This window comes from Pseudomonas sp. P7758 (genome assembly GCF_013386485.1).
Classification (GTDB): domain Bacteria; phylum Pseudomonadota; class Gammaproteobacteria; order Pseudomonadales; family Pseudomonadaceae; genus Aquipseudomonas.
Genome location: NZ_JACARS010000025.1, coordinates 1 through 48,204, shown reverse-complemented (window position 1 = coordinate 48,204; position 48,204 = coordinate 1). Strand labels below are relative to the sequence as shown.

The window sequence follows — 48,204 nt, the reverse complement described above, 5'->3', positions numbered from 1 at the left end:
TTGGCTGATCCACCGCTTTCGCGAGCAAGCCCGCTCCCACATTTTTGACCGCGTAGTGTCAGGTTTTGCGCGGGTGCAGGCATTCGATGGAGCGGTCGACGGTGGTCTTGGCAATTTCCAGCAAGTGCCACACCGCCAGGATCTTCGCGCGCTGCGGGCTTTCCAGCAGTTCGCCGCAATCAAGCGCAGTCGCCGAGGCACTGCTGAGCAGGCTGGCGGTGTAGAGCAGGGAATCTTCGAAGCTCAGGTCTTCGTTGATGGTGTGGAAGCCTTGGGATGGCAGGTAATGTTCGAGGGCGCGATTGAAGGCGGCGCGGTCGTTGAGGAGGTCGCTGGGTGGGTCGGGAACAGGCTTATGCATGGTGTAACTCCACTAGTAGGTAAGGAGCTGACACCCGCGCGACTAAACGAGGGTGGCGGCTGTACGCAGGTTAGTCGACCGGCTAGTGGAACCCGGCGCACCCGAAGGTGCCCTGCGCACAGCCGCCATGAAGCATGGCGACAACTTGCGCTCACTAATTCCGGGCGACTAAACCCGATCACTGATATGCAGTGAAGGGCCGAAGACTAGCCACCCATCCCAACAGGCACAAGGCCGAAAGATTGTCTCGGAAACGTCCCTCAAATTAAAGGGATTTACCCTGCTGGCCCTTTATTAATGCACCACCCAGCTGAGCACCCACAGCCCGAGCATCAACCAGATAATCCCCATGATGATCGAAGCCCGCATAAACGCGCGCACCGCCGAGTACAACAGCATCAAGCCGATAATCAGCATGAGGATGCTGATGATCGAGGTGTCCATCCCCAAGGATCTGGACAGCCCGTCGACAAAGTCGCCGCCCGCGTGGGACAGGGTATTGAACAGCCCGCTGAACAACTCGACGATAAAGTGGATGATCTGGCCGATCTTGAGACCCAGCCATCCGAAAAAGTCTGTTTGCATGTGTGTGTCCTGATAAGACGGTGGGCGTAGCTGCCGAACCTGAGCCTTTGTTCGTTATTGGCCCAAGCTAGTTCCCTTCTAGCATAGAGGTTTACGGGCCGCAGGGATTCACTTGCCTTCGCGCGGCTTGCGCCCGAAGCTATACACCTTCAGGAGCCCCCCATGAACCTCGATCACCTCACCGAACGCCTGCACCGCATCCGCGATACCAACGACTGGAAGCAGTTCCACAGCCCCAAGAACCTGGCCATGGCCGCCAGCGTTGAAATGGCCGAGCTGGTGGAGATATTCCAGTGGTTGAGCGAAGACCAGTCGCGCCAGTTGCCCGCCGACAAACTCGCCCATGCCGGCCAGGAAGTCGGTGACATCGTGCTGTACCTGCTGCTGTTGTGCAGTGAATTGGGGTTGGACATGGATCAGGTGGTACAGGCCAAGCTGGCCGACAGCGAACGGCGGTTTGCCAAATGAGCGACCGTCATTTCGACCAGTTGGCCACCCGCTTTGCCGAGAAGATCTACGGCGGCGCCAAGGGCGCGATTCGCCTGGCGGTGCTGCAAGCCGATCTGATTGAAGCGCTGCCGGACCGCCCGCTGCGGGTACTGGATATCGGCGCGGGGCTGGGCCATATGTCGCTGTGGCTGGCCGAGCGCGGCCACGATGTAACCCTGGCCGAACCCGCCGAGCCGATGCTCGAAGGCGCCCGCCAGCGTTTCGCCGAAGCCGGGCAGACAGCCACCTTCATTCAGGCACCCTGGCAGGACCTGCTGGGCCAACTCACCGAGCCCTACGACCTGGTGCTGTGCCACGCCGTGCTGGAATGGCTGGCCGAACCCCATGCGATCCTGCCGGTGCTGCACCAGTTGACCGCGCCCGGTGGCTGGCTGTCCCTGGCCTTCTACAATCGCGACGCCTTGATTTACCGCAACCTGCTCAAAGGCCACTTCCGCAAAATGCGCAAGAACGACATGGCCGGTGAAAAGCAGAGCCTCACGCCGCAACAACCCCTGGACCCACGGGAGTTGGCGACGCAACTAGAGGGCCTGTGGCAGGTCGAAACCCAAAGTGGCGTGCGGGTGTTCCACGACTATATGCCGGTGGAATTCCAGGCCCGCGCCGAGTTGCAGGATTTGTTGGAGATGGAGCTCGCACACCGTCGTCACCCAAGCTTTGCCGGACTTGGGCGTTATTTGCACTGGATCTGCCGTCCGGTTTAAGCGGCCCAGTCTGCGGAGGTCGAAATGAAGCGCTGTCTTGGACTGATCCTGCTGGGCCTGGGCCTGGCGGGTTGCCAAAGCCCCAACCCGTATGTGGCGGCGTCTGCCCCGATGCCGCCGGCGCCTGCCCAGGCGGCCAACACCTTTGATGCCAGCGCCTACCCGGCGCCGGTGCGCGACTACGGCGCGTACCGCAGTTGGGCCTGGCTCAACAACCAGCTGCCGGCAGGCTCGGCCTGGGCGGATTCGGCGCAGATTGCCGAGGCGGTCAGCGGCGCCCTCGACCAGCGCGGCCTGCGCCCCTTGCATGACAACCGCGCCCCCGACCTGCTGGTAAGCGCCGACGTGCGCCTGGAAAAACGCCTGCGCCAGGTTCAGGACGACTATGGCTACGGTTACGGCGGCTATAACCGCTACGGCAACGGCTACGGCATGTACAACACGGTGCCGCTGGTACGCACTTATGAAGTGACGGTGGCCGTGGCGCGCATCAGCCTGTTCGACGCGCGCACCCGCCAGCCGGTATGGAGCACCAGCGCCGAAACCACGAGCCAGGGCAGCCTCAGCGAGCGCGCCGACTCGCTGCGTGAGGCGATGCAAAAGGCAATGACTGCCTACCCACCCAGTTAGCAGCTATTCTCATCTCAGGCCCGGATTGTCTTTTGGAGAAAAACCATGCTTCGTCGTATTGCTGCACTTGCTGTTGTTGTGTTGCTGGGCGGTTGCCAGACCAGCCAGGTCAACCATGATTTCGACGCCAGCCGGGACTTTGGCGCCTACCGCAGCTGGAGCTGGAAAGAACCCGCGCTGCAATACCGCCCGGATGACCCGCGGATCAAGAGTGACCTCACCGAACAGCGCATCCGCCAGGCCGTGGGCGAGCAGCTCGACCAGCGTGGCCTGCGTCCTGCCGCGCCGGGCACCAAGGCTGACCTGAATGTACAGACCTACCTGATCGTCGAAGACCGCCAGCAACAAGTCACCACCAATTACGGCGGCGCCTGGGGCGGCCCGTGGAATGGTTACTGGGGCGCGCCGATGTATAACGAAACCCGCAACATCACCTACAAGGTCGCGACCATCCAGATTGACTTGCTCGACGGCAAGGATGGCAAGCTGGTGTGGCGTGGCAGCGATGAGCAGATCCTCGCCAGCTCGCCTGAACCCCGAGACCGCAGTGCCGCTATTCGTGCCACGGTGACCAAGGTGCTTTCCAACTACCCGCCGCATTGATCGCCTGATCAGCCCTCCGCCAGTCGTCGATCTATGGCGACTGGCCTGCAGCCCCCGCCGCTCTTGACTACACTCCCAAGCAACACAGGAGAGTAAGCGCTCGGCAGTGTGCCGGCAAAGGAGTGCTCGATGTCTCTTCGACTTCGTTCCGGTCACCACGCCGGGCCTGCAAGGCAGCGCGGTGCGGTTGGCTTGGTGGCGGTCTTGACCCTGGGCATGGTGCTGGTATTCATGTTGCTGGTGGTTGATAGCAGCCGTTTGTACCTGGAAAAACGCCAGTTGCAGGGGATTGCCGATATGGCGGCACTGGAGGCAGTGCAGCGTAAGGGGGATTGCCTGCCCGCCACCAATACCGCGCCCACCTATGCCCGTGCCAGCGCAGTGCGCAACGGTTATGTCATCCCGCCAGCAAACGCCCTGATAGTGAAATGCGGCGTGCTGACCACCGGCGCCACCAACCAGCGGGTGTTCTCCGCAGACGCGACCAAGACCGATGCCATCCAGGTGACTGCCTCGCGCCCGATCATGACCAGCGTTGCCGGGGGGGTCTGGGCGTTGTTCAGTGGTAGCGGCTACAACTTCAACACCCAGTTGTCTGCCGTCGCGGTGGCGGCGCCGAAGATCCTGCCGCCTCAGGCGCAACTGACGATCAAATCGACACTGGTCACCGTGGACTCGAGCAAATCAGCAGCACTGAACCTGTTGTTCGGCCAACTCTTGGGCGGCTCACTGAACCTGAGCGTGGCAGGCTGGCAGGGCCTGGTAGACACCAACATCAACTTGCTCAGCTACCTCAACCAGCTGGCGTTGAACGTGGGCGTCACGGCCGGAGCCTACGATCAACTGCTGACCAAGACGGTCAAGATCAGTCAACTGGTCGACGCAGCCATTACGGTGCTCAGTGCCGGAGGCAATACAGCCAGCGTGGCGGTCAGCGGTCTTACCAGTATCAACGCGATAATCGGCAACCTTGATGTCACCCTGGGCAGCCTGCTGCAGCTGCAAACGGGGGCGGTGTCGGCGGGGCTGAACACCAGCCTGAATGTGTTCCAGTTGGCCGAAGCCTTTGTGCAATTGGCCAATACCAAGAACGGGGTGGTGGCGACCATCCCGGTGAATATTCCGGGCCTGGTGAATGCAGGTGTTCAGGTCAAGGTGATTCAGCCACCGCAGTTGTCCGCTATTGGCGATCCGCGGTTTGCCGTGGATAAAACTTCAGCAACCCGCATTTACGTAAAAACGGCTCAGATCAGCGTCGGCCTGACGTTAGGGTTGCCACCGCTGGATTCTCCCGCGGTGCAGGCCGCCCTGAACGGCTTGATCGGGCCACTTTCGGACGTTTTGAACAACTTGTTGAGCTTGAACCTGGGAGGAACCATCAGTTCGGTGCTGTGTGTACTGGGTGGTTATTGCCAGATGACGAATTTGCAGGTGCTGTCGTCATCCTCAAACCCGCCGGCCGCCAGGATAGATGTGGTCCTTCAACTGGGCACGGCTGAAAGCTATGTCACCGGGTTTACCTGCGTCAGCGACGCTACCAAGACCCTGACCACCCAGACCAATGCCTCGATCGTTACCGTGCAAATTGGCCAGAGCCCGCAACTGATCAACGCGTTTAACAGCAACACCACCCTTAATCCGATTCCTCCAGTGCCGGTGGTGGATATCGGATCCATTACCTGTTTCAAACCCTTGCTGGGCCTGGGGCCTACCACTTGTGATCCGTCTACCCGCAAACCGTTTTACGGGGGCGGCCTGGGCTTGAGCGTCAACAGTCCGGTGGGCGCTGCGACAAGTGCCTTGCCCCCCCACACGTACCTTCAGCCGCCGGAAATCAACCTGCCGCCGCAGTACTACGCCTCATCGACAGCCAGCCTTCTCAGCGCGATCAGTAACGCGTTGAGCGGTATCCAGTTCCAGGTCTACAAGCCAACGGGGTTCAATCTGCTGGGAGGGTTATTGACGACGGCGGGCACAGTGCTAAACGGGCTCAACAGCACCTTGGGCACCGTGATTGGCGGAGTGCTCAGCCCTATTCTGGACCCGGTGGTGAACAGCCTGTTGTCGAACCTTGGGGTTAACCTGAACGCGGTGGAAGTGGGCGCCAACCTCAGTTGCCGGCCGCATGGGCAAGCGGCCCTGGTGAATTAGGCTTCAACCACCGGCAACTCCACACAGAACTTCGCCCCATGCTCGCTGTTGGCGACGCTCAACCGGCCGCCCATGTTCTCGACAATGCCGTAGCTCACTGACAACCCGAGGCCGGTGCCCACGCCAATCGGCTTGGTGGTGAAGAACGGCTCGAAAATCCGCTCCAGCAGCCGCGGGTCAATCCCGCCGCCGTTGTCCTCGACCCAGATGCGTACGTGGCGGCTGTCCTGCTCGATCTGCACCGAGATCCACGGTTGCAGGTCGCGGTCGTGCTCGCGTTTGCTCAGCAGGGCATCGCGGGCGTTGACCATCAGGTTGATCAGCACCTGCTCCAGCTGGTCGACATAGCCTTTGACCTGCACCGTCACGTCTAGCTGTGCCACGCGCAGGTCCACGCCTTTGCCGCGCATGCCTTCACTGAGCAGCGACAGGGTGCCTTCCACCGCCTGCGCCGGGTTGAAGGGCTGCTGTTCGACTTCCGAACGGCGGCCGAACACCCGCATGTGGTCTACCACGCGGGCTGCGCGCTGGACCTGGGAGTCGATACGCTGGAGTTTTTCCGTCAGGTAGTCGATTTGTGCATCACCGTTGCTCAAGCGCTTGAGCACGTTGACGATGGCCATGCGCATCACATTCAACGGCTGGTTGATCTCATGGGCCAGGCCGGTGGCCATTTCGCCGAGGGTGGCCATTTTGGCGCTTTGGGTCAGTTGCTGCTGGGAGCGGCGCACTTCGGTGTTGTCGCGGCCCACGGCCTGCACTTCCTGCAATTGGCCCTGTTCGTCGAACACGCCCCGGTCCGACCACACCCACCAGGCATGTGTGCGCCCCGGCAGTTGCAGGCTGATTTCGGCGGTGCTCACGGGGAATTCCGGGGTGAGCTGGCGGATGCGCAGTACAAACGCCTCGTGTTGTTCGTCCGACAACCATTGGCGGAGGTTCATGCCCGGCAGCTGTCCAGGCAGGCATTCCATGTAGTTGGCCAGGGGCGTGTTGCCGAAGGTCAGGGTCAGGTCCGGAAGGTAGCGGCAGATCATGGCCGGGGAGTCTTCCACGAGGATTCGATAGCGCTCCTCGCTTTCCTTGATCCGTTGCGCCGCCAGGGTCGTCTCGGTCACATCCAGCCACAGGCCCACGGCTTCCACGGGCAACCCGAGGTCGTCGCGCAGCAGCCGGGCTTCATCCAGCAGCCAGTGGTAATTGCCCTGTGTGTCGAGCACCCGGTAGCGACTGCGCACGCTGCCTTCGCGCAGCAGTTGGCGGGTACGGTCGAAGTAGAGGTCGCGGTCTTCGGGGTGGATCCACTGGTTCAGCGTCGCCGGGGTGAAGTCGGCCAGGGTGCGGCCAAGCAGCGGCAGCAAGCTGTCGCTGAAGAACACCGGTTGCAGTGTGCCCTCGACATAGCGCTGCACATAGATCACAGCCGGGGAACTGGCGATCAGGTTATCCAGGCGTGCGTGGGCGGCGGCGGCCTGTTGCTCCTGGTTTTTTATGTCGCTGATGTCGAGCATGAAGCCCACCAGGCGGCGATGCTCACCCGAGCCCAACGCTTGCCCTTGCACGCGATACCAGATGGGGTTAAGCGCCGCGTCGGCACGTTGCAGGCGCACGCTGGTGGACAGCGGTTTGCCCAGGGTCTTCAGGTCTTGCAGGCGGCTGGCGAGTTCTTCCCGGTCGGCAGGGTGAATCAGCTTGAGCCACATGGGTAGCGACAGCTGTGTGATGGCCTCGCCTTGGCTCAGGGTGTGCAGCAGCGGTGGGGCGAGTTCGAGGTCTTCAGTGTGTGGGGACAGCTCCCACCAGCCGGTGCCGAGCAATCCTTGCAGCGCGTCGAGGCGTTCCAGCTGCTGTTGATGGCGCAGTTCGCGCAGGCGTCCGAGCAGCGGTGCCGCGAGGGCGGCGGTCAGTTGCAACCAGTCACGGTCGCTGGTGTGTTCCTGGCGGTGATACACCCCGCACAGCAGCCATGCGCCCACGCCCAGTCCGTCGCGGTAGGGCACCAGAAAACCATCGGTATTGCCAAACAGGCCTTGCAGGCGTGGGTGTTCGCTGTGGCCACGGTTTACCTCCAGGCTCACTGGCGCCGTGCCGCCCAGGCTGTCGAGGCTGGAGCCCAGGGCTTGGCCGTTGCTCCAGAGTACCGGCGCATCGTGGGCGGTGTAACAGCCCTCGATGCACCACGCCTGGCCCTGCTCATCCAGCAAGGCGATGGCGACGCAGGGGATGTGCCAGTGCTGGGAAATAGCCTGCAGAGTGTCTTGCAGTACTTCGGGCAGGCGCACCAGGCTGCAGACCCGCAGTTGCTCGCTGATCTGGTCGCTCACCCGTTGATTGTGTTCGCGCACCTGGGTGAGTTGGCGATGGGCAATCAGGTCGCCAATGTCCAGCAATTGCAGGAGCCAGCCCTTGCCTTCGGGTTGGACCCAGCCACGGGTATGCAGGGTTTGCCCGGCGAGCCCCTTGAGCTCCAGGTCCAGGCTTTGCCCCTGCCAGTCGCTGGGCGTGCCCTCGATCACCAGGCGGCTCGCCGCAGTGAGGTAGTCGAGCAGCGAGGGTGCCTGTTGCTGTTGCGCAGCGGGGTGTTCGAGTCGATGGCGAAGCGGGCCATGGACATCCATTACGCGGCCCTGGGCGTCCAGGTAGAACAACAACGCGGCGGTTGCCGGGATCGCTGCCGGTGCGTCAGCAGGCAGCTGGTTGCCGCGTCCGAGCAGGCGGCCGAAGAGTTTATCGCCTGAGGTCAAAACTGCATGCTCGACTGGGCGGACAGCATGGGAGGCAGGGCGGGGACGGTACCGATGCCTGGCAATACCAGGAACGGCAGCACACTTTGGAGGCTGGACGTCGGGTAATTGATGTACACCGTCAACACGCCTGACGAGTTGTAGACGGCCGTCACGTACCCGGGAAGGAATTTGAACTGGGAGGGGATCCACGCCAGTTGTGCCTGCGCCGCACTGACGGCCTGCAGCGGCAGTGCCGTGACGTAGCCAGGCGTGGCGGGGTCCAGCGCGACGCTACGTCTTACGCCTTCGGCGGCGGCCTGGGTAAAGGACTGCATCAGCAATAACGGCAAGCTGTAGCTGACTAGGCCATAAAAAATGGCAAAAAAAATCATGAAGACCATCGCGAACTCCAGCGCGGCGGCACCTTTTTGCTTTTTAGCGAGGCCTTTTTTCATGACTCGTCTACCCTGACTACTACTACCTGATATCAGCATAGAATCATTCAGCAAAAAGGGATTTTTTTTACGTGATTCAAAGCCTCGTCCTGGTCGTTTGGCTCGCGCTGTGCGCTGTGCAAGATATCCGTCTACGTCAGGTCTCCAACCGTTTGACCCTCGGCGCAGCCTTGCTGGCGTTGGTTTACCTGTTCTGGAGCGGTACGACCTGGCTCGGTGCGCCGGCTGTCGAGGGCGGTGTGGCCTTTGTCCTGGCGTTGTTGTTCACCCTGCCGGGTTACGCGCTGGGCCGCCTGGGCGCCGGTGACGTGAAGCTGATCGTGGCATTGGGGCTGGCAACCGACTACCTCTACGTACTGGGCACTTTTATCGGCGCCGGCCTCGCGAGCGCAGCCTGGCTGTTGCTGGCGCCCAGGGTGTGGCCGCTGATGAATCAAGGGCTTAGGAATACCTTGCAGTACCTTGATCCGGCACATTCGGCCAGGCAGCCGTTCGTGCCGTTTTTACTGATCGGTTTTTGCCTGTCCTGGTTTTGGATCCCATTAGTCGCCACGTAGGGTATCGCTATGTACATAGTAGGAAAGTACGTCTACGTTTATGGGTAAGTTGCATAGGAAAAATGGTCGGAATGGATACATCGGTCCTTTTGCTTGCCAGGCATGGAGTAGCGCGTGAACAAGCTTACCTCTCAAGTGAAAGTGCTCGTGGTGGACGATCAGCCTTTGATCGTGGAAGAGCTTTGCGAATTTCTTGAAAGCAACGGTTACCGTTGCGTCCCTTGCGCATCCAGCCAGGAAGCCATCGAGCGTTTTCGCGACGATGCCGAGATCGGCCTGGTGCTGTGCGATCTGCATATGCCCGAGATGGATGGCATCGAACTGGTCCAGGCCCTGCAACACCTGGCCGGCAAGCAACGGGTCTTTGAGGCCATCATGCTGACCGGGCGTGCAGACAAGCAGGACGTGATCAAGGCCTTGCGCGCCGGGATTGCCGATTACTACCAGAAGCCGATCAATTTGGGCGAGCTGCTCGAAGGGTTGCAACGCCAGGTGGTCGCGCTGCAGGACCGGCAGAAAGATCTCGACCTGGGGCACCTGAACCAGAAGCTGCAGTTTCTCTCGGCGTCCATCGATGACCTTTATCATGACCTCGACAAGGTGCGCAGCAGTCCGCAATCCGGCCTGTCGACTGAAGCCGAGGGTGAAGTCAGCGACACTGACCGGGTTGAAATACCGGCGATCTTCAATCAGTTGTCGCCCCGCCAACTGGATGTCGCAAGGCTGGTAGGCAAGGGCCAGACCAACTACCAGATTGCCTGTGAACTGGGCATCACTGAAAACACCGTGAAACTCTACGTGTCCCAAGTGCTGCGCCTGACCCATATGCACAACCGAACCCAGTTGGCGCTGGCGTTATCGCCGAACAATTCTGCGGCGCGCCAGCGCGTCACTGCGCATTAGTTGTTGCTGCCTGGGGTGTTGCCGCCCAGTTTCTGGTCGTAGTACTCAGGAATAGGGTGTTTGTAACTGTCCAGCAGGCGTTGCATGGCCTGGTCGCGTTCAGCGGGCGTGGCCTTCTGCCGGATGGGAGATGCGCGTTCGCCACTGACCTGCAGTTGCAGCCAGCCTTCGGTCTGTTTTTGCTGTGGCGAAGAAGGCCCCGGCTCAATAGCCAGCACCGTCAGCGGCAGGCTGGCGAACAGCAGCGTGGCGAGCAGTGTGAATTTCATCGTGTGTACTCCCTTTAGAGACCTATTTGACCGGCGCTTGCAGCACGTCGCCTACGGTTGCGACCTGATCTTTTGGCGCTGTCGTCGGTGAGACGGGCGCCTTGAGTTGCTGCGCCCGGGCCTGGGCTTGCGTCACTTGTTCCGGGCTCAGGCCCATGCGGCTGGCCACTTGTGCGGCTTGTTCCCAGTTGTCCTGGTAGATCATCAGCGTCACCAGATTGATCGCCGCCAGTTGATCGCTCTGCTTGAGCTCCATGGCCGTCAGGAATTCGAAGCGTGCATCTTCCACGCGCCGTTGATTGAGGTACACCACGCCCAGGTCGTTGCGGATTTTCTCGTCGGTGGGCGACATCCTGGCCGCGCGTTGCAAGTGCGCCATGGCCTGGCCGTTGTCTCCCCTGGCCGCTGCCAGCTGGCCGAGCCCGTGCTCGCCTTCGGCAGCCATGCAGGTGCCGAGCAGGCTGCGGTACAACGGTTCGGCTTCGCTGCGGCCCAGCAGGCGGTACACCTTGGCCTGGCGCTGGCGCACCTGGGGCAGGTTGTCCGGCAGGTTTTGCAGGTTGGCCAGGCTGGCGTGCAGCTTGCCCTCGTTGGCCATGTCGTCGGCCAGGTTCAGCGATAACTCCTGATTGGAGTTGGGCTTGGCACAACTGCCCTGCGCGCTGAAACCCGCCCACGGCAGTTGCCCGTTACTGGCGCAACCACTTAACAACAACAGGCTGCAGGCGACCATCAATGTCTTCATTGCATGTCCTCTCAAGGCACGAAGGCTTTGGCGATGGCGATAAAGCCAGGGCCGGCCAATACGATCAGTAATGCGGGAAACAGGAACAGCATCATCACCACGGACATTTTGGCGGACATCTTGGAAATGTATTCCTGCAGGCGGGTCAGGCGCCGGTCATCCAGCAACTGCTTGAGCGATTGCAGCGACTTCATCGCCCCGCCGCCCTGATGCAGAAGCTGCTGGAGGATCAGGCACGTGTCGCTGAGTTCATCGACGTCCAGCATCTGGCTGGCCTTGTTCAATTCCTCCCCCAACTCCAGCCCGGAATCGACGCGTGCCAGCACCAGGCGCAGTTCGGCGGTCAGTACCGGCAGCAACTTTTGCGCGTCGTAGGCCATGACCCGCAGCGCCTGCTCCACGGCCATGCCTGACTCAAACAGAATGCGCACCAGGGGGATGAAGGTCGCTACTTCCCGGGAGATTTTCCCCTGGCGCCTTTTGGCGAGTGCCACCAGTATTCGCTTGGGCAGCAGGTAGCCGATGATCAGGCCCAGCAGGGAGATCACAAACTCATGCTCGGTGCCGGGAAAGAACAGCTGCAGTGTCATCGCGGTCAGCCCCAGCAAAACTATCGGTGAACCGATCTGGCAAGCGGCGAACATCGAGCGTTGGCTGGTTTTTCTCCAGCCCATGCGGTTGAGCAGGATTTGGGTTTCGTTATCGAGGCTGATGGTGCGCTGGCCGATCCGGGTGCTGCCCAACTGGTGCAACCACTCACTCATTTTGTCATTGCGGCTTGGCTCGCCCTGCAGCCGCTGGGCGACCACGCGTTGTTGACGACGACTGCTCAGGATATTCGCCAGCAGCAGTGATAACGCGGCAAGAAACAATACGGCACTGATCAGTATCGCCATCTCAGATACTCCGCAACATGCGCCACAGCGCCACGCATCCGATGACTTGCAAGGCGAACGCACCGAGCATCAGGCGTTGGCCGCTGTGGTCATCCCACATGGCCATCAGGTACGTCGGATTAACGAGCAGGAAGTAGCCCGCGACACTCACCGGCAGTACCGCCAGCACCAGCGCGGTCACCCGGGTTTCACCGGTCATGGCGCGTAATTGCCGTGCGCCCTGGTCGCGCTCGCGGATCATCTTGATCAGGTTTTCCAGCAGCTCACTGGCGTTGCCGCCGTAGCGGTGGTTGACCTTGAGGCCCAGGGCAAACAGGCGCAATTCATCCTGTTCATAAAACTCGGCATAGTCATGAGCGGCCTCCGGCAGGCTGACACCCAATTGCACATTGCGCTTGATACGGCCCATGGACTTTTTCAACGGGTCGTCACTGGCATCGATTCCGCTCAGGATGGCGTCCGCCAGGGTGCGCCCGGATTTCAGGCTGCGTACGGCGTGATCGAGCAATTGCGGGAGTTGTTCGATCATCCGGCGCAGCCGCCGCTGGTAGCGTACGGCGATGTACAGGCGCAGTGCCAAGGGCGGTGCCGCCACCATCACAAACAAGCCTATCCACTGGCCCACGAGCCCCCCCAGCAGGGCGCCAAAGGCCCACAGGGTCAGCCACAGGCCGAGGCGCTCAGTTGGCCGGCCGAGGCCTGCACGGATAAACGTGCGTTCCAGGCTGGTGGTCACCGCGTTGTCTTTCATGGCCTGGGGTTGCCCTTCGGCCAGGCGTTCCAATACCCGGTCGGTCTGGGCCTTGCGCAAACCGTTGCGCATCAGGCCTATCCCCAGCACCAGAAGGGCTACGGCGAGTAGGGCGAGCAGAATCGGACCGATCATCGGGTTGCCTCCTACACCGGCAGGTGACCTTCGTGACGCAACTTGTCACCGGCCGGGTTGACCGCTTCGCGCAGGAAGCCAAAGCCGGTGCGCTTGTCGTGGCGAAACAGGGTGTTGGTGACGTACACGTCTTCGCGGATGCCCACCACTTCCACCACTTCGCTGACACAGCGGCGGCCATCGGGCAGGCGCGTCAGCTGGATCACCACATCCAGCGCCGCGCAGATCATTTGCCGCAGGGTTTTTTCCGCGACGACCCGGCCGGTCAGGCCCACCAGGGTTTCCAGGCGCAGCAAGGCGTCCTGGGCGTTGTTGGCGTGCACGGTACTCATCGAGCCGTCGTGGCCGGTGTTCATGGCGGTCAACACATCGATGACCTCCACGCCCCGGATCTCGCCGAGGATGATCCGGTCGGGGCGCATCCGCAGGGCGTTGCGGATCAAGTCACTGGCCTTCACTTCCCCATGCCCCTCGGCATTGGGCGGGCGGGTTTCCAGGCGCACAACGTGGGGATGGCCCAGTTGCAACTCGGCCACGTCTTCGATGGTGACCAGGCGCTCGCGGGGGTTGATCAACTGGCTGAGAATGTTCAGCAGTGTGGTTTTACCGGTGCCGGTACCGCCGCTGATCAGGATGTTGCAGCGCTTGCCGACGGCTTCCTTGAAAAAATCGAAAATGGCCTGGTCGATGGTTTGCATGGCCACCAGGTCGCTGCTTTTAAGCATGTCCTTGCGAAACTTTCGAATCGACAGGCACGGCCCGTCCAGGGCAATCGGCGGAATGATCGCATTGACCCGGCTGCCATCGGGCAGGCGCGCATCGACCATCGGCGACGACTCATCCAGCCGGCGTCCCAGGGGTGCGAGGATGCGCTGCATGACCCGCTCGACATGGTGGTCGTCAATGAAGCGCAAGTCACTTTGTTGCAGCAGGCCATCGCGTTCGACGAATACCCGGTGCGGGCCGTTGACCAGGATCTCGGTGACGGTCGGGTCGCGCAGCAGCACTTCCAGCGGGCCGAAACCGGTCAGCTCATCGACGATCTCTTCAGCCAGGCGCTCCATCTCATAGCGGGAAATCGCCAGGTGCATACGTGTGATGTATTCGGCCACCTTGTCGATCACAAACTGCGCCAGGGACTGGCGTGTGCCTTCCAGCAGGTTTTTTCCCGAATCCTCGATGGCATCGATGATGTAGCGATGCAGCACCAGCTTCAGGCCGTCGTGATCAGTGTTGCCGACGTTGCCGCGCGGGGCGACGCCAAACAGCTTCTCGCCGTTCATTTGGTCCTCAGAAGGCGGTTGAGCCAATTGGTGGAGGGTTTTTCCAGGCCCTCGGAGCGTTTTGCCAGGCGCTCACCCAAGCCGCGCAACGTCTGTGTCAGGGCTTCCCGTGGGGCCAGGGAGAACAGGGTCTGGGCCTGGTTCTTGGCACTCAGGCGCACTTCCGGGCTCCAGGGCAGGACGGCGATTACCTCCAGCCCGAAGCTATTGCCCAGCGCCTCCGAGTCCGGGGCGGCCCCCTTTAGGTAGCGGTCTACCAGCAGGCGGGCATGGTCGAGTTTCATGCCTTTTTCCCGCCACAGGTTGAGTACGGCCAGGTTGCGGCGGCAGTCCGGCACGCTTTGGTCGGTGCACCACAGCAGTTTGTCGCAATGGCTGACAAAGGTGCGCAAGGCTTCGCTGTCGGGTTGGCCGGTCAGGTTCACCACGATGTGCTGGAAGTGCTGGCGCAGGGCGCTGAGCAACATGTACAACTCGGCCGCGCTGGTCCGTTCCAGGGGCTCGTCGTTGTTGTGGTAGGCGAGGATGCGCAGACCGGCTTCGGCGGTGGTGAAGGCGCTGTTGATCAGGGTTGAGTCCAGGCGCCGCAAGTGACGCAGGGCGTCGCCGAAATGAAAAGAACTCTCCAGCCCCAGCAGTGCGAGGCTGTCAGCGAGTGGCAGGCCCAGGTCGAGCAACAGCGTTTGCTGCCCGCTTTTTTGTACCACCAGGGCCAGGTGGCTGGCGATCAGCGCGCCGTCGGCATTGCCTTGGGTGCCGTAGAGCACGGTCAGCCCGCCTAGATGGGTATTCGGGGTGACCGCCGGCAAGCGTTTGCTCAGGCGCCGAACCAGGCCGGCAACCTCACTGGAGCGCGAGCCGTAGGCCACGAAATCCCGTGCGCCGGCGCGCATCGCGTTCAGTACAAGCTGGTTGTCCATGCCATCGCCCAAGGCCACGATGGCAAGCATCGGCTTGGCTTCCAGGGCACCTTCGATCAGGGCGCACTGGGTGGTGACGTGTTCCCGGTCCAAGCCAATGAACACCAGGTTGGCGAACGTCACGTCTACCAGTGCCAACAGTTCGTCGAGGCTGCCGGCACCGGCGCTGACCACTTGCCCCAGGGGCGCGAGTGCGCCCTGAAGCCATTCCAGATCCGTGGTGTTGCGGGTAATTGCCAAAAAGGTCTGGCTCAGGCTCTCACTCATTCGGACAGTCCACTGCGGCGGTCGAAATTGCCGTTTTCGAGGAAATACAGGCGGTACCAGTTAGGGTCGTAATTGCGCAGCTTTTCCCCTGGCAACGAAGGCAGTTGGGCGTTGGCCGCCAAGGGCTGCACGAGGTGCGGGGTGACGATCATCAGCAGCTCTTTTTCCTGGCGATTGATGCTGGAGTCGCGAAAGAATGCACCGAGGATCGGGATGTCACCCAGGCCCGGGAATTTGCTGACGCTGGAGGTGTTGTTGGTGCTGATCAGGCCGCTGATCACGAAGCTTTCGCCGTCGGCCAGGGAGATGCTGGTGTCGGTGCGCCGGATGGTCAGCGCCGGCACGGAGATACCCTGGATGTTGACCGCGTTGGTGTAGTCCAGCTCACTGACCTCTGGCGCGACCTTCAGGGAAATCCGCCCATGGTCGATGACGGTCGGGGTCAGGGTCAGGCGAATACCGAACTCTTTGTATTCGATGGAGATGGTGTTGCTGCCGCTGCTGGGCACCGGGATCGGTACTTCACCACCGGCGAGGAAGGTCGCACTTTGGCCACTGAGCGCCACCAGGCTCGGCCGGGCCAGGGTGTAGGCAAAGCCGCTGCTTTCCAGGGCGTTGATCATGGCCGAGACACGGCCGCCGCCAAAGCCGATGTTGAAGGTGTCGTTGTTCACCGGGAGCCCACGGAATCCTGTGGCCGCGGCGTTGGCAACATTGTTCGGGGCGCCAAACAGAAAGTTGCCGCCCCGGCCAAAGATCGAGGTACTGGCCTCCTTGAGTTTGGTGCGGCTCACTTCCACAAAGCGGATGTCGGTTTGCACCTGGCTGGGCAGCGTCGGGTCATCGGACGGCGCCAGGGCCAGGCTGGTCAGGGCTGACGTGGCCTTGCCCTTGACGAACACCATGCTTTGGCGCGGGCTGCTGGAGCAGGCCGTCCAGACCATCAGGCTGGTGGTGCCCGAGGCGATGCCGGTGAGCAGGAACGCCTGGTTGCCGTTGACCTGCACATCGGCCACTTTCGGATCGCCAATGGCCAGCCGCGTAATCGGCACCGGCGACTGGATAGCCTGTTGAGCGCCTTCACCCACCTCCAGCACTGCCGGCAGCTGGCCCAGGCCCGTGCAGTTGCCGGGTGCTGCCAGTGCAACGCCGACAGGCAGGCTCAGGGTGAGAAGTGCCCAGAAAATTCGCGAAAAAGACCACACGAAACGACTGCTCATTCAAGGCATCCTTAGCTCTTTCAGGGCGTTTGTTGGGTAACCTGATTGCCACGTATTACTTCGACGCCTGAACGCCTTGGCGCACCATTGCCGGCGGGACTCAGGCCGTTGACGGGCGCTGTGCTGAAGGCCAGCTGGTTGAACTGGTAGAGCTCGCGCCGGGTGTTTTCCAGGTGGGTCGCGGACTCCGTTTCACCGGCCCAGTATTGGCTCAGCAGTTGTTCGTCTGCACTGCGTACAGCCAGGCGCAGTACGCCGGACTGGGCTGCGAGCATCAGCCGGCTCAGGAGCTCCTCCGGTACGGCGAGGAGTACCGTGCGCGCGCTGGCGCGACTCTGCTGCGCCTTGAGTTTTTCGTCGGGGGTGGTCGGTGGCACGGAGCCGGGCGTGCCGTCGTTGGTCAGCCCCAGTTGGTCGCCGACGCCCAGCAGGCGCAAGGCGGGCACCACGATTTGTGCGGACTGCTGCGGGTTGCTGGCTTCCTGGCGCAGGAAGAGCAGGACGTCCACATAGTCCCCCGGGGAGAGTTGCCCGCTGGCGCCGATCACTTCATCCACGGCGACGGCAAGCGCGCGTTCGTTAGGGCGGATCATTCGCGCCACGGTGCCGCCGGAGTTGAAGCTCTCCTCGGTCAGCCAGGTCCCGGCCGACAGCGGCCGCCACGGGATCTTGCCCACGGCCTGGTCGAGGCTGGTGAGGCTGCCGGCGGGAACCGTGCGCAGTTTTTCCAGGGTCAGGTCGGCGGCGGTGAGCGCAACAAAAGGTGCGACGTCATGGGCCAGCACCACCACGGGTTGGCGTGTCTGGTCTTCGGCTACGGGTTGCACGACTTCAGGTGTTTGGGGCACGGGCGGTGCGACAGGGGCAGGGCGGCTGAGTACCAGGCCCCAGTAGCCTGCAATCAGTGCACCTACCAACAGCAGCCCGGCGAGGATCAAGCTAATCCGACTGTTCATGAAGGCTCTCCCTTTCCTGCTGCATCCACTGCTGTTTCCACTAATGCTTGCGTATCCGGATCGCTTCAAGCTTCTAACTATTTCGCTATTTGAAGGTAGTTCAGCTAAGACAAAACGCCATTACCGGGCGAAAAATATCTCCAGAAACCTCTGCGAAAGTGGGATTTTTGGCGTCAGCCGGCCGACTAATACTTTGTGATTAATCAGTTCTTACAGTTGTTGGTCTGGGGTTTGTTGACAATGCTCTAGTGGCACACCGAAATCATTTTTGTGATGCCGCGATACCAGCGCCGTGGGCGCAAAGGAGAAGTCATTATGTTCCTTGATCTTATTCGCATGGGTTTCATCAAAGTCCAGATTTTTTTCTATTCCAAAGAGGGCGCATCGGGTATCGAATACGCACTGGTTGCGGCGATGGTCGCTGTGGCGCTGGCTGCTTTTATTACACCTATCCGGACCGCCATAACCGGCGTCTTCAACACGATACAGGCCGGCATTCATACCTGACTCCGGTACTCGCCTAAACGTGCAGGTTCCGCTGAATGATCTATTGCGTATCAGGCATTTCCACATGAACTCCTCTTCGGCTCCCCGGCAACAAATCCTTTTGGTGGATGACGAAGAGGACGCCCTTATTGAACTGGCCGAGTCGCTGGAGAATGAAGGCTTTGTCTGTTTTACCGCGACCTCGGTCACCTTTGCCTTGCAGGAGCTGACCCTGCACCCCGATATCGCACTGGTGATTACCGACCTGCGCATGCCCGAGGAAAGTGGTATTTCCTTGATCAAGCGTCTGCGCGAACACACCGCTCGCCAGCACTTGCCGGTGATCGTCATGTCCGGCCACGCCGAGATGGATGATGTCAGTGACATGCTGCGCCTGCAGGTGCTGGACCTGTTCCGCAAGCCGATCTACCTGGTGCGCTTGATCGATACCCTCAACAACCTCTTCCCCATCCCCAAAATCAGATTGATGTAGGAGCGAGCTTGTGTGGGAGCGGGCTTGCTCGCGAAAAACGTCAACGATAACGCGGGCAGTCTGGTTCCCCGCGTTGTCTGGACGTTCTTCGCGAGCAAGCTCGCTCCCACAGGGTTCAGAGTTGGTAGCTGAAACTCAGCGTATACCGTGGCCGCCGATTGAAGCTGTCCAGGGCGATATCCGACATTGGCTTGGCCGCTTCCAGCGCGATGTTGTAGTACTTGTTATCCCCGAAGCGCAGGCCCACCGCTGCCGATGACATGTTGTTGCCCTTGGCCGGCAGTTCGTTGAACCAGGTCTTGGCCTTGTCGAGCACCACGTACGGCTGCAGGATTTTTACCCACTCGCCACTGCGGTTGAAGCTGTAGTTGACCTCATACGCCACGCCCCAGCCCTTGTCGCCCGAGCCCTGGTCATCCGGGTAGCCACGCCCGAAATTCTGCCCGCCGAACGTCGCGCGTTCGCTGTCGGGCAGGGTGTCGTTGCTCCAGTAGAAGGCACCCGATGCCACGCCTTGCCAGTTGTCGAAGAACTTGTCGCTCTGTACGCCCGAGACGCGCAGGCGGAAGAAGTCGATGTCGGGTTTTATACCCTCGAAGTCACTCCGGGTGCTGGCGCCCAGGCCGTCGATGCCCTGGTACAGGCCGGCGCTGAGAATGCGCAGTTGGCGCGTGTCGGATTTGCGCCAGTCACCTTCGAATGCCAGGGCGCGCAGGTTGGTTTCCAGGTCGAAACGTTGCGGGAAACCCACCAGTTGATAACGGGTGGTCTGGTCCACGGCATAGAGTCGCGTGCCCAGGGTCAATGACTCGGTAGGGGAGGCAATCAGCGGATGGCTGAGGCCGACGGAGTAGCGGTCAACCTCCTGGTGTGGCTTGAGTTCAAAACCGCCGTCCAGCTGCACGTTGCTGCGCGGGTCGGCGCGGTAGCGCTCGGCGTTGACCACCAGTTGAGTGCCCTCGGCATTCACGAACTGGCTGTAGCCCAGGCGGTAGTAGTGCTCCTTGTCCTCGCCGGGCGGGAACAGGCCGCTGACGCTCAGTTGTTCGCCCAGGGATGTCTGGGAATTGCTGGTGCCGGTGATCAGGGCTTGCAGGCCGCCACGGCTGTCGTCCGTCATGCTCATGCTGCTGGTGAAGGGTTTGCGCGAGGCCTGGATCTGCATGCGCGTGCCGCCATCGGTGGTGCCCGGCGGCGGTACTTGCGCCTGCAGCGTTACACCTGGAATGCGGCCCATCAAGGTGGTGTAGCGTTCGAAGGTCTTGCGGGTCAGCGGGCGCTCGGCCAGCAGCTTGGCCGCCAGTTTGTCGACGTAGGTCGAGACCGAGCCAATGTCGCCCTGCACGTTGTAATCCTTGATGTAGCCCTCCACCAGCACCACGCGCACCAGGCCGTTTTCGAAGCGCTGGTCGGGCAGGTACGCGTAGGACAACAGATAGCCGTCCTGCTGGTAGCGGCGGGTGATGCCGCGGGTGGCTTCGATCAGTTGTGCCAGGTTGGTTTCATGGCCAATCAGCGGTTCGAAAACCTTGGCCACATCCTGGAGCGGGTAGATCGTCCCACCGTCGATTTGCAGCTTGCGGATGGTCACTTTGGTGTCCATCAACAATGGCTGGCCCTGGGTTGCCGCCGGCTCGGGCAGTTGGGTCTGTGGGGTGACCGGGCGATAGGCATCGGCGGGGAGGTTGGGTACCGGCAGGTTACGAATGGTGTCGTTGCTGTTGAGGTAGCTGGGCAGGGTCTCGGCATGGACGCTGGCAGCAATGAGGGTGAGCAGAAACAAAGGCGTCAAGGCGCGCATAGGACACTCCATGGTCAAAACTGCTGCAGCGTTTTCGCTAGGCCCGCCGGGTTCTGGGACACGGTTCGCAAAGCCATTCATTGGCCAATAAAAAAGACGAGAGACTCGTTGGAATCTCTCGTCTCAACCAAGCGTAGGCGCTGTAGGGGAGGCCGTCTAATGGCCAGGTGCAATTCTATTTTTTGCCGGTCAGCCCACCGAGCAGACCTCCCAGGCCGCCGCCTGTGTTTGCATTTGCATTGGCAGTGCCCGTAGCGGTGGCACCGGCACCCACGTTCAAGCCACCGAGCAGACCGCCACCGTTACTGCTGGTGCCGCCGGTTACCAGGCCACCCACCGAGCCGACGGTATTGCCGACGGCATTCAGGGTACCGCCCACAGCGTTAGTCACCGGATTGGCATTCGCCGCCGTCAGGTTGGTGCCCAGGCTGCTGACTGCGCCGCCGACCTGGGTAACCAGACCATTCACCGGTGCGCCGATCCCGGTGCTGGTGCCGATGTTTTGCGTCAGGTTGGCAACACCCGAGGTCACTGGGTTGAGTGCGGTGCCGACATTGGTCGCCAGGCCTGCAACAGGAGCCGTGGCTGCAGTGTTGGCCACGCCATTGCCACCGATCAGGGTGCCGAGCGACGCGACGGTGTTACCCACTTGGCCACCGGTTACACCGGCTGCACTGACAGTGCCGTTGGTGTTGCCGGCATTCAGGCCGTTGCCGACGTTGGCGACAAGACCGCCGACGAGTTCAGGCAGGCCCGATTGAGGGGTCGTGGTGGCCGGGTTGACGTAACCGCTCGACTTATCAAGGGTGGTGCCAACGCCAGTCAACACGCCACCGACGAGTGTCCCGACAGGGTTGCCTGCGCCGCCGGCGCTGGCCACCTGGCCGCCAAGGCCGGTGACAGTGGAGCCGACTTTATCCAGTACGCCGCCGACCGGGTTGCCCAGGCCTGTTTTATTGCCCAGGTTGCCGGTGGTGTTTTCCACCAGGGAGACCACCGGTACCAATACGCTTTTACCCACCGTATTGGTCACGCTGCCCAATGGCCCGGTGGTGCTGGCAGTGCTCAAGGTATCGCCGAGCATGGTGACGGCCTGGCCGACCTGATCAACCACGCCACCTGCCGCACCGCCCACGCCACCGGTCAAGCCGCCGACTACGGGAATGCCGCCGAGTGTGGTGCCCAGGGATTTGCCGGTGTTGGAAACGCCGGTGCCCAGGTCGGCAACGCCATCGGCCACACCGGCAACGGTTGTGCCCACGGAGTTGCTATTGGTACCCAGCGTGCCCAGGCCGTTGCTCAAGCCGCCGCCGATACTGTTGACGGCGGTGCCTGTCGCGGTGACCAGCCCGCCGGCAGTGGTGCCGACAATGGGAACCGTGGTCAGGGTTGTGCCCAGGTTACCTACCGTGGTGCCGACATTACCGACGACACCGCCCACAGCGCCTACTACCTGGCCGGTGACCAGGGGAGTGGTCGAGCCGGTGCCGCCGCCAGTACCACCGCCAGTGCCGCCACCGGTACCTCCACCAGTGCCGCCGCCGGTACCTCCACCAGTGCCGCCGCCGGTACCTCCACCAGTACCGCCGCCGGTGCCTCCACCGGTACCTCCACCAGTGCCACCGCCGGTGCCACCACCGGTACCTCCACCAGTGCCGCCGCCGGTGCCACCACCGGTACCTCCATCAGTGCCGCCGCCAGTGCCACCACCGGTACCGCCGCCGGTGCCTCCACCTGTTCCACCGCCAGTACCGCCGCCAGCATCCGGAGAGGAGGCTGCGACGCTACTGTGATGACCACCACCACCGCTGCTGCAGCCTCCGAGGCTTACTGCCAGAATCAGGGCCAGCGCGGTACTTGCTTTCCACAACACGACTTGAGTTTTCATGATTGAGTTCCTTGCACCTGGTACAGCCTTTGTTGTTTTCGAAGTTCGCTGTTTCTAGGGGCAGCGATACATTCGTCCGTTATGGCTATAACAGTCCCGGGTGCGCGCTCTCGCAACGCTCAACTTGGTATTAACGATTTATATACACGAAGAGTTAGTTTGCTTAATGACTAATACCAAGGGTGTAGAAGGCGGCGGTGTTTAAGTTGTAAGTGTATTAAAATCAATGAGTTGATAAGAGTAGCGAGCTATCGATAGCTCGCTATAACTTAGGGTGTATATATACAATTGATCAGGCGATGGGCCGCCAGCGGCCGACCATGTGTTCAATGCCCCCGGCGCCTTTAAGTTGCAGCTCACCGCTAGAGCCGGGGGCGCTCGTGAATAACGTTACCTCACTGGGCAAACGCACCGGCTTCTTAAACTCGACGTCTATCTCGAGATTGGCGGCTGGCAAATGCTCACTCAGTGCGGCCAGTGTGCGGGCCTTATTCCACAGCCCATGGGCGATGGCCTGGGGAAAGCCGAATAACCTCGCAGTGAGGGCGCTCAAGTGAATCGGGTTGTAGTCGCCGGACACCCGGGCGTAGCGGCGGCCACTATCGGCGGGGGCTTTCCAGCGGGTCAGTTCGGCGACAGCGGCAGGGGGTTGCAGCGGGTTGTCCGTTGCTGCGCCATCGAGTTTCACACCGCGACAGAGCATCCGGCTTTGCGCTTCCCACAGTAGCCCCAGTGAATCTTCGACCGTGGTCACAATATCGAATGTCGCGCCCTTGGCATGGGGCTGCAAATTCTGCGCGTAAACGCCGACCGTCAAGTCACTCACACCGCCCAATGGGCGCAGGATGCGGATCCGGTTGCTCAGGTGGATCAATCCCAGCAGCGGGAAAGGAAATGCCTTGTCGGTGAGCAATTGCATCTGCAGGCCGAATGCCAGGATATGCGGATAGGTGGCCGGCAAGACCGGGCTGTCGGCAAACCCGCAGACCTTGCGATAGGCCGTGACTTCCCTGGGGTTCACACTGACCCGGCAGCGCAACCCTTGCTCGGGCAGCGTGGTGCCGGTGATCTTGCGCTTGAGTGCCGCGCGCCAATACAGCGGCGGCAGGAACGGGGTGCTGCCTAATGTGTGCCACTCCATGCTTACGCTCCCAATAGACTTTGCCCGCACACCCGAAGTGCCTGCCCGCTGACCGCGCCCGAGCCCGGCTGGCCGAGCCAGGCCACCGCCTCGGCGACGTCCTGGGGCAAGCCGCCCTGGCCCAGCGAACTCATGCGGCGCCCGGCCTCACGCAGGGCGAAGGGAATGTGTGCGGTCATCTGGGTTTCGATAAAACCGGGGGCCACGGCATTGATGCTGATCCCGCGCTCACCGAGCAACGGCGCCCAGGCCTGGGCCAGGCCAATCAGCCCAGCCTTGCTCGCGGCGTAGTTGGTTTGCCCGCGGTTGCCGGCGATGCCGCTGATGGATGCCAGCAGCACCACGCGACCGTTGTCGTGCAGGGTGCCGCTGTCCAGCAGCGCCTTGGTCAGCACTTGCGGCGCGTTGAGATTGACCGCCAAGACTGCGTCCCAATATTCCGGCGTCATGTTGGCCAGGGTTTTATCGCGGGTGATGCCGGCGTTGTGCACCACGATGTCGATGCCGTCCGGCAGGTGTTCGATCAGTTGGGTGGCGGCGTCTTCGGCGCAGATATCCAGGGCGATGCTGCGGGCGCCCAGGCGCGCGGCCAGGGCATCGAGGTCGGCCTTGGCTTGTGGCACGTCTAGCAGGATCACCTCGGCACCGTCGCGGGCCAGGGTTTCGGCGATCGAGGCACCGATGCCGCGGGCGGCGCCGGTCACCAGGGCCTTGTGCCCGGCGAGCGGACGCGTCCAGTCCGCGACCTGGGTCCCGCAAGGGTTCAGGCGAATGACCTGGCCGGAAATATAGGCACTTTTCGGCGAGAGGAAGAACCGCAACGCACCCTCCAATTGATCCTCGGCCCCGTCGCCCACGTACAGCAATTGCAGGACGCCGCCGCTGCGCAGCTCTTTGGCCAGCGACCGGCTGAAGCCTTCAAGGGCCCGTTGGGCACTGGCGGCAAACGGGTCGCCGAGGCTTTCCGGGGCACGGCCAAGGATCACCAGGTGTGCGCTGTGATCGAGATTTTTCATCAGCGGCTGAAAGAATTCCCGCAGCTGTTTGAGTTGATCGGTGTGCTGCAGTTGGCTGGCGTCAAATACCACGGCCTTGAGCTTGGGCCCGTGGCCGGGAATCCAGGTGGTTGCCGTCGACGGTTCGGTGCCGTAGCTATAGATAGCGTCGGTCAGCTTGTTGGCGAATGGCAGGATTTTTGTCGCCAGCGGGCCGCCGCCGATCAGCAGTGCACCCTCCACCGGGCGCAGGCGTCCGGCCTGCCAGCGTTCCAGGCGTACCGGTGACGGCAGGCCAATGGCGGCGACCAGGCGATGGCCGAGGCTGGAGTTGGCGAAGTCGATATAACGGTCAGACATGGAACGCTCTCCGAGTGCTGGGGTTCAAACGGTGGACCATCAATAGGTGAAAGTCGTTCGATTGAGCCTAGGCTAGGCTCAGAGATTCACCCCATAACCTGAAGGGAGCTTTCCATGACTCAATTGCGCCGTGTAGCGATCATTGGCGGTAACCGCATCCCCTTCGCCCGCTCCAACGGCCCTTACGCCACGGCGAGCAACCAGGCGATGTTGACCGCTGCCCTCGAAGGCCTGATCGAACGCTACAACCTGCACGGCCTGCGTATTGGCGAGGTGGCCGCCGGGGCGGTGCTCAAGCATTCCCGCGACTTCAACCTGACCCGCGAGTGCGTGCTGGGCTCGCGCCTGTCGCCGCAAACCCCGGCCTACGATATTCAGCAGGCCTGTGGCACGGGGCTGGAAGCCGCGTTGCTGGTGGCGAACAAGATTGCGCTGGGGCAGATCGAAAGCGGGATTGCCGGCGGCGTCGACACCACGTCCGACGCGCCTATCGGGGTGAATGAGGGCCTGCGCAAAATCCTGCTGCAAGCCAATCGCAGCAAATCCATGGCGGATAAACTTAAAGTCTTGTTACAACTTCGTCCCCATCACCTCAAGCCGGAGCTGCCGCGCAACGGCGAACCGCGCACCGGGTTGTCCATGGGCCAGCATTGCGAGTTGATGGCGCAGACCTGGCAGATACCCCGCGCCGAGCAGGATCAGTTGGCGCTGGAAAGCCACCAGAAAATGGCCGCGTCCTACGCCGAAGGCTGGCAAAACGATTTGCTCACGCCCTTTCTTGGCCTGACCCGCGACAACAACCTGCGCCCCGACCTGACCCTGGAAAAACTCGCCAGCCTCAAGCCCGCCTTCGAGCGCAGTGAAAAGGGCACCCTCACCGCCGGTAACTCGACGCCGCTGACCGATGGCGCCTCGTTGGTGCTGCTGGGCAGTGAAGCCTGGGCCAAGGAGCGCGGCTTGCCGATTCTCGCCTACCTGCGCGATGGCGAAGCGGCGGCGGTGGATTTCGTCAACGGCGCCGAAGGCCTGCTGATGGCGCCGGTGTACGCCGTGCCGCGCCTGCTGGCGAGGAACGGCCTGACGTTGCAGGACTTCGATTACTACGAGATTCACGAAGCCTTTGCTGCCCAAGTGTTGTGCACGCTGAAAGCCTGGGAAGATCCGGAATACTGCAAGACCCGCCTGGGGCTGGATGCACCGCTGGGCTCTATCGACCGCAGCCGCTTGAACGTCAAGGGCAGCTCATTGGCCGCCGGCCATCCGTTTGCTGCCACGGGCGGGCGTATCGTCGCCAACCTGGCCAAGCTGCTGGACGCAGCCGGCAAGGGCCGGGGCCTGATCTCGATCTGCGCCGCCGGGGGCCAGGGCGTCACCGCGATTATTGAGCGCTGATCTCGGCTATGATCGGGCCGCCGGTCAATTTGGCATATTGGATGCATTCTTAAGCGGTCAAAGGTCGGTACCCTCTCCCCGCGGCGAGAGGATTGCCGTATAACGAGTGCCATACGCGTGTTTGGTAATAAAGGACCCACAATAAAAGCTGATGAAGACTCCTAAACGCATTGAACCCCTGATCGAGGACGGTCTGGTCGACGAGGTGCTGCGCCCACTCATGAGTGGTAAAGAAGCAGCTGTTTACGTGGTGCGCTGCGGCAACGAGTTACGTTGCGCCAAGGTCTACAAGGAGGCGAATAAACGAAGTTTTCGTCAGGCGTCCGAATACCAGGAAGGCCGCAAGGTCCGCAACAGCCGTCAGGCCCGGGCCATGGCCAAGGGCTCCAAGTTCGGCAAGAAAGAAACCGAAGATGCCTGGCAGAACGCTGAGGTAGCGGCGCTGTTTCGCCTGGCCGGTGCGGGCGTTCGCGTGCCCAAGCCGTACGACTTCCTCGAAGGCGTGCTGCTGATGGAGCTGGTGGCCGATGAATACGGCGACGCGGCGCCACGGTTGAACGACGTGACGCTGGAGCCGGACCAGGCCCGTGAATACCACGCCTTCCTGATTACCCAGATCGTGCTGATGTTGTGTACCGGCCTGGTGCACGGTGACCTTTCCGAGTTCAACGTGCTGCTGACGCCGACGGGCCCGGTGATCATCGACCTGCCTCAGGCGGTGGATGCAGCGGGCAACAACCACGCGTTCAGCATGCTGGAACGGGATGTGGGCAACATGGCTTCCTACTTCGGGCGCTTTGCCCCGGAATTGAAGAAGACCAAGTACGCCAAGGAGATGTGGGCGCTGTATGAAGCCGGCACTCTGCACCCGGCCAGTGTGTTGACCGGCGAGTTCGACGAACCGGAAGAGCTGGCTGACGTGGGCGGTGTTATCCGCGAGATCGAAGCGGCGCGGCTCGATGAAGAGCGTCGCCAGGCGATTCGCGCGGCAGACGATGCGCCACCGAGCAAAGCGTCGGAAGAGCCGCCACCGCCGCCCTGGATGCAGTGATCCAACGGCGAGTGGATATCCAAATGTGGGAGCGGGCTTGCTCGCGAAAGCGCTGGTTCAGTCAACTGATGTATTGACTGACACTCCGCATTCGCGAGCAAGCCCGCTCCCACATTAGGTTCCGTGCATGCCTGGTTAAACTTGCTCAGGTGCAACAACTGCCCGACGCCAACTCCTTGAGAATCGGGCAATCCGGCCGATGATCGCCCTGGCAGTGTTCCACCAGGTCCTGCAACGTATCGCGCAATTGCCCCAGCTCGAGGATCTTCTGGTTCAGCTCATCGATATGCTGGCGGGCCAGCGCCTTGACGTCGGCACTCGCGCGTCCCCGGTCCTGCCACAGCGTCAGCAACTTGCCGACCTCTTCCAGGGAAAACCCCAGGTCCCGCGAGCGCTTGATAAACGCCAGGGTGTGCAAGTCATCGGCGCCATAAATGCGGTAGCCGCTGTCGGTGCGATGGGCGGCTTTCAACAAGCCGATGGATTCGTAGTAACGAATCATCTTCGCGCTCAGACCGCTTTGGCGTGCTGCTTGGCCGATGTTCATGGACGCTCGTCCTCCAGGTCCTTGGGTTTCCAGGTTTTCAACAGCAGTGCGTTGCTCACCACGCTGACACTGGACAGGGCCATGGCCGCGCCAGCCATCACCGGGTTGAGCAGGCCGAACGCCGCCAGCGGAATGCCGATCAAGTTATACACAAAGGCCCAGAACAGATTCTGTCGAATTTTCGCATAGGTCTTGCGGCTGATTTCCAGGGCTGCCGGCACCAGCCGTGGGTCGCCGCGCATCAGGGTAATACCTGCCGCGTGCATCGCCACGTCGGTACCGCCGCCCATGGCGATGCCGATGTCGGCCGCGGCCAGGGCCGGTGCGTCGTTGATGCCGTCGCCGACCATTGCCACCACGCCGGTCTTTTTCAGCTCGGCGACGGTAGCCGCCTTGTCCGCAGGCAACACCTCGGCGTGCACGTCATCGATGCCCAGGGCTTCGGCCACCACGCGGGCGCTGCCACGGTTATCGCCGGTCAGCAGGTGGCTGCTGATATGCCGAGCCTTGAGTGCTTGTATCGCTTGCAGGGCGCCCGGTTTAAGCGTGTCACCGAAGGCAAACAAACCCAGCACGCGGGGCTGCGGGCCTTGCTCGATCAGCCAGGACAAGGTGCGGCCTTCGGCCTCCCACGCACTGGCCGAGTCGGCGAGATCACCGGTGCTCAAGCCGGTTTCTTCCAGCAGGCGACGGTTGCCCAGCGCCAGTTGCCGGCCATCTAGGGTGCCTGCAATGCCACGCCCGGTAAGGGACTGGCTGGCGCTGACATCCGCGACGTTCAAACCTTGTTCGGCACAGGCATCCAGCACCGCCTTGGCCAATGGGTGTTCACTGCCGCGCTGCAGCGCGCCGGCCTGTTGCAGCAGCGCCCCTTGATTGCCGTCAATGGCGGCCAGGTGCGCAATTTTTGGTGCGCCGGAGGTCAGGGTGCCGGTCTTGTCGAACACCACGGCGCTGACTTCATGGGCGCGCTCCAGGGCTTCGGCGTCCTTGATCAGGATGCCGTGGCGGGCGGCAACGCCGGTACCGGCCATGATGGCGGTAGGTGTGGCCAGGCCAAGGGCGCAAGGGCAGGCGATCACCAATACGGTCACCGCATTGATCAGCGCGACCTCCAGCGGTGCGCCATACAGCCACCAGCCGACCAGCGTGGCCAAGGCCAGCACCAGCACCACCGGCACGAACACCTGGCTGACTTTATCCACCAGTTTCTGGATCGGTGCCTTGGCGGCCTGGGCGTCCTCCACCAGGCGGATGATCCGCGCCAGCACGCTTTCCGCGCCGAGGGCTAGGGTACGCACCAGCAGCCGGCCTTCGCCGTTGATGGCGCCGCCGGTGACTGCGTCGCCAGGCTGCTTCGGCACCGGCAGGCTTTCACCGCTGATCAAGGCTTCGTCGGCGTGACTTTGGCCTTCGACCACTTCGCCGTCCACCGGGAAGCGTTCGCCGGGTTTGACCAGCACCAGGTCATTCAGCTTGAGGGCGGTGATGGCGACGTCCTGCTCGCGGCCGTCGATCACCTGAATCGCCCGTTCCGGACGCAAGGCTTCCAGAGCGCGGATGGCACTGGCGGTCTGGCGCTTGGCGCGGCTTTCCAAATATTTGCCCAGCAGCACCAGGGCGATCACCACCGCCGAGGCTTCGAAATACAGGTGGGGCATTGTGCCGGCGGACGCCGTGAGCCATTCATAGATACTCAGGCCGTAACCGGCGCTGGTGCCAATGGCGACCAGCAGGTCCATATTGCCCGCTCCGGCGCGCACGGCTTTCCAGGCCGCGATATAGAAGCGCGCACCGAAGATGAATTGCACCGGGGTGGCCAGGGCAAATTGTACCCAGGCCGGGAGCATCCAGTGCAGCCCGAACGGTTGCACCAGCATCGGCAGCACCAACGGCGCGGCGAGCAGAATTGCCAGCAGCAGCGACCAGCGTTCATGGCTCAGGCGTTGTTCCTGGCTGGCCTGGGTGGCGGTTTCGCTTTGGGGCAGGGTGGCGGTGTAGCCGGCCTTGTCGACGGCGGCGATCAGGACGCCGGGGTCCATCTGGCCGAGCACTTCAATGTGGGCGCGTTCGTTGGCCAGGTTGACGCTGACACTTTGCACCCCGGGCACTTTGCCCAGTGCCCGTTCAACCCGCCCGGCGCAGCTGGCGCAGGTCATGCCGCTGATCGGCAGGTCGAAGGTGGTGGATCCGTTCATGGGCAGTACTCCAGGAGAGATTGCCCCTAGGATCAACCTTGACCTGTGGGGAAGGTCAAGGCGTTAGATCAATGTTTCAGTATTCCAGTGCGGCCGGCTTCAGGTACATGCCGTCCGGACCTTGCGCGATACGCAGCTTGCGCACGTCACCCGCCTTCAACGTGATGTTTTGCGCCGGTGGTGCGAGCATGCCCGGCAAGCAGCCCTGGGACTGGCCCGGCAACAATTTCAGGCGCAACGACACGTTTCCGGCCGGCAAGTTGAACGAGGTGGCTTGCTCCTGGAACAGCCGCCCGGCCAACTGGTCCTGGATGTACAAGCCAATCTCGCAGTTGGTCGGCACTTCCAGGCGCTCCCGGGAAATGATCAGCACCGCATAATCTTCATCTGCGCTGGCCGGTGGCACAGCAGCAAAAAAGCCCATCAGGCTGACAAGGCCAAAAAATGACCAGCGCATGGCGAATTCTCCGAGGTTCACATCGTGGATAAGTGCAGCTTGGCCGAGGGCGCGAATGAATGCCAGCCCGGCCGATGTTTTCAGAACTTGACCTTGCCATCGTGGCAAGGTCAACACTGCGGGCAACCTCATTAAAGGAGTCATGTCATGCAAGTATTCAGCGTTGAAGGAATGACCTGCGGCCACTGTGTCCGCTCGGTAACCCAGGCGGTGCAGGATAAGGACCCGGCGGCCAGCGTGCGCGTCGACCTCGCGACAAAGGAAGTCGGCGTGGAAAGCAGCCTGCTGTCGCCGGCGGAGGTGATCAACCTGATCAGTGAAGAAGGCTACAGCGCCAAGCTCGCCTGACTTTTTGAATAGTTAGCGAGCTAACTTAATGTTCAAGGCACCCGAGCCCGGCTAGACTGTTGGGCTGCCGACTCACCTGGGTGCCTGATGAACCTTCGTATAATCCTGATCTTGGGGGCCTTGAGCGCGTTCGCGCCGCTGGCCATCGACTTCTACCTGCCGGGGTTCCCGGCCATGGCCGTGGCATTCGGCACCGACGAAAAACATATTCAGCTGACCTTGGCCGTGTACTTCACGGGCCTGGCGATCGGCCAGTTGATCTATGGACCGCTGGCAGACCGTTTTGGCCGGCGCGGGCCGCTGCTCAGCGGCGTCACCCTGTTTACCCTGGCCTCCTTCGCCTGTGCGTACGCGCCGTCCCTGGAATGGCTGATCGGCGCGCGTTTCGTCCAGGCCCTGGGCGGCTGTGCGGGCATGGTGATCTCGCGGGCGGTGGTCAGCGATAAATGCGACGCGGTGGGCTCGGCCAAGGTGTTTTCCCAACTGATGCTGGTCACCGGGCTGGCGCCGATCCTCGCGCCGCTGGCGGGCGGGGTGATGGTTGGCGTCTGGGGCTGGCAGTCGATCTTCCTGGCGCTGACGGTGTTCAGTGTGATGGCGGCCATTGCGGTAGCAGTCGGGCTGCCGGAAAGCTTCCCGGCCCATCAACCGCGCCAGCCGCTGTCAGGTGCACTGCGCCAGTACGGCCGGTTGCTGTCGGACCGGGTGTACCTGGGCTATGCCTTGACCGGCGGCATCTCGATTGCCGGTATGTTTGCCTACATCGCGGGCTCGCCCTTCGTCTTTATCAAGCTTTATGGCGTGCCCGCCGAACACTATGGCTGGGTATTCGGCTCGAATGCCGCGGGCTTTATCCTGGTGGCACAGGTCAATGCGCGTTTGCTCGCGTCGCGTGGTCCGGCATTTTTGCTGTCGCGCACGGTGTGGGTTTACCTGGCGGCGGGTCTGTCGTTGCTGGCAATTACTGCGCTGCGCACGGACGCTTTGTGGCCACTGCTGGTACCGCTGTTTATCTGCATCGCCAGCCTGGGCTGCATTTTGCCCAATACCTCGGCCTGCGCCATGAGCGGGCAGGGCGCTCGGGCCGGCAGCGCGTCGGCGTTGCTCGGCTGCATTCAGTTTGGTGTGGCCGCAGGCGCAGCGTCGTTGGTCGGCGTGCTGCACGACGGCACGGCGATGCCGATGGCAATGGTCATCAGCTTGTGTGGCGTATTGGCCGTAACGTTCGCGATGCTGACCCGGCGCCTGCAGCGCCAACGGGCACTGCAAGCGGCGGACTGATCAGGATCAGCCAGCAGAACGCTGCTGGCTTTCGGGGAATCGGTGAGGCGCCTGGATACGGGTTTGCAGGGTGTCGGCAAACGCGCGGGCCTCGGCCTCACTGCGGAAGGTAAAGGCGTTCTGGTCGAGACGGACCTGCCATTTGTTGCCTTCGGATCTTGCTAGCGCTTTTATCAGGATCTTCATTGCTGACTTCCTCACGTAAATTGCGTGGCAAAGGCGGCCAATATAAACCCGAATACGCTCACAAATATGACAAGGATCAAGTCTCTGACTAGCGGTGTCGTCCATTACTCACATGAATAACAGACGACACTGACAGAACCTTTCGTTAGAACCCTTCCAGCACGATCTTGCCCTTGGCCTTGCCGCTTTCCAGCAGTTCGTGGGCGCGGCGCAGGTTGGCCGCGTTGATCACGCCAAAGTGCTCGCCCACGGTGGTTTTCAGAGTACCGGCGTCGATCAGTTCGGCGACGCGATTGAGCAGGTTGTGCTGCTCGATCATGTCGCTGGTCTCGAACATCGAACGGGTGTACATGAACTCCCAATGCAGCGACAGGCTCTTGCGCTTGAGCTTGCTGACGTCCAATGCCTTGGGATCGTCGATCAGCGCCAGTTTGCCCTGGGGAATCAGCGCTTCCACCAGTTGGTCCAGGTGCTGGTCGGTCTGGGTCAGGCTGGCGACGTAGTTCACCTGCGGATGGCCGGCGTTTTTCAGCTCTTCGCTCAACGGTTTGCTGTGGTCGATCACCAGGTCGGCGCCCAAGTCCTTGGCCCATGCCTGGGTTTCAGGACGGGAGGCGGTGCCGATGACTTTCAGGCCGGTGAGCTGTTTCGCCAGTTGGGTCAGGATCGATCCCACACCACCCGAAGCACCGACAATCAGCAGGCTCTGGCCTTCATCGGCCTTGCCTTCACGCACTTGCAGGCGTTCGAAGAGCAATTCCCAGGCGGTGATGGCGGTCAGCGGCAGTGCAGCAGCGTCGGCAAAACCCAGGGTTTTCGGCATATGGCCGACGATGCGCTCATCGACAGTGTGCAGTTCGCTGTTGCCGCCGGGGCGTACCAGGGAGCCGGCGTAGAACACCTTGTCGCCGACCTTGAACAGGCTGACTTCGCTGCCCACGGCCTTGACCACACCGGCCACGTCCCAGCCCAGCACTTTGGCCGCGCCGTTTTCCGGGGCGACGTTCTGGCGCACCTTGGTGTCCACCGGGTTCACCGAGATGGCTTTGACTTCCACCAGCAGGTCGCGGGGGCCGGCGACCGGTTCGGGCAGTTCGATGTCTTGCAGGGATTTTGGATCGTTGATCGGCAGTGCGGCGTAGTAGGCGATGGCTTTCATGATGGTTTCCAAAAAAGGGGGCGGTTGATCAGGCAATAAACTTCAGGCGCTTGAGTTCGAAATGCTCAAGCACGTCGGCAGCCTTGGTGCGGAAATTCTGGATATGCGCGCTCTGGTCGTGGTCGGCCAGCGCGGCGTCGTCACTCCAGCGTTCGAGCATGTAGAAGGTCTCGGGGTGTTGCAGGTCTTGGTGCAGGTCGTACTGCTGGCAGCCGGCTTCGATGCGGGTCGGTTCCAGCAGCTCGCGCAGCAGGGTTTCCAGGGTGGCCTGTTGGCCGGGTTTGGCGATCAGCGTGGCGATGACGTTAAAGGCAGCAGACATATTCGACTCCAGACACGTGATGAACGGGATGGACAGATGATTGGCTATTTCTCTGGAAGATAAAACCCGCTAAAAGAGCAGTCTCTTTCAATGCTTTTTTGATAATGGGCGGTCGGCGTGCTGCGTTTTGATGACTTGCAGTTGTTTGTGCGTGCGGCAGACCTGGGCAGCCTTTCGGCGGCAGCACGGGTGATGGACATGTCGGCGGCGGTGGCCAGCGCGGCGTTGAAGCGCATCGAGCAGCAGTTGGGCGCACGGTTGTTGGCGCGTTCCACCCGCAGCCTGCGCCTCACGGCCGAGGGCGAAGGCTTCCTGGAGTACGCCCGGGCCGCCTTGAGCAGCCTGGATGAAGGCCGGCGGTTGTTGGCCAGCGGCCAGGATCAGGTCAGCGGGGTGCTTCAACTCTCGGCGCCGTCGGACTTTGGCCGTAACCAGTTGTTGCCCTGGCTCGATGAGTTCCAGCGCGAATACCCCGACCTGAGCGTACGCCTGTTGTTGGGCGACCGGATTGCCGACCTGTTCCGCCAGCCGGTGGATATCGCCCTGCGCTACGGCGAACCCGAAGACTCCAGCCTGATCGCGTTGCCCATCGCCCCGGACAACTGCCGCGTGCTCTGCGCTGCTCCCAGCTATCTGGCGCGGCACGGCGAGCCGCGCCACCTGGAGCAACTGACCCAGCACAATTGCCTGCTGTACATGCTCGGCAGCCGGGTGCATGACCATTGGGGGTTTAACGATGGCAAGCGTGATGTCGGCCTGACGGTGACCGGCGACCGCTTCAGTGATGATGCCGATGTGGTGCGACGCTGGGCGGTGGCGGGGGTAGGTATCGCCTACAAGTCCTGGCTGGATGTCAGCTCGGATGTGCTGGCGGGGCGCCTGCGGCTGATCCTGCCGGAGCTGCGGGGCGAACGTACGCCGCTCAATCTGTTGTGTGCCCATCGCGCGCAACTGAGCAAGCCGATCAATCTTCTGCGGGAAATGCTCGTTGCCCGTTGTGCGACATTGACTGCGCAATTGCCGGAGCGATCAGCCTCTACACCATAACCCCGGGGATATCGGGAAATTTCCTTCAGCTTCTGTCCTTGGTTGCGCTGTAAGACGGCACGGAACCCGGCGTTTTCACGCTTATACTTTTCCGCCAGACGCAGCAGACAAATGATTCAACAGGGAGTGAATGAGCACATGGAACAGGCACCTTGCATCAGTCAGATCGCCACCTTGCTGGCCGACCCGAAACGCACCGCGATGGTGTGGGCATTGATGGACGGCTCGGCCAAACCCTCCGATGAGTTGGCGACACTTGCCGGGCTGTCATCGGCCTCGGCGAATGCGCATCTGACGCGATTGACGGCCGGTGGCCTGTTGCGTGTCGAAGCCCGCAGCGGCAAACGCTTTTTCCGGGTGGCCGCCGCCGATGTGGCGGCCGCCGTGGATGCATTGGCCTGCACCACGATGGCCAGCGTCGCCCGCAGCACGCCCATTCATTCGCGGTCATTGACTGCGCCTGCGGCTTTACGGCGAGCGCGGCTGTGCCATGGTCACCTGGGGGGCGAGCTGGCAGCGGGTTTGTATCAACGGATGATGGCGGCCGGGTGGATCGAGCGCGCGGAACAGCGTACGGACGTGACGCCGTCAGGTGCGCGCAAACTCGCAGCGCTGGGGATTTTTACCCAGGCACTGGCTCAGCCGATCGTGTGCGATTGTTTTGATTGGAGCGAACAGCAGCCACACCTGGGCGGTGCGTTGGGGGCCGCGTTGTTGAAGTTGTGCCTGCAGTCGAACTGGGTCAGCGTGATCAATGAGTCCCAGGCGTTGCAGGTCAGTGAAGCCGGGCAACTGGAAATTGCCCGGCTCGCCAGACCGGTCGGTGATTAAGGCTTGATCAACCGTGCATCCAGGCTGTTTTGCGCCAGGCGTTTGGCCTGGTCCTGGGTCATGCCCAGCGAGGTGTACAGCGCATGGAAGTTCTCGGTGACATAACCGCCGAAGTACGCCGGATCGTCCGAGTTCACCGTCACTTTCACCCCACGCTCAAGCATGTCGAGGATGTTGTGCTGGGACATGTCGTCGAACACGCAGAGCTTGGTGTTGGACAACGGGCACACCGTCAGCGGGATCTGTTCGTCGATGATCCGCTGCATCAGGCGCTCGTCTTCAATGGCGCGTACGCCATGGTCGATACGCTGGATCTTCAGCAGGTCGATGGCTTCCCAGATGTACTCCGGCGGGCCTTCTTCACCGGCGTGGGCGACGGTCAGGAAACCTTCGTGACGGGCACGATCAAACACGCGCTGGAACTTGCTCGGTGGGTGGCCCATTTCCGAGCTGTCCAGGCCCACGGCAACAAACGCATCACGGAATGGCAGTGCCTGGTCGAGGGTTTTTTCGGCCTCTTCTTCGCTCAAGTGGCGCAGGAAGCTCAAGATCAAACCGCTGGTGATGCCCAGTTGTTGCTCGCCGTCTTTCAAGGCGGCGGCAATGCCGTTGAGCACCACTTCGAACGGTACGCCACGGTCGGTGTGGGTCTGTGGGTCGAAGAACGGTTCGGTGTGGATCACGTTCTGCGCCTTGCAGCGCAGCAGGTAGGCCCAGGTCAGGTCGTAGAAATCCTGGGAAGTGCGCAGTACATCGGCGCCCTTGTAGTAGAGGTCGAGAAACTCTTGCAGGTTGTTGAAGGCGTAGGCCTTGCGCAGGGTTTCGACGTCGTTCCACGGCAGCGCGATCTTGTTGCGTTCGGCCAGGGCGAACAGCAGCTCAGGCTCCAGCGAGCCTTCCAGGTGCAGGTGCAATTCAGCCTTGGGCAGGGCGTTGAGCCAATCGTACATTTATAAATTCTCATCAGGTGCAATGGCGGCATTCTACAGGCGCACGCCGAAATAATCGGCAAAACCTGACCAAGCGGTGAGCATCCACAGGCACCGTGCAAGCAGTGCATGAACTAAGGTGTAACGAAACGTTAGCGGCGCGGTGCAGTCTGTACCCCATCAATGACGGATTCGCCGCGTTCAAAAGGCCTGCAATGCTCACATCTATCAAGCAAGAAAAATTCATGCTGCTGGCGCTGATTGCCGCCATCGCTGCCTACCCGCTGGAGCACTGGATGCTGCACAGCGGGCAGATGGTGGCGCTGTTGGCTGGCATAGCGCTGATCGGCTTTATCGTCGTGGCCTCGATGCGCGTGGCCCATCACGCCGAGCAACTGGCGGAAAAGGTCGGCGACCCCTACGGCACCATGATCCTGACCCTCGCCGCCGTGCTGGTGGAAGTGGTGATCCTGGCGATCATGATGAGCAACGAGCCCTCGCCGACCCTGGTGCGCGACACCATTTATTCGGCGGTGATGCTCGACATCAACGGCATCCTCGGCCTGGCCGCGCTGATGGGCGGCATCAAGCATGGTGAACAGTCCTACAACGACGATTCGGCGCGCACCTACAGCGTGATGATCCTTACCGCCATGGGTGTGTCGATGGTGGTGCCGGAATTTATCCCCGAGGCCGACTGGAAAATTTACTCGGCCTTCACCATCGGCGCGATGGTAGTGCTCTACACGTTGTTCCTGCGGATGCAGGTGGGGCCCCACAGTTATTTCTTCAGCTACAGCTACCCGGAAAAACGCCGCAAGAAACAGCCGGAAGAAGAGTCGCCGCCGATCAACCTGGCGTTTTCCATCGGGACGTTGGTGTTTGGCGTGATCGTGATTGGCGCGTTGGCCGAGGTGATGTCCAAGACCCTCGACCTGGGCCTGGAAGGCACGGGGGCTCCACCGGTAATCACGGCGATCATCGTGGCCGCGATTTCCGCCGCCCCGGAGATTTTGACCGCGTTGCGCGCAGCGCTGGCCAACCGCATGCAGTCGGTGGTGAACATCGCGCTGGGGGCTTCACTGTCGACGGTGATTTTGACCGTGCCGGTGATGGAAGCCATGGCCTTGTACACCGGCCAGCCGTTTCAGATGGCGATGACGCCGGTGCAGACCGTGATGGTGTTTATCACGCTGATTGTCAGTGCGATCAACCTCAACGATGGCGAAACCAACGCCATCGAAGGGATGACCCATTTTGTGTTGTTTGCGACGTTTATCATGCTGTCGCTGCTTGGACTGTAACCAATCCTGAAAACGCCGCAGAAATAATTGTGGAAACCGGGCTTGTGTGGGAGCGGGCTTGCTCGCGAATACGGAGTGTCAGTCGCCAGATATGTTGACTGACCCAACGCATTCGCGAGCAAGCCCGCTCCCACATTTGAAAAGTGTTTCTTCAATTAAGTCCGGTTGATCAGTTCCCGCGCCGCCTGGCTGTGATCGGCAATCAAGCCTTTCAGGTCCAGGCCCTCGACCTGCCCGTCGATCACCCGCCATTTGCCGCCGACCATCACCCGGTCCGCTCGGTCGGCGCCACACAGCAGCAGCGCCGAGATCGGGTCATGGCTGCCGGAGAAGCGCAGTTCATCGAGCTTGAACAACGCCAGGTCAGCCTGTTTGCCTACGGCCAGTTCGCCGATGTCGCTGCGACCGAGTAACTGCGCCGAACCTTTTGTCGCCCAACCCAACACCCGTTCCGGGGTGATCTTCTCTGCCCCGTAACGCAGGCGCTGGATGTACAGGGCCTGGCGCGTTTCGAGGATCATGTTCGACGCATCATTGGACGCCGAACCGTCCACCCCCAGGCCAATCGGTGCGCCGGCGGCCAGCAGGTCCAGCGTTGGGCATATGCCGGAAGCCAGGCGCATGTTCGAGCTCGGGCAATGGCAGATGCCGGTACCGGCAGCTCCGAGGCGTGCGATTTCTTCCGGGTTGAAGTGAATCCCGTGGGCCAGCCACGTGCGCGGGCCTAGCCAGCCGACGCTGTCGAGGTAATCCACGGTGCGCAGGCCGAAACGCTGCAGGCAGAAGTCTTCTTCGTCGAGGGTTTCCGCCAGGTGGGTATGCAGGCGCACGTCGAGGTTGTTGGCCAGCTCGGCGCTGGCTTCCATGATTTCCGGGGTGACGGAAAACGGCGAGCAGGGCGCCAGGGCGATCTGGATTTGTGCGCCGTCACCGCGCTCGTGGTACTGGCGGATCAGGCGGCGGCTGTCTTCCAGAATCACTTCGCCTTGCTGCACGGTTTGTTGCGGTGGCAGCCCGCCGTCGGCCTCGCCCAGGCTCATGGAGCCGCGGGTGAGCATGGCGCGCATGCCCAGATCGCGCACGCTGTCGACTTGCACGTCGATCGCCTGTTCCAGGCCGTCCGGGAACAGGTAGTGGTGGTCTGCCGCCGTGGTGCAGCCCGAGAGCAGCAGTTCGGCCAGGGCCACTTTGCTCGCCAGCGCGAGTTTTTCCGGGGTGAGTCGGGCCCAGACCGGATACAGGGTTTTCAGCCAGGGAAACAGCGGCTGGTTGACCACCGGCGCCCAGGCGCGGGTCAGGGTTTGATAGAAGTGATGGTGGGTGTTGATCAGCCCCGGAAGCACCACATGCTCGCGGGCATCAAAGACTTGCCCACAGGGTATTGAGGGTTCTCGGCCCCAGCCCAGCACTTCGGTGATCACACCGTCTTGCAGCACCAGGCCGCCACGGGCGTCGAGGCCATTGGCAGTGAAAATCGCGAGGGGGTTTTTTAACCAGATACGGGTCGCAGGCATTGGCCGGCTCCTCTGAATGATGGGTTCAGGTTTGCCAGCTCAGTGTTGCCCTGTCTGCTGATCCAGGGTCGCCGGGGAGGGCGAGGTGCGCAGTTTACGTGTGGATCGTTATCGACGGCAATCGGCCGATAACGATCCCGGTTTTTTTACCAGGCGATGGTGTCGCCCTTGTAGTCCACAAAGTGATGGCCGCCCTTGCCGGTGTAGGCATTCACCTGGTCAACCAGGCCGCGCACGCTGGTGGGCACGTCGATGTGGGCATTTTCGCCACCCATGTCGGTTTTCACCCAGCCCGGGTGCAACGACAGCACGGTCAGTTTCTGATCACCCAATTGGGTGACGAAGCTGTTGGTCATGGAGTTGAGGGCGGCCTTGCTGGCCTTGTACAGCGCCAGGTCCGAGCCGTCGGGAATGGTGACACTGCCCAGGATCGAACTCATGAAGGCCAGCACGCCGGTGCCTGGGCGGATCTGCCCGACAAAACGCTGGGCCAGGTTGATCGGCGCCACGGCGTTGGTGAAAAACAGTTGGCCGACTTCAGCCAGGGTGGCGTGGCCCGGTTCCTGGTTGGCCGGGCCTTTGACACCGGCATTGACGAACAGCAGGTCGAAGGTTTTTTCCTTGAGACGCTGGCTGAGGGCGATTACCGCCTGCTGGTCATCCATGTCGAGCTTTTCGATCTGCACCTCGCCCAAGGCCTTCAAGGCATCGGCCTTTTGCGGGTCGCGCACGGTGGCGGTCACCTCCCAGCCGTCCGCCAGCAGTTGCTTGGCCAGGCCAAGGCCCAGGCCCCGGGAGGCGCCGATAATCAGTGCGGTTTTTGAAGTGGACATGAATGGCTTCCTTTGACGGTGGAGGTTCACGGGTTCAGTGGACAACGCTGGCCGAGCCTTTGCTGCAACTCCTGGCGCAGTTGGTCGAGTTCGGCGATGCGGGTTTCGATCAGGTGGAGCTTGTCTTGCAGGAGCTGGGTCACGGCGCTGTCGGGGTCTGGAGCTTGCCATAATGCGCCGACGCTGTTGCCGATTTCACCCAGGCTGAAGCCCAGGCGCTGGGCGGTCTTGATGTACAGCACCAGTTGCACCATGTCGGCGGGGTAGTCACGGTAACCGTTGGCACTGCGTTGCGCGGCAATCAGCCCGCGTTGCTCGTAGAAACGCAGGGTGTCGCGACTGACCTGGCTGGCCTGGGCTAATTCGCCGATACGCATGTAGAGGGCTCAAGGGGGCTTGACCTTGGAGCTTACTCCAGGCTTTAGCCTGCTGGCTTCTTGAATTTAAGGAGCTTACGGCTATGTGGACCGCACACCAATACCGTCGACTGGTTCGGGCCAGCGGTTGGTACGACCTGATCGTCACCGCCGCACTGGTCACACCCTGGACGTTTGTCCTGCTGCATAACGCCCTGGTGGCGTTGAACCTGCCCGGCGAGCTGCCGCCGTTCGCGCCTGTGCATATGTTGATGGCGAACCTGATGGGCTCGATTGTCTGCGTGTGGTCGGTGCTGCGAATCCGCGACCCACAAGCGATCTTTGGCCGCTACGACGCCGCCGGCCGAGTGCTGTTTGCCACCTGGCAGATCTACGCGCTGGCCCATGGTGCCAGTACTGTATTGGTGATTGTCGTGGTGTTTGAAGTGCTGTGGGCGGTGGCTCAGTTGATACCGGTGCGCCGAGCAGCAAGTTGATCAAAAAACGCTCAGTTGTGCCGGAACGTTGCAGGCTCTGCTGCGGGGTGACTCTTGCACGGGTTATCCACAGGTTGCTCCACAGTAATTGTGCGCAAGCGTGACCGGTGGATATAAGCGCTGTGGCCCTTTGTTCTAAAGGACATAACCCGCCTAACTGACTGTTTTTGAGCTGGATTAATACTTTCGTGCAGTGCCTTGAACAAAAACTGTACAACCGTCTGAAACCCTTGTGACAGAAGGGTTACAGGCGAGTGTGCTCAGGTTATCCACAGGCAGGTGCACAGTAGATGTGGGCAGTTTCAGCGCTCCAGCAGAATGCGCCCGCGACTCAGGTCGGCGAGCTGCGCTTGCAGGGTGTCGATATGTGCCTCGCCGAGGGCCAGCTGCAGGTCGACGCCATTGGCGGTGAAGGTTTCTTCCATCACCAGCCCACCCAGTTCGGCCACTCGCAGCTTCACCAACTGCAGCTCGGCAAAACCACAGGAGCAGCTCAGCGGCACCCGTTTGATCAGCTCGACGCGTTCGGCGGCTTGCAGGCATTTGTTCGCGCCGCCGCCATAGGCGCGGGCCAGGCCGCCGGTGCCCAGTTGGATGCCGCCGTACCAGCGGATCACCAGCACCACGACCTGGTCGCAATCCTGCGCTTCGATCGCGGCCAGGATCGGGCGCCCGGCCGTCCCGCCGGGTTCGCCGTCGTCGTTGCTGCGGTATTGATCGCCGAGTTTCCAGGCCCAGCAGTTGTGCGTGGCGTTCAGGTCGCTGTGCTGGTCGATGAAGGCCTGGGCGTCCTGGGGGCTGCTGATCGGGGCGGCGAGGGTAATGAAGCGGCTTTTGCGAATTTCTTCGCGAAACTCGCAAAGGCCGGTAAGCGTGAAAGGCATGGGTAACTTCGTTTAGAGGGCCGGCTTGATGCCACAGCCTTTGAGAATGATGTGGATCAGGTTGGTGCCGGCGTCTTCCATGTCCTGCTTGGTCAGCTTGGTGCGCCCGGTCACGCGGCAGATCTGGGTGGCAAAGTCGGCGTAATGCTGGGTGCTGCCCCACAGCAGGAAGATCAGGTGCACCGGGTCGATAGGGTCCATCTTGCCGGCGTCGATCCAGGCCTGGAATACCGCCGCACGGCCGCTGAACCAGGCGCGGTAGTCCTGGCTGAAATATTCGGTCAGGCACTCACCGCCGCTGATGATCTCCATCGCGAAGATCCGTGAGGCTTGTGGCTGGCGCCGGGAGAATTCCATCTTGGTGCGGATATAGCGGGTCAGGGCGGCCGCCGGGTCATCCTCGGCGGTCAGGGTGTTGAAGGTGCTGTCCCACAATTCGAGGATGTTGCTGAGCACCGCGATGTACAGGCCCAGCTTGTTGGTGAAGTAGTAGTGCAAGTTGGCTTTCGGCAACCCGGCACTCGCCGCGATGGTGTTCATGCTGGTGCCTTTGTAGCCATGACGGGCGAACTCGTCTTCGGCGGCCTGCAAAATCGCTTGTTCGTTCTTTTGGCGAATGCGGCTTGCAGGTTTTCCGGCGTGGTTGCTGTGGGCAGGAACTTCGAGGCTCATGGAGGTTTCCGTGCAGATCGATGAATGCGACGTGTGCACAGATAACCCACCCTCAAGCCCCAGACAAGTCCCGATACGATAAAACCCTTAAAGCGGCTCCAGAGTGTCGCTTTCCAGGGTCCGGTTTGCGGCATCCACGGGAGCCTTGGCTTCAGGTAGCAGCAGGCACAATACGATGGCGGTCAGGCCGCCGCTGGTGATGGCCGAGTCGAACAGGTTCTGCACCAGGGTTGGCATCAGGTGCAGCAGGTTCGGTTGCGCCGCGATTCCCAGGCCGACGCCGAACGAGGTGGCGATGATCAGCATGCTGCGCCGATCCAGCGGGGCCTGGGCGAGAATGCGCACGCCGGCCGCCGCTACGCTGCCGAACATCACCAGGGTTGCGCCGCCCAGCACCGGCTTGGGGATTTGCTGCAGCACCGCACCAATCAACGGAAACAGCCCGAGGCAAAACAGTACCGCGCCGATGTACAAGCCGACGTAACGGCTGGCCACGCCGGTCAGCTGGATCACGCCGTTGTTCTGGGCGAATGTGGTGTTGGGAAAGGCACTGAAGGTGGCTGCGATCATGCAACTGATGCCATCTCCCAGTACGCCACCCTTGAGTCGGCTTATATAGGAAGGGCCGCTGATGGGCTGGCGGGCGATCATGCAATTGGCAGTGAGGTCGCCGACGGTTTCGATGGTGCTGATCAGATAAATCAGTGCTACCGGCAGGAAAGCGCTCCAATCGAAGTTGAAACCGAAGTGGAACGGTGTAGGCAGGCTGATCAATGGCAAGTCAGGCAAGGCTTGGGGCACCAACTTGCCGCTGAACCAGGCGGCGAGGCTGCCCAGTGCGAGGCCGATGATGATGGCGGAGAGCCGTACCCATGGCGTGTTCGAGCGGTTGAGCAGGATGATGGTCAGTACCACGAACAGGCCGAGTGCCAGGTTGGTTGGCGCGCCGAAGTCCGGGGCATTGAAGCCGCCTCCAAGGTCAGTGATGCCGACCTTGATCAGGCTGATGCCGATCAGTGTGATGACGATGCCGGTCACCAGCGGCGTGATTACCCTTTTGAGCTGACCGATGAAACGGCTCAACACGACCTGCACTGCGGCGCCGAAGAAGCAGATACCGAAAATCATCGCCAGGATGTCTTCCGGGCTGCCGCCGCGTTGCTTGACCAGAAACCCGGCCGACAATACGGCGCCGAGAAACGCGAAGCTGGTGCCCTGCAGGCAGATCATCCCGGCGCCAATGCCAAACGGCCTGCGCGCCTGGATGAAGGTGCCCACACCGGAAACCATCAATGCCATGCTGATCAGGTAGGGCAGGTGGGCGGTCAGGCCCAGGGTAGAGCCGATGATCAGCGGCGGGGTGATGATGCCGACGAAGGCAGCCAACACATGCTGCAACGCGGCAAGCAATGCAGGCAAAGGTTTGGGCCGATCGTTGAGGCCGTAGATCAGGTCGCTGGGGGTGTTGGATTCTGGCGGCATGGCGGGGAACTCATGGCTGACGGTTCGAGATCCCCTTGTCTTGCAAAAAGCTGTCCAGTTGCTCAGGTTTTTCTGTAAGGCCCGTGTTAGCGCGTTGCGGCCAGGCTTTCGAGGAAGCTTTCCAGCACCAAATGAGGGCGACGGCCCTTGCGCGTGACCGAAGCGAGGCTCAAATCGTAAAAACGTGTAGCCGGTTTCAGCGCGCGCAGTCGGCCTTGTTGTACCCACAGGCTGGCGTAGTGGTCGGGCAGGTAGCCGATGTAGCGGCCGGTGAGGATCAGGAAGGCCATGCCTTCGCGGTCCGAGGCGCTGGCGGTGCAATTGAGTGCCTGGTAGTGCGCCTGGATATCCGCGGGCAGGCGGAAGGTTGGGGCGATGGCGTCCTGGCTGTTGACGCGGTCGTCGTCCAGTTGCTTGTCGTCGGCGTAAAACAGCGGGTGGCCCACTGCGCAATAGAGCAGCGAGCGTTCGCTGTACAGCGGCTGGTATTCAAGTCCCGACAAGGCGCTGGCCTGGGGGACTACGCCGACATGCAGGCGGCCGTCGAGCACCCCTTGTTCGACTTCATTGGGGGCGATCATGCGGATCTGGATCTGTACATCCGGACCGCGTTCCTTCAACTGTGCCAACGCGTGGGTGATACGCATGTGGGGCAGGGTGACCAGGTTGTCGGTCAGGCCGATGATCAGCTCGCCGCGCAAGTGTTGGTGCAGACCGTTGACCTCGGTGCGAAAACTTTCCAGGGCGCTGAGCAGCTGCAGTGCCGACTGGTAAACCTCGCGTCCTTCCTCGGTCAGGGAAAACCCCGCCCGCCCGCGTTGGCACAGGCGCAGGCCAAGGCGCTGTTCAAGATCGCTCATCTGCTGGCTGATGGCCGAGCGGCCAATCCCCAGTACGGTTTCCGCCGCCGAGAAGCCACCGCACTCCACCACACTGCGAAAGATGCGCAACAGGCGGATATCGAAGTCGCTGACTTGGGCCAGTGGGTCGGGTCGACGGCTGCTCATAGTTTAGTGAAGGCCTGACTGAAGGTTAGAAGAGTTGGATTTCACCGACTTTATCCCCGTGGCAATTTAGCTGCAACAACGCTTTTCAATCCCGACGCTGCCTTTTGCCTTGCGAGGTTTTGCTCATGAACATGCCCGAAAACGCTCCGTCCACCCTGGCCAGCCAATTGAAGCTGGACGCGCACTGGATGCCGTACACCGCCAACCGCAACTTTCATCGTGACCCGCGCCTGATCGTGGCAGCTGAAGGCAGCTGGTTGACCGATGACAAGGGGCGCAAGGTGTATGACTCGCTGTCGGGTCTGTGGACCTGCGGCGCCGGGCACACTCGCAAGGAAATCCAGGAAGCGGTCTCCAAGCAACTGGGTACGTTGGACTACTCGCCGGGCTTCCAATACGGTCATCCGTTGTCGTTCCAGCTGGCAGAAAAGATTACCGACCTGACCCCGGGTAACCTGAACCATGTGTTCTTCACCGACTCCGGCTCCGAGTGTGCCGATACCGCGGTGAAGATGGTGCGTGCGTACTGGCGCCTGAAAGGCCAGGCGACCAAGACCAAGATGATCGGCCGTGCCCGTGGTTATCACGGCGTGAACATCGCCGGTACCAGCCTGGGCGGCGTGAACGGTAACCGTAAGATTTTTGGTCAGGGGCTGATGGATGTTGACCATCTGCCTCACACCCTGTTGGCGAGCAATGCGTTCTCCCGTGGCATGCCGGAGCTGGGCGGGATTGCCTTGGCGGACGAGCTGCTCAAGCTGATCGAGTTGCACGATGCGTCGAACATCGCTGCGGTGTTTGTTGAACCGATGGCGGGCTCTGCCGGCGTGCTGGTTCCGCCGCAGGGTTACCTGAAGCGTCTGCGTGAGATCTGCGATCAGCACAACATCCTGTTGGTGTTCGATGAAGTGATCACCGGCTTCGGTCGTACCGGTTCGATGTTTGGTGCTGACAGCTTCGGTGTGACCCCGGACCTGATGTGCATTGCCAAGCAAGTCACCAACGGCGCGATCCCGATGGGCGCGGTGATTGCCAGCACCGAGATTTATCAGACGTTCATGAATCAGGCGACGCCTGAGTACGCGGTGGAATTCCCGCACGGCTACACCTACTCGGCCCACCCGGTTGCCTGCGCGGCTGGCTTGGCGGCACTCGACCTGCTGCAGAAGGAAAACCTGGTGCAGAGCGTGGCCGAAGTCGCACCGCATTTCGAGAATGCGCTGCACGGCCTGAAGGGCAGCAAGAACGTGATCGACATTCGTAACTATGGCCTGGCCGGTGCGATCCAGATTGCCCCGCGTGATGGTGATGCCATCGTGCGTCCGTTCGAAGCGGGCATGGCCTTGTGGAAAGCCGGCTTCTACGTGCGCTTTGGCGGCGACACCCTGCAGTTCGGCCCAACCTTCAACAGCAAGCCGCAGGACCTGGATCGCTTGTTCGATGCGGTCGGCGAAGTGCTGAACAAGATCGACTGATTCCTCCTTCTATATAGAACAACTTTTCAGGAGCCCTGCATGAGCCTCATCCAGCATTTGATCAACGGCCAATTGGTCACCGAAAACGGTCGCACTGCCGACGTGTACAACCCGTCGACTGGCCAGGTGATTCACCAGGTGCCGTTGGCCAGCCGTGAAACCATTCAAAGCGCCATCGATTCGGCCAAGGCGGCTTTCCCAGCCTGGCGTAATACGCCACCGGCCAAGCGTGCCCAGGTGATGTTTCGTTTCAAGCAATTGCTTGAGCAGAACGAAGCGCGTATCTCCCAGCTGATCAGCGAAGAGCATGGCAAGACCCTGGAAGATGCGGCTGGTGAACTCAAGCGCGGGATCGAGAACGTGGAGTACGCGTGCTCGGCACCGGAAATCCTCAAGGGCGAGTACAGCCGTAACGTTGGCCCGAATATCGATGCCTGGTCTGACTTCCAGCCGTTGGGTGTGGTGGCCGGTATTACGCCGTTCAACTTCCCGGCGATGGTGCCGTTGTGGATGTATCCGCTGGCGATCGTCTGCGGTAACTGCTTCATCCTCAAGCCGTCGGAGCGTGATCCAAGCTCGACGCTGCTGATTGCACAACTGTTGCAGGAAGCTGGCTTGCCTAAAGGCGTGCTGAGTGTGGTGCATGGCGATAAAGGCGCGGTGGATGCGTTGATCGAAGCGCCGGAAGTCAAGGCGTTGAGCTTTGTCGGCTCGACGCCGATCGCCGAGTACATCTATTCCGAAGCCACCAAGCGCGGCAAGCGTGTACAGGCGTTGGGCGGGGCGAAGAACCATGCGGTGCTGATGCCGGATGCGGATCTCGATAACGCTGTCAGTGCCTTGATGGGCGCGGCGTATGGTTCGTGCGGTGAGCGTTGCATGGCGATCTCTGTTGCCGTGTGTGTCGGCGACCAGGTGGCTGACGCATTGGTCGCCAAGCTGGTGCCGCAGATCAAGGCGCTGAAGATTGGTGCGGGCACCACGTGTGGATTGGACATGGGGCCGCTGGTCACTGGCCAGGCGCGCGATAAAGTCAGTGGCTATATAGAGGACGGCGTTTCTTCGGGTGCTGAGTTGGTCGTCGATGGTCGTGGCCTGAGTATTGCCGGTAATGAAGATGGCTTCTTCCTGGGGGGCAGTTTGTTCGACCGCGTGACCCCGCAGATGCGCATCTATAAAGAAGAGATCTTCGGGCCGGTGCTGTGTGTGGTTCGGGTGAACAGCCTGGAAGCGGCCATGCAGTTGATCAACGATCACGAGTACGGCAACGGCACCTGTATCTTCACCCGTGACGGTGAGGCGGCGCGGTTGTTCTGTGACGAGATTGAAGTGGGTATGGTTGGCGTCAACGTGCCGTTGCCGGTGCCGGTGGCTTATCACAGCTTTGGTGGCTGGAAGCGCTCGCTGTTTGGCGACTTGCATGCCTATGGGCCGGATGGGGTGCGGTTCTATACGCGTCGCAAGGCGATTACCCAGCGCTGGCCGCAACGGGCCAGTCATGAGGCGTCGCAGTTTGCCTTTCCAAGCTTGTAGGTTCGGTAAGTAGAAGGCCGGCCCCTTGGGGCCGGCCTTTGCTTTTCAGGGCATTTTTGACCGATATGACAGTATTGTGAAAAAAGGTGTTGACGGCAGATTCTGGAA

49 protein-coding genes are annotated in these 48,204 nt (G+C 61.5%); 19 read left to right on the top strand and 30 right to left on the bottom strand.

What is annotated here, in order from left to right; all coding sequences use genetic code 11:
• Positions 1–58: 58 nt before the first annotated feature.
• Entirely contained in the window at positions 59–361 is a 303-nt protein-coding gene (locus HX873_RS06975; RefSeq protein ID WP_017478434.1) for a DUF6124 family protein, read from the bottom strand.
• Positions 362–655: 294 nt separating this feature from the next.
• Positions 656–946 carry a hypothetical protein gene (locus HX873_RS06970; protein ID WP_003212934.1) on the bottom strand — a complete coding sequence of 97 codons (291 nt, stop codon included), beginning with the start codon at positions 944–946 and terminating at the stop codon, positions 656–658.
• Positions 947–1,108: 162 nt separating this feature from the next.
• Between HX873_RS06970 and HX873_RS06965 the strand changes: the two genes are divergently transcribed.
• The 5 genes from HX873_RS06965 to HX873_RS06945 all read left to right on the top strand — a co-directional run bounded on the left by HX873_RS06965 (position 1,109) and on the right by HX873_RS06945 (position 5,544).
• Positions 1,109–1,414 carry a MazG-like family protein gene (locus HX873_RS06965; RefSeq protein ID WP_017478435.1) on the top strand — a complete coding sequence of 102 codons (306 nt, stop codon included), beginning with the start codon at positions 1,109–1,111 and terminating at the stop codon, positions 1,412–1,414.
• Positions 1,411–2,160 (top strand): methyltransferase domain-containing protein, encoded by a 750-nt coding sequence (locus HX873_RS06960; protein ID WP_076017967.1) that lies wholly within the window; start codon positions 1,411–1,413, stop codon positions 2,158–2,160. Before HX873_RS06965 ends, HX873_RS06960 begins: the two co-directional genes overlap by 4 nt.
• 24 nt (positions 2,161–2,184) lie before the next feature.
• Complete coding sequence (locus tag HX873_RS06955; RefSeq protein ID WP_177122507.1) at positions 2,185–2,790, top strand: DUF4136 domain-containing protein; 606 nt, start codon at positions 2,185–2,187, stop codon at positions 2,788–2,790.
• Between the two features lie 45 nt (positions 2,791–2,835).
• Positions 2,836–3,393, top strand: a complete 558-nt coding sequence (locus tag HX873_RS06950) for a DUF4136 domain-containing protein (protein WP_063033314.1) — start codon at positions 2,836–2,838, stop codon at positions 3,391–3,393.
• A gap of 129 nt (positions 3,394–3,522) precedes the next feature.
• Complete coding sequence (locus HX873_RS06945) at positions 3,523–5,544, top strand: pilus assembly protein TadG-related protein (RefSeq protein WP_256349584.1); 2,022 nt, start codon at positions 3,523–3,525, stop codon at positions 5,542–5,544.
• On the opposite strand, the gene HX873_RS06940 is transcribed toward HX873_RS06945, so the two are convergent.
• On the bottom strand, positions 5,541–8,288 hold the full coding sequence (locus HX873_RS06940; RefSeq protein WP_008439008.1) for a PAS domain-containing sensor histidine kinase: 2,748 nt from the start codon (positions 8,286–8,288) through the stop codon (positions 5,541–5,543). The two genes, HX873_RS06945 and HX873_RS06940, sit on opposite strands and share 4 nt — an antisense overlap.
• A complete protein-coding gene (locus HX873_RS06935) occupies positions 8,285–8,725 on the bottom strand; it encodes a TadE/TadG family type IV pilus assembly protein (protein ID WP_003212919.1) in 441 nt (146 codons plus the stop codon). The genes HX873_RS06940 and HX873_RS06935 overlap by 4 nt, the downstream gene beginning before the upstream one ends.
• 71 nt (positions 8,726–8,796) lie before the next feature.
• Here HX873_RS06935 and HX873_RS06930 point away from each other — a divergent pair, with 71 nt between their 5' ends.
• A complete protein-coding gene (locus HX873_RS06930) occupies positions 8,797–9,282 on the top strand; it encodes a prepilin peptidase (RefSeq protein WP_177022463.1) in 486 nt (161 codons plus the stop codon).
• A gap of 114 nt (positions 9,283–9,396) precedes the next feature.
• The gene (locus HX873_RS06925; protein WP_003212915.1) at positions 9,397–10,185 is read left to right on the top strand and encodes a response regulator transcription factor; all 789 of its coding nucleotides are present in this window, start codon (positions 9,397–9,399) and stop codon (positions 10,183–10,185) included.
• Here HX873_RS06925 and HX873_RS06920 read toward each other — a convergent pair.
• Genes HX873_RS06920 through cpaB form a run of 8 tightly spaced genes read right to left on the bottom strand, consistent with a single transcriptional unit; the run spans position 10,182 to position 17,627 of the window.
• The gene (locus HX873_RS06920) at positions 10,182–10,454 is read right to left on the bottom strand and encodes a DUF3613 domain-containing protein (RefSeq protein WP_008439006.1); all 273 of its coding nucleotides are present in this window, start codon (positions 10,452–10,454) and stop codon (positions 10,182–10,184) included. The genes HX873_RS06925 and HX873_RS06920 overlap by 4 nt on opposite strands.
• Before the next feature lie 22 nt (positions 10,455–10,476).
• Positions 10,477–11,199, bottom strand: coding sequence for a tetratricopeptide repeat protein (locus HX873_RS06915; protein WP_032899853.1), 723 nt, complete (start codon positions 11,197–11,199; stop codon positions 10,477–10,479).
• 11 nt (positions 11,200–11,210) lie between these two features.
• Positions 11,211–12,095, bottom strand: a complete 885-nt coding sequence (locus HX873_RS06910; RefSeq protein ID WP_177122506.1) for a type II secretion system F family protein — start codon at positions 12,093–12,095, stop codon at positions 11,211–11,213.
• Between the two features lies 1 nt (position 12,096).
• A complete protein-coding gene (locus HX873_RS06905) occupies positions 12,097–12,981 on the bottom strand; it encodes a type II secretion system F family protein (RefSeq protein ID WP_003212908.1) in 885 nt (294 codons plus the stop codon).
• Between the two features lie 11 nt (positions 12,982–12,992).
• Positions 12,993–14,264: a CpaF family protein gene (locus HX873_RS06900; RefSeq protein WP_008438997.1), complete on the bottom strand. Its 1,272-nt coding sequence runs from the start codon at positions 14,262–14,264 to the stop codon at positions 12,993–12,995.
• Positions 14,261–15,451 carry a pilus assembly protein CpaE gene (locus HX873_RS06895; RefSeq protein ID WP_008438996.1) on the bottom strand — a complete coding sequence of 397 codons (1,191 nt, stop codon included), beginning with the start codon at positions 15,449–15,451 and terminating at the stop codon, positions 14,261–14,263. The genes HX873_RS06900 and HX873_RS06895 overlap by 4 nt, the downstream gene beginning before the upstream one ends.
• Positions 15,448–16,671, bottom strand: coding sequence for a type II and III secretion system protein family protein (locus tag HX873_RS06890; RefSeq protein WP_177122505.1), 1,224 nt, complete (start codon positions 16,669–16,671; stop codon positions 15,448–15,450). The genes HX873_RS06895 and HX873_RS06890 overlap by 4 nt, the downstream gene beginning before the upstream one ends.
• 20 nt (positions 16,672–16,691) lie before the next feature.
• Positions 16,692–17,627 (bottom strand): Flp pilus assembly protein CpaB, encoded by a 936-nt coding sequence (gene cpaB, locus HX873_RS06885; protein ID WP_087693096.1) that lies wholly within the window; start codon positions 17,625–17,627, stop codon positions 16,692–16,694.
• Positions 17,628–17,942: 315 nt separating this feature from the next.
• Here cpaB and HX873_RS06880 point away from each other — a divergent pair, with 315 nt between their 5' ends.
• Together HX873_RS06880 and HX873_RS06875 are read left to right on the top strand one after the other, a co-directional pair.
• On the top strand, positions 17,943–18,134 hold the full coding sequence (locus HX873_RS06880) for a Flp family type IVb pilin (RefSeq protein WP_177122504.1): 192 nt from the start codon (positions 17,943–17,945) through the stop codon (positions 18,132–18,134).
• A gap of 64 nt (positions 18,135–18,198) precedes the next feature.
• Positions 18,199–18,606: a response regulator gene (locus HX873_RS06875; RefSeq protein WP_003212897.1), complete on the top strand. Its 408-nt coding sequence runs from the start codon at positions 18,199–18,201 to the stop codon at positions 18,604–18,606.
• Positions 18,607–18,721: 115 nt separating this feature from the next.
• On the opposite strand, the gene HX873_RS06870 is transcribed toward HX873_RS06875, so the two are convergent.
• The 4 genes from HX873_RS06870 to HX873_RS06850 all read right to left on the bottom strand — a co-directional run bounded on the left by HX873_RS06870 (position 18,722) and on the right by HX873_RS06850 (position 24,791).
• On the bottom strand, positions 18,722–20,407 hold the full coding sequence (locus HX873_RS06870) for a ShlB/FhaC/HecB family hemolysin secretion/activation protein (RefSeq protein ID WP_177122503.1): 1,686 nt from the start codon (positions 20,405–20,407) through the stop codon (positions 18,722–18,724).
• Between the two features lie 175 nt (positions 20,408–20,582).
• Positions 20,583–22,295 carry a collagen-like triple helix repeat-containing protein gene (locus HX873_RS06865; RefSeq protein WP_256343940.1) on the bottom strand — a complete coding sequence of 571 codons (1,713 nt, stop codon included), beginning with the start codon at positions 22,293–22,295 and terminating at the stop codon, positions 20,583–20,585.
• Positions 22,296–22,587: 292 nt separating this feature from the next.
• Positions 22,588–23,436: a MaoC family dehydratase gene (locus tag HX873_RS06855; RefSeq protein ID WP_177122501.1), complete on the bottom strand. Its 849-nt coding sequence runs from the start codon at positions 23,434–23,436 to the stop codon at positions 22,588–22,590.
• A 2-nt stretch (positions 23,437–23,438) separates the two neighbouring features.
• Positions 23,439–24,791 carry a 3-oxoacyl-ACP reductase gene (locus HX873_RS06850; RefSeq protein ID WP_177122500.1) on the bottom strand — a complete coding sequence of 451 codons (1,353 nt, stop codon included), beginning with the start codon at positions 24,789–24,791 and terminating at the stop codon, positions 23,439–23,441.
• A 114-nt stretch (positions 24,792–24,905) separates the two neighbouring features.
• Between HX873_RS06850 and HX873_RS06845 the strand changes: the two genes are divergently transcribed.
• Positions 24,906–26,183 (top strand): acetyl-CoA C-acetyltransferase, encoded by a 1,278-nt coding sequence (locus HX873_RS06845; RefSeq protein WP_087693751.1) that lies wholly within the window; start codon positions 24,906–24,908, stop codon positions 26,181–26,183.
• 151 nt (positions 26,184–26,334) lie between these two features.
• Positions 26,335–27,234, top strand: a complete 900-nt coding sequence (locus tag HX873_RS06840) for a PA4780 family RIO1-like protein kinase (RefSeq protein ID WP_008438985.1) — start codon at positions 26,335–26,337, stop codon at positions 27,232–27,234.
• A gap of 145 nt (positions 27,235–27,379) precedes the next feature.
• On the opposite strand, the gene cueR is transcribed toward HX873_RS06840, so the two are convergent.
• The 3 genes from cueR to HX873_RS06825 form a co-directional block, all read right to left on the bottom strand.
• Complete coding sequence (cueR, locus tag HX873_RS06835) at positions 27,380–27,781, bottom strand: Cu(I)-responsive transcriptional regulator (protein ID WP_008430758.1); 402 nt, start codon at positions 27,779–27,781, stop codon at positions 27,380–27,382.
• Positions 27,778–29,979 carry a cation-translocating P-type ATPase gene (locus HX873_RS06830; protein ID WP_102368020.1) on the bottom strand — a complete coding sequence of 734 codons (2,202 nt, stop codon included), beginning with the start codon at positions 29,977–29,979 and terminating at the stop codon, positions 27,778–27,780. Before HX873_RS06830 ends, cueR begins: the two co-directional genes overlap by 4 nt.
• A gap of 76 nt (positions 29,980–30,055) precedes the next feature.
• Positions 30,056–30,436: a hypothetical protein gene (locus HX873_RS06825; RefSeq protein ID WP_087693477.1), complete on the bottom strand. Its 381-nt coding sequence runs from the start codon at positions 30,434–30,436 to the stop codon at positions 30,056–30,058.
• 147 nt (positions 30,437–30,583) lie between these two features.
• Between HX873_RS06825 and HX873_RS06820 the strand changes: the two genes are divergently transcribed.
• Positions 30,584–30,784 carry a heavy-metal-associated domain-containing protein gene (locus HX873_RS06820; RefSeq protein ID WP_003211150.1) on the top strand — a complete coding sequence of 67 codons (201 nt, stop codon included), beginning with the start codon at positions 30,584–30,586 and terminating at the stop codon, positions 30,782–30,784.
• Between the two features lie 87 nt (positions 30,785–30,871).
• Positions 30,872–32,065: a multidrug effflux MFS transporter gene (locus HX873_RS06815; RefSeq protein ID WP_087693476.1), complete on the top strand. Its 1,194-nt coding sequence runs from the start codon at positions 30,872–30,874 to the stop codon at positions 32,063–32,065.
• 6 nt (positions 32,066–32,071) lie between these two features.
• Here the strand turns inward: HX873_RS06815 and HX873_RS06810 are convergent, their stop codons facing one another.
• From HX873_RS06810 to HX873_RS06800, 3 genes are all read right to left on the bottom strand, one after another.
• The gene (locus HX873_RS06810; protein WP_003211153.1) at positions 32,072–32,251 is read right to left on the bottom strand and encodes a hypothetical protein; all 180 of its coding nucleotides are present in this window, start codon (positions 32,249–32,251) and stop codon (positions 32,072–32,074) included.
• 145 nt (positions 32,252–32,396) lie between these two features.
• Positions 32,397–33,410, bottom strand: a complete 1,014-nt coding sequence (locus HX873_RS06805) for a zinc-binding alcohol dehydrogenase family protein (protein WP_003211156.1) — start codon at positions 33,408–33,410, stop codon at positions 32,397–32,399.
• 28 nt (positions 33,411–33,438) lie between these two features.
• Positions 33,439–33,732: a putative quinol monooxygenase gene (locus HX873_RS06800; protein WP_003211158.1), complete on the bottom strand. Its 294-nt coding sequence runs from the start codon at positions 33,730–33,732 to the stop codon at positions 33,439–33,441.
• A gap of 117 nt (positions 33,733–33,849) precedes the next feature.
• Between HX873_RS06800 and HX873_RS06795 the strand changes: the two genes are divergently transcribed.
• Together HX873_RS06795 and HX873_RS06790 are read left to right on the top strand one after the other, a co-directional pair.
• Positions 33,850–34,779, top strand: a complete 930-nt coding sequence (locus HX873_RS06795; RefSeq protein WP_087693475.1) for a LysR family transcriptional regulator — start codon at positions 33,850–33,852, stop codon at positions 34,777–34,779.
• Between the two features lie 138 nt (positions 34,780–34,917).
• Entirely contained in the window at positions 34,918–35,610 is a 693-nt protein-coding gene (locus tag HX873_RS06790; RefSeq protein WP_177122499.1) for a helix-turn-helix transcriptional regulator, read from the top strand.
• On the opposite strand, the gene HX873_RS06785 is transcribed toward HX873_RS06790, so the two are convergent.
• Positions 35,607–36,560, bottom strand: a complete 954-nt coding sequence (locus tag HX873_RS06785; RefSeq protein WP_177122498.1) for an adenosine deaminase — start codon at positions 36,558–36,560, stop codon at positions 35,607–35,609. The two genes, HX873_RS06790 and HX873_RS06785, sit on opposite strands and share 4 nt — an antisense overlap.
• A gap of 194 nt (positions 36,561–36,754) precedes the next feature.
• Between HX873_RS06785 and HX873_RS06780 the strand changes: the two genes are divergently transcribed.
• The gene (locus HX873_RS06780) at positions 36,755–37,843 is read left to right on the top strand and encodes a calcium:proton antiporter (RefSeq protein ID WP_003211166.1); all 1,089 of its coding nucleotides are present in this window, start codon (positions 36,755–36,757) and stop codon (positions 37,841–37,843) included.
• Positions 37,844–37,998: 155 nt separating this feature from the next.
• Here HX873_RS06780 and HX873_RS06775 read toward each other — a convergent pair whose 3' ends face one another.
• From HX873_RS06775 to HX873_RS06765, 3 genes are all read right to left on the bottom strand, one after another.
• Positions 37,999–39,357, bottom strand: a complete 1,359-nt coding sequence (locus HX873_RS06775; protein ID WP_134325676.1) for an 8-oxoguanine deaminase — start codon at positions 39,355–39,357, stop codon at positions 37,999–38,001.
• A gap of 146 nt (positions 39,358–39,503) precedes the next feature.
• Positions 39,504–40,190, bottom strand: a complete 687-nt coding sequence (locus HX873_RS06770; protein WP_003211169.1) for an SDR family oxidoreductase — start codon at positions 40,188–40,190, stop codon at positions 39,504–39,506.
• 26 nt (positions 40,191–40,216) lie between these two features.
• Positions 40,217–40,567 carry a MerR family transcriptional regulator gene (locus HX873_RS06765; protein ID WP_102368021.1) on the bottom strand — a complete coding sequence of 117 codons (351 nt, stop codon included), beginning with the start codon at positions 40,565–40,567 and terminating at the stop codon, positions 40,217–40,219.
• An 83-nt stretch (positions 40,568–40,650) separates the two neighbouring features.
• Between HX873_RS06765 and HX873_RS06760 the strand changes: the two genes are divergently transcribed.
• The gene (locus tag HX873_RS06760; protein WP_008430778.1) at positions 40,651–41,043 is read left to right on the top strand and encodes a hypothetical protein; all 393 of its coding nucleotides are present in this window, start codon (positions 40,651–40,653) and stop codon (positions 41,041–41,043) included.
• 302 nt (positions 41,044–41,345) lie between these two features.
• On the opposite strand, the gene HX873_RS06755 is transcribed toward HX873_RS06760, so the two are convergent.
• From HX873_RS06755 to HX873_RS06740, 4 genes are all read right to left on the bottom strand, one after another.
• Positions 41,346–41,927 carry a YigZ family protein gene (locus HX873_RS06755; RefSeq protein ID WP_102368022.1) on the bottom strand — a complete coding sequence of 194 codons (582 nt, stop codon included), beginning with the start codon at positions 41,925–41,927 and terminating at the stop codon, positions 41,346–41,348.
• Between the two features lie 12 nt (positions 41,928–41,939).
• Entirely contained in the window at positions 41,940–42,599 is a 660-nt protein-coding gene (locus tag HX873_RS06750) for a TetR/AcrR family transcriptional regulator (RefSeq protein WP_003211175.1), read from the bottom strand.
• Positions 42,600–42,686: 87 nt separating this feature from the next.
• The gene (locus HX873_RS06745) at positions 42,687–44,081 is read right to left on the bottom strand and encodes a uracil-xanthine permease family protein (protein ID WP_003211176.1); all 1,395 of its coding nucleotides are present in this window, start codon (positions 44,079–44,081) and stop codon (positions 42,687–42,689) included.
• Positions 44,082–44,167: 86 nt separating this feature from the next.
• Complete coding sequence (locus tag HX873_RS06740) at positions 44,168–45,088, bottom strand: LysR family transcriptional regulator (protein ID WP_087693467.1); 921 nt, start codon at positions 45,086–45,088, stop codon at positions 44,168–44,170.
• A 125-nt stretch (positions 45,089–45,213) separates the two neighbouring features.
• Between HX873_RS06740 and HX873_RS06735 the strand changes: the two genes are divergently transcribed.
• Together HX873_RS06735 and HX873_RS06730 are read left to right on the top strand one after the other, a co-directional pair.
• Positions 45,214–46,563, top strand: coding sequence for an aspartate aminotransferase family protein (locus tag HX873_RS06735; RefSeq protein WP_008430786.1), 1,350 nt, complete (start codon positions 45,214–45,216; stop codon positions 46,561–46,563).
• A 39-nt stretch (positions 46,564–46,602) separates the two neighbouring features.
• On the top strand, positions 46,603–48,096 hold the full coding sequence (locus HX873_RS06730) for a CoA-acylating methylmalonate-semialdehyde dehydrogenase (protein ID WP_003211182.1): 1,494 nt from the start codon (positions 46,603–46,605) through the stop codon (positions 48,094–48,096).
• The last annotated feature ends 108 nt before the right edge of the window (positions 48,097–48,204 follow it).

Coding starts and splice junctions, on each gene's coding strand:
- HX873_RS06880 (WP_177122504.1), top strand. CDS start 17,943: ATGTTCCTTGATCTTATTCGCATGGGTTTCATCAAAGTCCAGATTTTT.
- HX873_RS06875 (WP_003212897.1), top strand. CDS start 18,199: ATGAACTCCTCTTCGGCTCCCCGGCAACAAATCCTTTTGGTGGATGAC.
- HX873_RS06745 (WP_003211176.1), bottom strand. CDS start 44,081: ATGCCGCCAGAATCCAACACCCCCAGCGACCTGATCTACGGCCTCAAC.
- HX873_RS06780 (WP_003211166.1), top strand. CDS start 36,755: ATGCTCACATCTATCAAGCAAGAAAAATTCATGCTGCTGGCGCTGATT.
- HX873_RS06895 (WP_008438996.1), bottom strand. CDS start 15,451: ATGAGTGAGAGCCTGAGCCAGACCTTTTTGGCAATTACCCGCAACACC.
- HX873_RS06775 (WP_134325676.1), bottom strand. CDS start 39,357: ATGCCTGCGACCCGTATCTGGTTAAAAAACCCCCTCGCGATTTTCACT.
- HX873_RS06750 (WP_003211175.1), bottom strand. CDS start 42,599: ATGAGCCTCGAAGTTCCTGCCCACAGCAACCACGCCGGAAAACCTGCA.
- HX873_RS06785 (WP_177122498.1), bottom strand. CDS start 36,560: ATGTACGATTGGCTCAACGCCCTGCCCAAGGCTGAATTGCACCTGCAC.
- HX873_RS06950 (WP_063033314.1), top strand. CDS start 2,836: ATGCTTCGTCGTATTGCTGCACTTGCTGTTGTTGTGTTGCTGGGCGGT.
- HX873_RS06830 (WP_102368020.1), bottom strand. CDS start 29,979: ATGAACGGATCCACCACCTTCGACCTGCCGATCAGCGGCATGACCTGC.
- HX873_RS06805 (WP_003211156.1), bottom strand. CDS start 33,410: ATGAAAGCCATCGCCTACTACGCCGCACTGCCGATCAACGATCCAAAA.
- HX873_RS06915 (WP_032899853.1), bottom strand. CDS start 11,199: ATGAAGACATTGATGGTCGCCTGCAGCCTGTTGTTGTTAAGTGGTTGC.
- HX873_RS06845 (WP_087693751.1), top strand. CDS start 24,906: ATGACTCAATTGCGCCGTGTAGCGATCATTGGCGGTAACCGCATCCCC.
- HX873_RS06815 (WP_087693476.1), top strand. CDS start 30,872: ATGAACCTTCGTATAATCCTGATCTTGGGGGCCTTGAGCGCGTTCGCG.
- HX873_RS06870 (WP_177122503.1), bottom strand. CDS start 20,407: ATGCGCGCCTTGACGCCTTTGTTTCTGCTCACCCTCATTGCTGCCAGC.
- HX873_RS06825 (WP_087693477.1), bottom strand. CDS start 30,436: ATGCGCTGGTCATTTTTTGGCCTTGTCAGCCTGATGGGCTTTTTTGCT.
- HX873_RS06755 (WP_102368022.1), bottom strand. CDS start 41,927: ATGCCTTTCACGCTTACCGGCCTTTGCGAGTTTCGCGAAGAAATTCGC.
- HX873_RS06910 (WP_177122506.1), bottom strand. CDS start 12,095: ATGGCGATACTGATCAGTGCCGTATTGTTTCTTGCCGCGTTATCACTG.
- HX873_RS06900 (WP_008438997.1), bottom strand. CDS start 14,264: ATGAACGGCGAGAAGCTGTTTGGCGTCGCCCCGCGCGGCAACGTCGGC.
- HX873_RS06810 (WP_003211153.1), bottom strand. CDS start 32,251: ATGAAGATCCTGATAAAAGCGCTAGCAAGATCCGAAGGCAACAAATGG.
- HX873_RS06945 (WP_256349584.1), top strand. CDS start 3,523: ATGTCTCTTCGACTTCGTTCCGGTCACCACGCCGGGCCTGCAAGGCAG.
- HX873_RS06730 (WP_003211182.1), top strand. CDS start 46,603: ATGAGCCTCATCCAGCATTTGATCAACGGCCAATTGGTCACCGAAAAC.
- HX873_RS06960 (WP_076017967.1), top strand. CDS start 1,411: ATGAGCGACCGTCATTTCGACCAGTTGGCCACCCGCTTTGCCGAGAAG.
- HX873_RS06975 (WP_017478434.1), bottom strand. CDS start 361: ATGCATAAGCCTGTTCCCGACCCACCCAGCGACCTCCTCAACGACCGC.
- HX873_RS06735 (WP_008430786.1), top strand. CDS start 45,214: ATGAACATGCCCGAAAACGCTCCGTCCACCCTGGCCAGCCAATTGAAG.
- cpaB (WP_087693096.1), bottom strand. CDS start 17,627: ATGAACAGTCGGATTAGCTTGATCCTCGCCGGGCTGCTGTTGGTAGGT.
- HX873_RS06800 (WP_003211158.1), bottom strand. CDS start 33,732: ATGTCTGCTGCCTTTAACGTCATCGCCACGCTGATCGCCAAACCCGGC.
- HX873_RS06760 (WP_008430778.1), top strand. CDS start 40,651: ATGTGGACCGCACACCAATACCGTCGACTGGTTCGGGCCAGCGGTTGG.
- HX873_RS06790 (WP_177122499.1), top strand. CDS start 34,918: ATGGAACAGGCACCTTGCATCAGTCAGATCGCCACCTTGCTGGCCGAC.
- HX873_RS06965 (WP_017478435.1), top strand. CDS start 1,109: ATGAACCTCGATCACCTCACCGAACGCCTGCACCGCATCCGCGATACC.
- HX873_RS06740 (WP_087693467.1), bottom strand. CDS start 45,088: ATGAGCAGCCGTCGACCCGACCCACTGGCCCAAGTCAGCGACTTCGAT.
- HX873_RS06920 (WP_008439006.1), bottom strand. CDS start 10,454: ATGAAATTCACACTGCTCGCCACGCTGCTGTTCGCCAGCCTGCCGCTG.
- cueR (WP_008430758.1), bottom strand. CDS start 27,781: ATGAACATCGGCCAAGCAGCACGCCAAAGCGGTCTGAGCGCGAAGATG.
- HX873_RS06840 (WP_008438985.1), top strand. CDS start 26,335: ATGAAGACTCCTAAACGCATTGAACCCCTGATCGAGGACGGTCTGGTC.
- HX873_RS06820 (WP_003211150.1), top strand. CDS start 30,584: ATGCAAGTATTCAGCGTTGAAGGAATGACCTGCGGCCACTGTGTCCGC.
- HX873_RS06850 (WP_177122500.1), bottom strand. CDS start 24,791: ATGTCTGACCGTTATATCGACTTCGCCAACTCCAGCCTCGGCCATCGC.
- HX873_RS06935 (WP_003212919.1), bottom strand. CDS start 8,725: ATGAAAAAAGGCCTCGCTAAAAAGCAAAAAGGTGCCGCCGCGCTGGAG.
- HX873_RS06855 (WP_177122501.1), bottom strand. CDS start 23,436: ATGGAGTGGCACACATTAGGCAGCACCCCGTTCCTGCCGCCGCTGTAT.
- HX873_RS06970 (WP_003212934.1), bottom strand. CDS start 946: ATGCAAACAGACTTTTTCGGATGGCTGGGTCTCAAGATCGGCCAGATC.
- HX873_RS06890 (WP_177122505.1), bottom strand. CDS start 16,671: ATGAGCAGTCGTTTCGTGTGGTCTTTTTCGCGAATTTTCTGGGCACTT.
- HX873_RS06955 (WP_177122507.1), top strand. CDS start 2,185: ATGAAGCGCTGTCTTGGACTGATCCTGCTGGGCCTGGGCCTGGCGGGT.
- HX873_RS06770 (WP_003211169.1), bottom strand. CDS start 40,190: ATGTCCACTTCAAAAACCGCACTGATTATCGGCGCCTCCCGGGGCCTG.
- HX873_RS06765 (WP_102368021.1), bottom strand. CDS start 40,567: ATGCGTATCGGCGAATTAGCCCAGGCCAGCCAGGTCAGTCGCGACACC.
- HX873_RS06865 (WP_256343940.1), bottom strand. CDS start 22,295: ATGAAAACTCAAGTCGTGTTGTGGAAAGCAAGTACCGCGCTGGCCCTG.
- HX873_RS06905 (WP_003212908.1), bottom strand. CDS start 12,981: ATGATCGGTCCGATTCTGCTCGCCCTACTCGCCGTAGCCCTTCTGGTG.